At 63.9% G+C, this 57,671-nt stretch carries 44 protein-coding genes, 1 rRNA gene, 8 pseudogenes and 1 other annotated feature (1 of these 54 running past the window's edge); of the genes and pseudogenes, 30 read left to right on the forward strand and 23 right to left on the reverse strand.

What is annotated here, in order from left to right; translation table 11 throughout:
• Positions 1-1,777: a sequence feature (23S ribosomal RNA rRNA prediction is too short), on the forward strand.
• 227 nt (positions 1,778-2,004) lie between these two features.
• A 5S ribosomal RNA gene (gene rrf, locus ABD05_RS30330) occupies positions 2,005-2,116 on the forward strand.
• Between the two features lie 260 nt (positions 2,117-2,376).
• Here rrf and ABD05_RS30335 read toward each other — a convergent pair.
• From ABD05_RS30335 to ABD05_RS30345, 3 genes and pseudogenes are all read right to left on the reverse strand, one after another.
• A complete protein-coding gene (locus tag ABD05_RS30335; protein ID WP_047903904.1) occupies positions 2,377-2,748 on the reverse strand; it encodes a nuclear transport factor 2 family protein in 372 nt (123 codons plus the stop codon).
• Between the two features lie 102 nt (positions 2,749-2,850).
• A pseudogene (locus ABD05_RS30340) lies at positions 2,851-3,449 on the reverse strand (hypothetical protein).
• Positions 3,450-3,683: 234 nt separating this feature from the next.
• Positions 3,684-4,690, reverse strand: a pseudogene (locus tag ABD05_RS30345) (AraC family transcriptional regulator).
• Between the two features lie 314 nt (positions 4,691-5,004).
• Here ABD05_RS30345 and ABD05_RS39475 point away from each other — a divergent pair.
• The 5 genes and pseudogenes from ABD05_RS39475 to ABD05_RS30360 all read left to right on the forward strand — a co-directional run.
• Positions 5,005-5,258, forward strand: a pseudogene (locus ABD05_RS39475) (AMP-binding protein); the annotation flags it as partial.
• On the forward strand, positions 5,238-6,155 hold the full coding sequence (locus ABD05_RS39480; protein WP_338012477.1) for an AMP-binding protein: 918 nt from the start codon (positions 5,238-5,240) through the stop codon (positions 6,153-6,155). The pseudogene ABD05_RS39475 and the gene ABD05_RS39480, both read left to right, overlap by 21 nt.
• Positions 6,152-6,376 (forward strand): AMP-binding enzyme, encoded by a 225-nt coding sequence (locus tag ABD05_RS39485; RefSeq protein WP_338012475.1) that lies wholly within the window; start codon positions 6,152-6,154, stop codon positions 6,374-6,376. Before ABD05_RS39480 ends, ABD05_RS39485 begins: the two co-directional genes overlap by 4 nt.
• A gap of 145 nt (positions 6,377-6,521) precedes the next feature.
• Positions 6,522-7,292, forward strand: a pseudogene (locus ABD05_RS30355) (3-hydroxyacyl-CoA dehydrogenase).
• 18 nt (positions 7,293-7,310) lie between these two features.
• Positions 7,311-8,502, forward strand: a pseudogene (locus ABD05_RS30360) (acetyl-CoA C-acetyltransferase).
• Between the two features lie 116 nt (positions 8,503-8,618).
• On the opposite strand, the gene ABD05_RS30365 reads toward ABD05_RS30360, so the two are convergent.
• Positions 8,619-9,311, reverse strand: coding sequence for a TetR/AcrR family transcriptional regulator (locus tag ABD05_RS30365; protein WP_047903906.1), 693 nt, complete (start codon positions 9,309-9,311; stop codon positions 8,619-8,621).
• 357 nt (positions 9,312-9,668) lie between these two features.
• On the opposite strand from ABD05_RS30365, the gene ABD05_RS30370 reads away from it, so the two are divergent.
• The 8 genes from ABD05_RS30370 to ABD05_RS30405 all read left to right on the forward strand — a co-directional run bounded on the left by ABD05_RS30370 (position 9,669) and on the right by ABD05_RS30405 (position 20,207).
• Entirely contained in the window at positions 9,669-10,949 is a 1,281-nt protein-coding gene (locus ABD05_RS30370; RefSeq protein WP_047903907.1) for a Zn-dependent hydrolase, read from the forward strand.
• A gap of 127 nt (positions 10,950-11,076) precedes the next feature.
• A complete protein-coding gene (locus tag ABD05_RS30375; RefSeq protein WP_047903908.1) occupies positions 11,077-12,414 on the forward strand; it encodes an NAD(P)-dependent oxidoreductase in 1,338 nt (445 codons plus the stop codon).
• 58 nt (positions 12,415-12,472) lie between these two features.
• The gene (preA, locus tag ABD05_RS30380) at positions 12,473-13,789 is read left to right on the forward strand and encodes an NAD-dependent dihydropyrimidine dehydrogenase subunit PreA (protein WP_047903909.1); all 1,317 of its coding nucleotides are present in this window, start codon (positions 12,473-12,475) and stop codon (positions 13,787-13,789) included.
• Between the two features lie 100 nt (positions 13,790-13,889).
• Positions 13,890-15,398 carry an NCS1 family nucleobase:cation symporter-1 gene (locus tag ABD05_RS30385; protein ID WP_047903910.1) on the forward strand — a complete coding sequence of 503 codons (1,509 nt, stop codon included), beginning with the start codon at positions 13,890-13,892 and terminating at the stop codon, positions 15,396-15,398.
• Between the two features lie 48 nt (positions 15,399-15,446).
• Entirely contained in the window at positions 15,447-16,904 is a 1,458-nt protein-coding gene (hydA, locus tag ABD05_RS30390) for a dihydropyrimidinase (RefSeq protein ID WP_047903911.1), read from the forward strand.
• Positions 16,905-17,057: 153 nt separating this feature from the next.
• A complete protein-coding gene (locus tag ABD05_RS30395; RefSeq protein WP_047903912.1) occupies positions 17,058-18,332 on the forward strand; it encodes a NupC/NupG family nucleoside CNT transporter in 1,275 nt (424 codons plus the stop codon).
• Between the two features lie 39 nt (positions 18,333-18,371).
• Positions 18,372-19,688 carry a thymidine phosphorylase gene (gene deoA, locus ABD05_RS30400; protein ID WP_047903913.1) on the forward strand — a complete coding sequence of 439 codons (1,317 nt, stop codon included), beginning with the start codon at positions 18,372-18,374 and terminating at the stop codon, positions 19,686-19,688.
• A gap of 129 nt (positions 19,689-19,817) precedes the next feature.
• Positions 19,818-20,207 (forward strand): cytidine deaminase, encoded by a 390-nt coding sequence (locus ABD05_RS30405; RefSeq protein WP_047903914.1) that lies wholly within the window; start codon positions 19,818-19,820, stop codon positions 20,205-20,207.
• Between the two features lie 49 nt (positions 20,208-20,256).
• Here the strand turns inward: ABD05_RS30405 and ABD05_RS30410 are convergent, their stop codons facing one another.
• The 4 genes from ABD05_RS30410 to msrB form a co-directional block, all read right to left on the reverse strand.
• Positions 20,257-21,372, reverse strand: a complete 1,116-nt coding sequence (locus tag ABD05_RS30410; RefSeq protein ID WP_047903915.1) for an aromatic ring-hydroxylating oxygenase subunit alpha — start codon at positions 21,370-21,372, stop codon at positions 20,257-20,259.
• 219 nt (positions 21,373-21,591) lie between these two features.
• The gene (msrA, locus tag ABD05_RS30415) at positions 21,592-22,335 is read right to left on the reverse strand and encodes a peptide-methionine (S)-S-oxide reductase MsrA (RefSeq protein WP_047903916.1); all 744 of its coding nucleotides are present in this window, start codon (positions 22,333-22,335) and stop codon (positions 21,592-21,594) included.
• Between the two features lie 73 nt (positions 22,336-22,408).
• Entirely contained in the window at positions 22,409-24,265 is a 1,857-nt protein-coding gene (locus ABD05_RS30420) for a cytochrome c biogenesis protein DipZ (RefSeq protein WP_047903917.1), read from the reverse strand.
• A gap of 35 nt (positions 24,266-24,300) precedes the next feature.
• The gene (gene msrB, locus ABD05_RS30425; RefSeq protein ID WP_047903918.1) at positions 24,301-24,831 is read right to left on the reverse strand and encodes a peptide-methionine (R)-S-oxide reductase MsrB; all 531 of its coding nucleotides are present in this window, start codon (positions 24,829-24,831) and stop codon (positions 24,301-24,303) included.
• 797 nt (positions 24,832-25,628) lie between these two features.
• Between msrB and ABD05_RS36980 the strand changes: the two are divergent.
• Positions 25,629-25,943 (forward strand): annotated as a pseudogene (locus ABD05_RS36980) (zinc-binding dehydrogenase); the annotation flags it as partial.
• Between the two features lie 38 nt (positions 25,944-25,981).
• Here ABD05_RS36980 and ABD05_RS36985 read toward each other — a convergent pair.
• Both ABD05_RS36985 and ABD05_RS30435 read right to left on the reverse strand, forming a co-directional pair.
• Positions 25,982-26,563 carry a TetR/AcrR family transcriptional regulator gene (locus tag ABD05_RS36985; protein WP_082146290.1) on the reverse strand — a complete coding sequence of 194 codons (582 nt, stop codon included), beginning with the start codon at positions 26,561-26,563 and terminating at the stop codon, positions 25,982-25,984.
• Between the two features lie 179 nt (positions 26,564-26,742).
• On the reverse strand, positions 26,743-27,462 hold the full coding sequence (locus ABD05_RS30435; RefSeq protein WP_047903920.1) for a TetR/AcrR family transcriptional regulator: 720 nt from the start codon (positions 27,460-27,462) through the stop codon (positions 26,743-26,745).
• A gap of 375 nt (positions 27,463-27,837) precedes the next feature.
• Here ABD05_RS30435 and ABD05_RS30440 point away from each other — a divergent pair, with 375 nt between their 5' ends.
• From ABD05_RS30440 to ABD05_RS30470, 7 genes are all read left to right on the forward strand, one after another.
• Positions 27,838-28,806 carry an enoyl-CoA hydratase/isomerase family protein gene (locus ABD05_RS30440; protein ID WP_053060040.1) on the forward strand — a complete coding sequence of 323 codons (969 nt, stop codon included), beginning with the start codon at positions 27,838-27,840 and terminating at the stop codon, positions 28,804-28,806.
• Positions 28,803-29,735, forward strand: a complete 933-nt coding sequence (locus ABD05_RS30445) for an alpha/beta hydrolase (protein WP_047903921.1) — start codon at positions 28,803-28,805, stop codon at positions 29,733-29,735. Before ABD05_RS30440 ends, ABD05_RS30445 begins: the two co-directional genes overlap by 4 nt.
• Positions 29,736-29,776: 41 nt before the next feature.
• Positions 29,777-31,237, forward strand: coding sequence for a class I adenylate-forming enzyme family protein (locus tag ABD05_RS30450; protein WP_047903922.1), 1,461 nt, complete (start codon positions 29,777-29,779; stop codon positions 31,235-31,237).
• A gap of 151 nt (positions 31,238-31,388) precedes the next feature.
• Positions 31,389-32,255: an SDR family oxidoreductase gene (locus ABD05_RS30455; protein WP_238594208.1), complete on the forward strand. Its 867-nt coding sequence runs from the start codon at positions 31,389-31,391 to the stop codon at positions 32,253-32,255.
• Positions 32,256-32,375: 120 nt separating this feature from the next.
• On the forward strand, positions 32,376-34,040 hold the full coding sequence (locus ABD05_RS30460; RefSeq protein ID WP_047903923.1) for a GMC oxidoreductase: 1,665 nt from the start codon (positions 32,376-32,378) through the stop codon (positions 34,038-34,040).
• A 246-nt stretch (positions 34,041-34,286) separates the two neighbouring features.
• Positions 34,287-35,015 (forward strand): OmpW/AlkL family protein, encoded by a 729-nt coding sequence (locus ABD05_RS30465; protein ID WP_047903924.1) that lies wholly within the window; start codon positions 34,287-34,289, stop codon positions 35,013-35,015.
• A gap of 223 nt (positions 35,016-35,238) precedes the next feature.
• Positions 35,239-35,763, forward strand: coding sequence for a DUF2147 domain-containing protein (locus tag ABD05_RS30470; protein ID WP_047903925.1), 525 nt, complete (start codon positions 35,239-35,241; stop codon positions 35,761-35,763).
• 336 nt (positions 35,764-36,099) lie between these two features.
• On the opposite strand, the gene ABD05_RS30475 is transcribed toward ABD05_RS30470, so the two are convergent.
• From ABD05_RS30475 to ABD05_RS36990, 6 genes and pseudogenes are all read right to left on the reverse strand, one after another.
• Positions 36,100-37,062: an alpha/beta fold hydrolase gene (locus tag ABD05_RS30475; RefSeq protein ID WP_082146292.1), complete on the reverse strand. Its 963-nt coding sequence runs from the start codon at positions 37,060-37,062 to the stop codon at positions 36,100-36,102.
• 214 nt (positions 37,063-37,276) lie between these two features.
• A pseudogene (locus ABD05_RS30480) lies at positions 37,277-38,929 on the reverse strand (GMC oxidoreductase).
• Between the two features lie 787 nt (positions 38,930-39,716).
• Positions 39,717-40,718, reverse strand: coding sequence for an NADP-dependent oxidoreductase (locus ABD05_RS30485; RefSeq protein WP_047903926.1), 1,002 nt, complete (start codon positions 40,716-40,718; stop codon positions 39,717-39,719).
• A gap of 111 nt (positions 40,719-40,829) precedes the next feature.
• Positions 40,830-41,693 carry an alpha/beta fold hydrolase gene (locus ABD05_RS30490; protein WP_047903927.1) on the reverse strand — a complete coding sequence of 288 codons (864 nt, stop codon included), beginning with the start codon at positions 41,691-41,693 and terminating at the stop codon, positions 40,830-40,832.
• Positions 41,694-41,768: 75 nt separating this feature from the next.
• Positions 41,769-42,755 (reverse strand): acrylyl-CoA reductase (NADPH), encoded by a 987-nt coding sequence (gene acuI / locus ABD05_RS30495; protein ID WP_047903928.1) that lies wholly within the window; start codon positions 42,753-42,755, stop codon positions 41,769-41,771.
• A 40-nt stretch (positions 42,756-42,795) separates the two neighbouring features.
• Positions 42,796-43,155, reverse strand: a complete 360-nt coding sequence (locus tag ABD05_RS36990) for a hypothetical protein (RefSeq protein WP_141685168.1) — start codon at positions 43,153-43,155, stop codon at positions 42,796-42,798.
• A 44-nt stretch (positions 43,156-43,199) separates the two neighbouring features.
• Here ABD05_RS36990 and ABD05_RS38075 point away from each other — a divergent pair, with 44 nt between their 5' ends.
• Complete coding sequence (locus ABD05_RS38075) at positions 43,200-43,454, forward strand: hypothetical protein (RefSeq protein ID WP_141685167.1); 255 nt, start codon at positions 43,200-43,202, stop codon at positions 43,452-43,454.
• Between the two features lie 59 nt (positions 43,455-43,513).
• On the opposite strand, the gene ABD05_RS30505 is transcribed toward ABD05_RS38075, so the two are convergent.
• The 4 genes from ABD05_RS30505 to ABD05_RS30520 form a co-directional block, all read right to left on the reverse strand.
• Positions 43,514-44,779 (reverse strand): NADH:flavin oxidoreductase/NADH oxidase family protein, encoded by a 1,266-nt coding sequence (locus ABD05_RS30505; RefSeq protein WP_047903929.1) that lies wholly within the window; start codon positions 44,777-44,779, stop codon positions 43,514-43,516.
• A gap of 58 nt (positions 44,780-44,837) precedes the next feature.
• Positions 44,838-45,485 (reverse strand): winged helix-turn-helix transcriptional regulator, encoded by a 648-nt coding sequence (locus tag ABD05_RS30510; RefSeq protein WP_047903930.1) that lies wholly within the window; start codon positions 45,483-45,485, stop codon positions 44,838-44,840.
• An 18-nt stretch (positions 45,486-45,503) separates the two neighbouring features.
• A complete protein-coding gene (locus tag ABD05_RS30515) occupies positions 45,504-45,902 on the reverse strand; it encodes a hypothetical protein (RefSeq protein WP_047903931.1) in 399 nt (132 codons plus the stop codon).
• A gap of 72 nt (positions 45,903-45,974) precedes the next feature.
• Positions 45,975-46,820 carry an alpha/beta fold hydrolase gene (locus tag ABD05_RS30520; protein ID WP_047903932.1) on the reverse strand — a complete coding sequence of 282 codons (846 nt, stop codon included), beginning with the start codon at positions 46,818-46,820 and terminating at the stop codon, positions 45,975-45,977.
• A gap of 461 nt (positions 46,821-47,281) precedes the next feature.
• On the opposite strand from ABD05_RS30520, the pseudogene ABD05_RS30525 reads away from it, so the two are divergent.
• From ABD05_RS30525 to ABD05_RS30550, 6 genes and pseudogenes are all read left to right on the forward strand, one after another.
• Positions 47,282-47,602: pseudogene (locus tag ABD05_RS30525) on the forward strand (AMP-binding enzyme); the annotation flags it as partial.
• A gap of 690 nt (positions 47,603-48,292) precedes the next feature.
• Positions 48,293-48,487 carry a type II toxin-antitoxin system VapB family antitoxin gene (locus tag ABD05_RS30530; protein WP_047904609.1) on the forward strand — a complete coding sequence of 65 codons (195 nt, stop codon included), beginning with the start codon at positions 48,293-48,295 and terminating at the stop codon, positions 48,485-48,487.
• On the forward strand, positions 48,484-48,888 hold the full coding sequence (gene vapC / locus ABD05_RS30535; RefSeq protein WP_047903934.1) for a type II toxin-antitoxin system VapC family toxin: 405 nt from the start codon (positions 48,484-48,486) through the stop codon (positions 48,886-48,888). The genes ABD05_RS30530 and vapC overlap by 4 nt, the downstream gene beginning before the upstream one ends.
• Positions 48,889-49,064: 176 nt before the next feature.
• Positions 49,065-52,520, forward strand: a complete 3,456-nt coding sequence (locus ABD05_RS30540) for an adenylate/guanylate cyclase domain-containing protein (protein ID WP_047903935.1) — start codon at positions 49,065-49,067, stop codon at positions 52,518-52,520.
• A 92-nt stretch (positions 52,521-52,612) separates the two neighbouring features.
• A complete protein-coding gene (locus tag ABD05_RS30545) occupies positions 52,613-53,662 on the forward strand; it encodes a patatin-like phospholipase family protein (protein ID WP_047903936.1) in 1,050 nt (349 codons plus the stop codon).
• A 138-nt stretch (positions 53,663-53,800) separates the two neighbouring features.
• Positions 53,801-54,340, forward strand: a complete 540-nt coding sequence (locus ABD05_RS30550) for an HD domain-containing protein (protein ID WP_175804847.1) — start codon at positions 53,801-53,803, stop codon at positions 54,338-54,340.
• Positions 54,341-54,465: 125 nt separating this feature from the next.
• Here the strand turns inward: ABD05_RS30550 and ABD05_RS30555 are convergent, their stop codons facing one another.
• The 3 genes from ABD05_RS30555 to ABD05_RS30565 form a co-directional block, all read right to left on the reverse strand.
• Complete coding sequence (locus ABD05_RS30555) at positions 54,466-54,870, reverse strand: cupin domain-containing protein (RefSeq protein ID WP_047903937.1); 405 nt, start codon at positions 54,868-54,870, stop codon at positions 54,466-54,468.
• Positions 54,871-54,874: 4 nt separating this feature from the next.
• On the reverse strand, positions 54,875-55,354 hold the full coding sequence (locus ABD05_RS30560; protein WP_047903938.1) for a carboxymuconolactone decarboxylase family protein: 480 nt from the start codon (positions 55,352-55,354) through the stop codon (positions 54,875-54,877).
• A gap of 168 nt (positions 55,355-55,522) precedes the next feature.
• On the reverse strand, positions 55,523-56,023 hold the full coding sequence (locus ABD05_RS30565; protein WP_047904611.1) for an Ohr family peroxiredoxin: 501 nt from the start codon (positions 56,021-56,023) through the stop codon (positions 55,523-55,525).
• Positions 56,024-56,633: 610 nt separating this feature from the next.
• Here ABD05_RS30565 and ABD05_RS30570 point away from each other — a divergent pair.
• Positions 56,634-57,671 carry the 5' portion of an efflux transporter outer membrane subunit gene (locus ABD05_RS30570; RefSeq protein WP_047903939.1) on the forward strand. The gene runs 480 nt beyond the window's last position, so 1,038 of the gene's 1,518 nt are visible here — the first part of the coding sequence; it begins with the start codon at positions 56,634-56,636; the stop codon falls past the right edge of the window.

The raw sequence follows: 57,671 nt of genomic DNA on the forward strand, positions 1-57,671 counted from the left end.
AGCTCACTGATCGAGTCGTCCTGCGCGGAAAGATGTAACGGGCTAAGCTATATACCGAAGCTGCGGATGCGTGCTTTGCACGCATGGTAGAGAGCGTTCCGTAAGCCTGCGAAGGTGCGTTGAAAAGCGTGCTGGAGGTATCGGAAGTGCGAATGCTGACATGAGTAGCGATAAAGGGGTGAAAGGCCCCCTCGCCGTAAGCCCAAGGTTTCCTACGCAACGTTCATCGGCGTAGGGTGAGTCGGCCCCTAAGGCGAGGCAGAAATGCGTAGCTGATGGGAAGCAGGTCAATATTCCTGCACCATTGTTAGATGCGATGGGGGACGGATCGCGGAAGGTTGTCCGGGTGTTGGAAGTCCCGGTCGCTGCATTGGAGAAGGCGCTTAGGCAAATCCGGGCGCGGAATTCAAGGGTGTGGCGCGAGCTCCTTAGGGAGCGAAGCAATTGGAAGTGGTTCCAAGAAAAGCCTCTAAGCTTCAGTCTAACGATGACCGTACCGCAAACCGACACAGGTGGGCGAGATGAGTATTCTAAGGCGCTTGAGAGAACTCGGGAGAAGGAACTCGGCAAATTGGTACCGTAACTTCGGGATAAGGTACGCCCTTGTAGCTTGATGCGCCTGCGCGCAAAGGGTGAAGGGGTTGCAATAAACTGGTGGCTGCGACTGTTTAATAAAAACACAGCACTCTGCAAACACGAAAGTGGACGTATAGGGTGTGACGCCTGCCCGGTGCCGGAAGATTAAATGATGGGGTGCAAGCTCTTGATTGAAGTCCCGGTAAACGGCGGCCGTAACTATAACGGTCCTAAGGTAGCGAAATTCCTTGTCGGGTAAGTTCCGACCTGCACGAATGGCGTAACGATGGCCACACTGTCTCCTCCCGAGACTCAGCGAAGTTGAAGTGTTTGTGATGATGCAATCTACCCGCGGCTAGACGGAAAGACCCCATGAACCTTTACTGTAGCTTTGCATTGGACTTTGAACCGATCTGTGTAGGATAGGTGGGAGGCTATGAAACCGGAACGCTAGTTTCGGTGGAGCCGTCCTTGAAATACCACCCTGGTTTGTTTGAGGTTCTAACCTTGGCCCGTGATCCGGGTCGGGGACAGTGCATGGTAGGCAGTTTGACTGGGGCGTCCTCCAAAGCGTAACGGAGGAGTACGAAGGTACGCTAGGTACGGTCGGAAATCGTGCTGATAGTGCAATGGCATAAGCGTGCTTAACTGCGAGACCGACAAGTCGAGCAGGTGCGAAAGCAGGTCATAGTGATCCGGTGGTTCTGTGAAAGGGCCATCGCTCAACGGATAAAAGGTACTCTGGGATAACAGGCTGATACCGCCAAGAGTTCATATCGACGGCGGTGTTTGGCACCTCGATGTCGGCTCATCTCATCCTGGGGCTGTAGCCGGTCCCAAGGGTATGGCTGTTCGCCATTTAAAGAGGTACGTGAGCTGGGTTTAAACGTCGTGAGACAGTTTGGTCCCTATCTGCCGTGGGCGTTGGATATTTGAAGGGGGCTGCTCCTAGTACGAGAGGACCGGAGTGGACGAACCTCTGGTGTACCGGTTGTCACGCCAGTGGCATCGCCGGGTAGCTATGTTCGGAAGAGATAACCGCTGAAAGCATCTAAGCGGGAAACTCGCCTTAAGATGAGATATCCCTGGGGACTAGATCCCCTTGAAGGGTCGTTCGAGACCAGGACGTTGATAGGTCAGGTGTGTAAGCGCAGTAATGCGTTCAGCTAACTGATACTAATTGCCCGTAAGGCTTGATCCTATAACAAGTCTGCCTTGTGTCGATGATCGTTAGTGCTTCAGCACTTACGAGCATCCCACGCAGAGCGTCGAGCAGCGAAGCTGATCGATGCGGCGCGCCGGTTGAAGTACCGGTGACCTGCGTAGCAAGACGAGACAAGTTGGATTCTCGTGTGTGATACACACAACTCAAAATTACTGCTTCTTCCCGATTGGTCGTGCTGCGAAGCAACGCGACAACCCTCTTTGCCTGATGACCATAGCGAGTCGGTCCACCCCTTCCCATCCCGAACAGGACCGTGAAACGACTCTACGCCGATGATAGTGCGGATTCCCGTGTGAAAGTAGGTAATCGTCAGGCTCCCTAAGCCAGGAACCCCCGCCGAAAGGCGGGGGTTTTTGCATTGGCGCGGACAAAATGCAGGCCGGCCGGCAGCGTGCTCGAGCTGGAGTGCGAAGGCGTCATCAGGTCGACAGTCGGCCGATCAAACACCCGCCACTGATCCGCTGCAACTTCACTCGCAACGTCGGTCGCTTCGGTTCTCTCGAGCACAACGCCACGGTGCGTCATATCGCATTCTTCCCCTCACCCATCAGATCAAAAACGCACGCTTTGCGCGGCTACATGACCTGCGATGCATGCCCGGCGACAACGCGCCAGTCCGCACCCGATCGACGCCACAGGCGCGTATAGGCAAACGTGCCGTCGAATGCCGCGTCATCGAAACGGCCGACAAGCGTCGCCTTCGTCGTGGTCAGGATCATCTCGCCAACCGAGCATGCCCGCGTTTCGTGGAAATCGAGTCTGTCGAGGCGCAGGAGCTTCGCGCGATGCGTGGACAGATCGTCTTCCTTCGAGATGACCTGGCCGGTCGGGACGGTGAACACCAGATCGTCGTCCAGCAACGCATCGAGCGCGTCGACATCGTTGGCCAGCATCGCAGCCCGAAGCGCGGTTTCGTAGGGTTCGATGACTGTACGGATTGCATCCATATCGGGACCTCGCATCATCTTTGAAGATTTATGGTTTCGCTCATCGGTTGTGACCTGTTGCAGCACGCAACGTGTTCCGAATACAGCGGCGACGGAAAGAGCCTACCGCGCGTTCGACAGCGATTGACGCCGGGCCAGCATCACCAGGCAGATGCCGACCGACGCGATGATGTTGACGGCCGGATAAACGCGACCGCGACACTCCACGTGCTCAGCGCCAGCAACGCCAGCGCGTACTTGAGCACGCACAGCGCGAAATAGGCGAAGCTCTCGCTCCACGGATCGCGGATCGTCTTGCGGACGGTCGGGCCGAGGCCGGCAAGCTCGATCAGCGTGACCAGGCAGATCGAGACTGTCGGATCGTCGGTCAGCATCCACAGTGGAATGGCTGAAAGGGCCGCGCACAGGAAAAACCAGTCGATGGCTGTCCAGCCGCGTTCGCCGCGAAAAATGCTGGCTACCAGCGTCAGGAAGCACGTGACGGCAATCGCCGCCGTGCACCACGCGGACGGCCCCGCACCCGCAACGAACTGGCCGGCGGCCGCAATCGCCGTGACGACCGACCACACGAGCCACGTGAACAGATGCGGACGAACGGTGCGCCGGTAGATCGCGAGCGCGTACGGAATCGCTGCCAGCAAAGACACGGCGGTTCCGATCACGCCAAAGAACGAAGCGGCACCCTGATCGACACTCACCATCGACGCAACCTTGTTCGTTCAGGCCGACCAGTATGTGGTCGGAAGGGCCGAGGCGCAACGTCGCGCTGGTCAGCGTTGCGGAGAGCCGCGTGGCGCATCGCACCGGAATGTCGATGCCGGTGACCGATGCAATCAAACGCAGACAAACATCGGTAACGGATAGCAGCCGGAGTGTCGAATCGTATCAGCGTCGTGCGACGGGATCCCCGTATCCGCTGCGTACGACCCGGATCATCAGCGCGCGATCCAAGATTCCGGATTCGCCGCATGCACGTCGCGCCGGAACGCGCCAGGGCTCGTGCCCGTCCATTTCCGGAACGCGCGATGAAACGCGCTCGGCTCGGTGAAGCCGAGCTCGGCCGCGATCTCCGCGACGCTGAGCGCGTGCCCGCAGCAGCGACTGGGCCAGTGCGCCGCGCAGTTCGTCCTTGATCGCCGCGAAGCTTTGCCCTTCGCTGCGCAGACGCCGCCGCAGCGTCGCGGGCGTCGTGCCGAGGCGCACAGCCAGCGAATCGAAGTCGGGCCACTCGGCGGCCGGCAGCGCCTTCAGGTGCGCGCGCGTCTTCGCGACCGCCTGTCGTGCCGGTAGCGGACCAGCAGTTGCCGGGCGCGCCGCGCAGAAAGGTCTTCAGCGCCTGCGCGGAGCGGATCGTCGGCAGCGCGAGGTACGCGGCGTTGAATGCGAGCCGGCTGTCGGGCGGTCGAAATGCACGGGCACGCCGAAGAACTGGTGATAGTCGCTGCGCTGGTCGGGGCTCGGGCACGCGAAATCGATGCGCTGCAGCGGGATGCGCCTGCCGGTCAGCCAGCACGCGACGCCGAGCAGGATCAGCCAGAACGTCCGGTACGCGAATGCCGGATACGGCGCGCCCGACTGCGTCAGCACGATCTGCGCCTGCCCGTCGGCCACGACGAGCTCGCCGTGCGGCTCGTCGAGCACCACGCGCAGGAACTGCAGTGCCCGCCGCAGCGCCTTGTCGAGCGTGCCGGCGTGCAGTACCGCATGGCACAGCAGCGTGAAGCTGCCTTGCCGCATCGGGCGTGCGGCGAGCCCGAAGAATTCGTCGTCGATCGTGCCGGCGATCGCGAGCCACAGGCGGCCGTACTGTTGCGGCGTGACGGTCGCGCACGGCGGCCGGCAGGCCGGCGGCGCGCAGCACGGGCTCCGTCGCGATGCGCTGCCGGCGCAGGCACGCGAGCGCGTCGTCGACGAAATCCGGCGAAATCATCTGCGGCCCCATTTTCCTGCGTCCTCCCGACATGGCAAAAGCGATCACGATTCTAGATTCTGTTTGTCATTGATTGCAATGTGCCGGCTGTCTACTATCGATGTATCCCCCGTCGCGCCCAGGCTCGCCGGCGGTCATAACGAACAGGAGACACGCATGCCTGATGGAGCAACCGCCCGGGCGGTGCCGGCCTACGCCGACGCCGTGGCCCGGTTCAGTATCGAGACCGCCGCCGCGCATCTGCACGCGACCTGGAGCGTGGCCTGAACGCGTGCGTCGAATGTTGCGACCGGCACGCATCGGCGGACGCGATCGCGCTCGACTGGATCGACGCCGGCGGGCAGCACCACCGTTTCACGTTCGCGCAGATGCAGGCGCTGTCGGCACGCGTGGCGAACCTGCTGGTCGCGCAGGGCGTAAAGCCGGGCGACGTGGTGGCCGCTTGTTGCCGCGCACGCCCGAGCTCGTCGCGACGATCCTCGGCACGTGGCGCGCGGGCGCCGTCTATCAGCCGCTGTTTACCGCGTTCGGCCCGAAGGCGATCGAACACCGTCTGCGGATGAGCGATGCGCGCCTGGTCGTGACCAATGTCGCGAATCGCGCGAAGCTCGACGAGATCGCCGGTTGCCCGCCGGTCGCGACGGTGCGCGAGCCGGGCGACGCGCTGCCGGAACGCGACATCGATTTCCGCGCGGCGCTCGACGCACGGCCGGACACGTTTCGAACCGGTGCTGCGCAAGGGCACGGACCTGTTCATGATGAATGTCGACGTCCGCACGACGGGCCTGCCGAAGGGCGTGCCGGTGCCGCTGCGCGCGCTGCTCGCGTTCGGCGCGTACATGCGCGACGCGGTCGACCTGCGCGAAGGCGACCGGTTCTGGGAATATCGCCGATCCGGGCTGGGCGTACGGGCTCTATTACGCGATCACGGGCCCGCTGCTGCTCGGCCACCGCGACGACGCTCTACGAGGGCGGCTTCACGGTCGACAGCACGTACGACGTGATCGAACGGCTCGGCATCACGAGCCTCGCCGGCTCGCCGACCGCGTACCGGATGCTGATGGCGGCCGGTACGGAAGCGGCGGCGCGCGCGAAGGGCAAGCTGCGCGTCGTCAGCAGCGCGGGCGAGCCGCTGAATCCGGAAGTCGTGCGCTGGTTCGACGCGGCGCTCGATGCACCGATCTACGATCACTACGGCCAGACCGAACTCGGGATGGTCGTGAACAATCATCACGGCCTCGCACACGTTGTGCACGCCGGGTTCGGCCGGCTTCGCGATGCCCGGCTATCGCGTCGCGGTGCTCGACGAAGCGAGCCGCGAGCTCGGCCCCGGCGAGCCCGGCAATCTCGCGATCGACATCGCGCGCTCGCCGCTGCTGTGGTTCCACGGCTACTGGCAGCAAGGACACGCCGGCGATCGCGGGCGGCTACTACCGGACCGGCGACAACGTCGAACTGGAGCCGGACGGCACCGTGAGCTTCATCGGCCGCGCGGACGACGTGATCACGTCGTCCGGCTACCGGATCGGCCCGTTCGACGTGGAAAGCGCGCTGATCGAGCATCCGGCAGTCAGCGAAGCCGCGGTGATCGGTGTGGCCCGATCCGGAGCGCACGGAGATCGTGAAGGCGTTCGTCGTACTGTCGAAGGGCTTCGACGGCACGCCGGCGCTGGCCGACGAACTGAGCCTGGCACGTGAAGCGGCGGCTGTCCGCCCATGCCTATCCTCGCGCGATCGACTTCGGTCGACGCGCTGCCGAAAACCCCGAGCGGCAAGATCCAGCGCTTCGTGTTGCGCAAGATGGAAGCCGAGAAGGCCGCTCAACCCTGAATACGGACTGCGAATGAATATCAAGGATCGCGTTTTTCTGATTACGGGCGCCGGTTCGGGCCTGGGCGCCGCGGTGGCGCGCATGGTCGTCGCGGAAGGCGGCAAGGCCGTGCTGCTGGACGTCAATGACGATGCCGGCGCGAGCCTCGCGCACGAACTCGGCGCGGCCGCGCGCTTCGTGAAGACCGACGTGACGAGCGAAGCCGACGGCAGGCGGCCGTGGCCGCCGCGCGCGACGCGTTTCGGCCGCATCGACGCGCTCGTCAACTGCGCGGGCGTCGCGCCGGGCGAGAAGGTCGTCGGCCGCGACGGTCCGCACTCGCTCGACCGCTTTGGCACGTGCCGTGTCGATCAATCTCGTCGGCACGTTCAACATGATCCGGCTGGCTGCCGAAGCAATGTCGAAGCAGGATGCCGACGCGGAAGGCGAGCGCGGCGTGATCGTCAATACCGCGTCGGTCGCGGCGTTCGACGGGCAGATCGGGCAGGCCGCGTATGCGGCGTCGAAGAGCGGCGTGGTAGGCATGACGCTGCCGATCGCGCGCGAACTCGCGCGGTTCGGCATTCGTGTCGTGACGATCGCGCCCCGGCATCTTCGCGACGCCGATGATGGCCGGCATGCCGCAGGACGTACAGGACGCCGCTCGGCAAGAGCGTGCCGTTCCCGCCGCGGCTCGGCCGCCCGGAAGAATTTGCGGCGCTGGTGCGCCACATCGCCGAGAACACGATGCTGAACGGCGAAGTCATCCGTCTCGATGGCGCGTTGCGCATGGCACCGCGCTGACACTGGAGGAAGCGAATCATGACGACTCAGGATCCGATCGTAATCGTTGGCACGGCGCGCACGCCGATGGGTGGTTTTCAGGGCGACCTGGCTGCGGCCAGTGCGAGCGAGCTCGGCGCGGTAGCGATTCGCGCGGCGCTCGAGCGCGCGAACGTGCCGGCCGAGCGCATCGATGAAATCGTGTTCGGCTGCGTGCTGCCGGCCGGGCAGGGCCAGGCGCCGGCGCGGCAGGCCCGCGCTGAAGGCAGGACTGCCGCTTTCGGCAGGCGCGACCACGGTCAACAAGATGTGCGGCTCCGGGATGAAGGCGGCGATGTTCGCGCACGACCTGCTGCTGGCGGGTTCGGCGGGCGTGGCCGTCGCGGGCGGGATGGAAAGCATGACGAATGCGCCGTACCTGCTGCCGAAAGCGCGCGCGGGGATGCGGATGGGCCACGGCCAGGTGCTCGATCACATGTTCCTCGACGGGCTCGAGGACGCGTATGAAAAGGGTCGCCTGATGGGCACGTTCGCGGAGGATTGCGCGCAGGCCTACCAGTTCACGCGCGAGGCGCAGGATGCGTTTGCGATCGCGTCGCTGACGCGCGCGCAACGCGCGATCGCCGAAGGGCATTTCGTATCGGAGATCGCGCCGGTGACCGTGAAGGCCGGCAAGACCGAAACGGTCGTGTCGATCGACGAGCAGCCGGGCAAGGCGAAGCTCGACAAGATCCCGACGCTGAAGCCGGCGTTCCGCGATGGCGGCACGGTGACGGCCGCAAACGCGTCGTCGATCTCGGACGGTGCGGCGGCGCTCGTGATGATGCGCCGCTCGGAAGCGGAACGCCTGGGCCTCACGCCGAAGGCCGTGATCGTCGGGCATTCGACTTACGCGGACAAGCCGGGCCTGTTCGCGACCGCGCCGATCGGCGCGCTGCGCAAGCTGTCGGAGAAAACCGGCTGGAACCTGCGCGACGTCGACCTGTTCGAGATCAACGAAGCGTTCGCGGTGGTGCCGATGGCTGCGATGCGCGATCTCGACCTGCCGCACGAGAAGGTCAACGTGCATGGCGGCGCGTGCGCGCTCGGGCATCCGATCGGCGCATCGGGTGCGCGCGTGATGGTGACGCTGCTGGCCGCGCTCGAAACGTATGGCCTGAAACGCGGCATCGCGTCGTTGTGCATCGGCGGCGGCGAGGCGACGGCCATCGCGATCGAGCGCATCGCGTAACGCGAAAACGCGCATCGCACAGCACGCACGCTGCGACGCGGGCGACGGGTATCGCGCAGACAACCTCTGCGCATTACCCGTCGCCCGTTCTTGATTCGGCGGATTGCGCGGTTGCGCTACGGCTTCGTTTTCGGCGAGACCGCGCCGCACGCGCGAATCACGAGCTGCACGACCTGCTCGGTCTTCTCGTCGAACGCCTTCCGCGTGAACGTGCGCTTGCCGCTCAGTGCGCGGATCTGCGCATCGAAATCCGCATAGTGCTGCGTGGTCGCCCAGATCAGGTACATCAGCGCATGCGCGTCGATCGGCGCGAGCAGCCCGCGCGCGATCCAGCCGTCGATCACCTTCACGCGCGTGTCGAACCACGGCTTCACGCGTTGCGACAGGATGTCCGGCATGTGCTCCGCGCCGTGGATGATCTCGTTGGCCCAGACCTTCGAGCCGAGCGGGCGCCGCCGCGACAGATCCATCTTCGCGCGCACGTAGCCGCCGATCGCTTCCACCGGATCGTCACCGGCCTCGAACGTGCCGGCCGCGCGATGCCAGTCCTCGAACAGGTCGTCGAGCACGCGACGGTACAGCGCGAGCTTCGTCGGGAAGTAGTAATGCAGGTTCGCCTTCGGCAGGCCGGCGCGTTCCGCGATCATCGCGGTGCTCGCGCCGTCGAGCCCGCGCTCCGCGAATACGGCCTCCGCACACGCGAGCAGATGCGCTTCGTTGGACTCGCGGATGCGTGCCTTGCGTCGCCGCAAAGGCGCGGACGTTTCGTCGCTGTCGGTCGCTTCGGCTGCCGCCTCGTCATGTCTCATCGTTACCCTCGCGCGGCGGGCATGCCGCGTTGGGCTTCATTCTAGCCGCTGATCCGCGTCGAACGCACGCGTACGGAAACCGCGCATCCGCAGCGATGCTGCGTTGCGATGGCACGTTTCTCGCTCTATCGATCTGGGAAAGAAAGACATTGCTTTGGTCATTTTGATCGTCTAAAACCTGTCCAATCGGACAGGATTCGACGAGCGACGGAAGGCAGTTCCGGCGATTCGTCGGACGAACTTCGCGCACGACCGGGGCAGGCACCGCGCATGGGCGGGTTTGCCCCCGAATCAGGCATTGCACGCACCGGCACAGACCGGGCTGACGACATCACCGACCCCACAGGAGCGATGCGAATGAACGCGGTATCGGAAGCAGTGAAGCAGCCGGTCTTCGACCCGTCGATCAAGGTTGACGGCAAGCGGTTGTGGGACAGCCTGATGGAAGTCGCGAAGATCGGCGCGACGCCGAAAGGCGGGGTGTGCCGCCTCGCGCTGACCGATCTGGACAAGGCCGGCCGCGACCTGATCGTCGGCTGGGCGAAGGCCGCCGGCTGCACGGTGACGGTCGATACGATGGGCAACGTGTTCATGCGCCGCGCGGGCCGCGTGGCCGACGCGGCGCCGGTCGTCACGGGCTCGCATGCGGATTCGCAACCGACCGGCGGCCGCTTCGACGGCATCTACGGCGTGCTCGGCGGCCTCGAGGTGATTCGCAGTCTCAACGATCACGGGATCGAGACCGAGCATCCGGTCGAGGTCGTGATCTGGACCAACGAGGAGGGTTCGCGCTTCGCGCCCGCGATGGTTGCGTCCGGTGTGTTCGCGGGTGTGTTCCCGCTCGAATACGGGCTGTCGCGCAAGGACGTCGACGGCAAGACGATCGGCGAGGAGCTGGCGCGCATCGGCTACGCGGGCGACGTGCCGTGCGGCGGGCGCAAGCTGCACGCGGCGTTCGAACTGCATATCGAGCAGGGGCCGATTCTCGAAGCGGAATGCAAGACGATCGGCGTCGTGACCGATGCACAGGGGCAGCGCTGGTACGAGATCACGTTCACCGGCCAGGAAGCGCATGCCGGGCCGACGCCGATGCCGCGCCGCCGCGACGCGCTGCTCGGTGCATCGCGTGTGGTCGACCTCGTCAACCGGATCGGCCTCGATCATGCGCCGTTCGGCTGCGCGACGGTCGGCATGATGCAGGTCCACCCGAACTCGCGCAACGTGATTCCCGGCCGCGTGTTCTTCACCGTCGATTTCCGTCATCCGGACGACGCCGTGCTCGCGAAGATGGATGCCGCACTGCGCGACGGCGTCGCGCGCATCGCGGCCGGCATCGGGCTCGAAACGGAACTCGAGCAGATTTTCTATTACAAGCCCGTCGCGTTCGATCCGGCGTGCGTGGCGGCCGTGCGTGGTGCGGCCGATCGCTTCGGCTACTCGCACCGCGACATCGTGTCGGGCGCGGGGCACGACGCATGCTATCTGGCGCAGGTCGCGCCGACGTCGATGGTGTTCGTGCCGTGTGTCGACGGCATCAGCCACAACGAGATCGAGGACGCGACGCCCGCGTGGATCGAGGCCGGCGCGAACGTGCTGCTGCACGCGATGCTGTCGCGCGCATGCGAGCCGGCTTCATGACGAATCGACCGTAGCAGCCGGCAGGCTGCGTATCGCCTGACCGTAGCATTCCTAAGCGTGACCGCCCCGACTGTGCATTCGCAGCCGGCGGGGACGGCTTTGTCTCCACCCAGTCGAAGGAACGCGTATGACCACCAAGCCAACCGGCGATATCGCCGCGCATCGCCTGTCGTCCACGCAACTCTCGTGCGAATTCGCCGATATCGCGCCGCTGCTCGATCCGACGGCCGCGGCGGCAGCCGCCAGCCGCTGCCATTACTGCTATGACGCGCCGTGCGTGCACGCGTGCCCGACGCAGATCGACATCCCGAGCTTCATCCGCAAGATCGGCAACGGCAACCTGAAAGGCGCCGCCACCGACATCCTGTCCGCGAATCCGCTCGGCGGGATGTGCGCACGCGTGTGCCCGACCGAGATCCTGTGCGAAGGCGCATGCGTGCGCAACCATCAGGATGCGCAACCTGTGGCGATCGGCGCGCTGCAGCGGCATGCGACCGACTGGGCGATGGCAACCGGTGCGGTGCGTTTCACGCGTGCGCCCGATACGAGCCGCCATGTCGCGGTGGTCGGTGCGGGGCCGGCCGGGCTCGCGTGCGCGCACCGGCTCGCGCTCGCCGGGCACCGCGTGACGCTGTTCGACGCGCGCCCGAAGGCCGGCGGCCTCAACGAACACGGGATCGCCGCGTACAAGACTGTCGACGATTTCGCGCAGCGTGAAGTCGAATGGCTGCTGTCGGTCGGCGGTATCACGCTGAACACGGGCGTTGCGCTCGGACGCGACATAGCGCTCGACACGCTGCGCGAGCAGCACGATGCGGTGTTTCTCGCGATGGGCCTCGGCGGCGTGCGTGCGCTCGCGATCGACGGCGAGCAACTGGCCGGCGTGATGAACGCGGTCGACTTCATCGAGCAGGTGCGGCAGGCCGATGCGCTGGAGAACGTGCCGGTCGGGCGGCGCGTGGTCGTGATCGGCGGCGGCAATACGGCGATCGATGCGGCCGTGCAAAGCCGCAAGCTCGGCGCCGAGCGCGTGACGATGGTTTACCGGCGCGGCGTGGATGCGATGAGCGCGACGTGGGCCGAACGCGAGTTCGCGCAGAAGAGCGGCGTCACGCTCGTCACGCACGCGAAGCCCGTGCGCATCGCGGGCGAGAACGGGCAAGTGACGGGCGTCGAGTTTGACGCGGCATCGGGCGAGCGCTTCACCGTCGATGCGGACATGGTGCTGAAGGCGATCGGCCAGACGCTGGTGCCGGACGGCATCGCGGCCGCGTTGCTGACTGCGGACGGCGCGCGCATCGCGGTGGACGCGGACGGGCGCACGGCACTGCCCGACGTGTGGGCCGGCGGCGACTGCGCGGCGACGGACGGCATCGACCTCACGGTGCAGGCCGTACAGGACGGCAAGCGCGCGGCCGCGTCGATCGACGCCGCGCTCGCGCAGCGCGACGCGAAGGCTGCATAAGCGCACGCGCACGCATCCACGCATCCTCGACAGCGACCCCACTCTCACGGAGCCGAACATGGCCGACCTTCGTTGCACCATCGCGGGCATCACTTCGCCGAATCCCTTCTGGCTCGCGTCCGCGCCGCCGACCGACAAGGCCTACAACGTCAACCGTGCGTTCGAGGCGGGCTGGGGCGGCGTCGTCTGGAAGACGCTCGGGCTCGATCCGCACGTCGTCAACGTCAGCTCGCGCTACGGCGCCGTGCAGTGGAACGGCCAGCGCATCGCGGGGCTGAACAACATCGAGCTGATCACCGACCGTCCGCTCGACGTGAACCTGAGAGAGATCGCGCAGGTCAAGCGCGACTGGCCGGACCGTGCGCTGATCGTGTCTCTGATGGTGCCGTGCAACGAGCGCGACTGGAAATGGATCCTGCCGCTCGTCGAGGATACGGGCGCCGATGCGGTCGAGCTGAACTTCGGCTGCCCGCACGGGATGAGCGAGCGCGGGATGGGCGCGGCCGTCGGGCAGGTGCCCGAGTACGTCGAGATGGTCACGCGCTGGGTCAAGGAGGGCACGAAGCTGCCGTGCCTCGTGAAGCTCACGCCGAACATCAGCGACATCCGGATGGGGTCGCGCGCCGCATACAAGGGCGGTGCGGACGGCGTGTCGCTGATCAACACGATCAACTCGATCGTCGCGGTCGATCTCGATCACATGGCGCCGATGCCGACCGTCGACGGCAAGGGCACGCATGGCGGTTATTGCGGCCCGGCGGTCAAGCCGATCGCGCTGAACATGGTCGCGGAGATCGCGCGCGATCCGGAAACGCCGAACCTGCCGATCTCCGGTATCGGCGGCATTTCGACCTGGCGCGACGCGGCCGAATTCATCGTGCTCGGCGCCGGCAGCGTGCAGGTGTGCACCGCGGCGATGCATTACGGCTTCCGGATCGTGTCGGATCTGGCCGACGGGCTGTCGAACTGGATGGACGAGAAGGGCTACGCGACGCTCGACGACGTACGCGGCCGCGCGGTGCCGAACGTGACCGACTGGAAATACCTGAACCTGAAATACGACATCAAGGCGCGCATCGATCAGGACCGCTGCATCCAGTGCGGGCTGTGCCATATCGCGTGCGAGGACACGTCGCACCAGGCGATCACGCGCGAAAAGGACGGCATGCGGCACTTCGAAGTGATCGATTCGGAGTGCGTCGGGTGCAATCTTTGCATGCATGTGTGTCCGGTCGAGCAATGCATCACGATGGAGCGCGTCGACTCGGGCGAGTACGCAAACTGGACCACGCATCCGAACAACCCGACGCGTGCCGACGCGGGCGCGAGTGCGGGCCCGGCGGCGGCGCCCGATAAGCACGCGAAGGCGGCTTGACCTGCGTCCGGCGGTGCGGAAGATCCGGCGCCGCCGTTTTTCGTTCCCGTGGGCCGGCATTGTGCGATGCCGGCGCTGACGTTTACGTGGAGTGCCTTCGATGAAACCAGCAGCGACCCCCGCCGATCCCGACAGCGCCGCGGCGCAGGGCGGCAGCCTGTACAACGACGACCTCGCGCCGACGACGCCGGCGCAGCGCACGTGGAAGTGGTATCACTTCGCGGCACTGTGGGTCGGGATGGTGATGAACATCGCGTCGTACATGCTCGCGGCCGGGCTGATCCAGGAAGGCATGTCGCCGTGGCAGGCAGTGATGACCGTGCTGCTCGGCAACCTGATCGTGCTCGTGCCGATGCTGCTGATCGGCCATGCGGGCGCGAAGCACGGGATTCCGTACGCGGTGCTCGTGCGCGCGTCGTTCGGCACGCAGGGCGCGAAGCTGCCGGCGCTGCTGCGCGCGATCGTCGCGTGCGGCTGGTACGGCATCCAGACCTGGCTCGGCGGCAGCGCGATCTACACGCTGCTGAACATCCTGACCGGCAACGCGTTGCACGGCGCGGCGCTGCCGATCGTCGGCATCTCGTTCGGGCAGCTCGCGTGCTTCCTCGTGTTCTGGGCGCTGCAGATCTACTTCATCCTGCACGGCACCGATTCGATCCGCTGGCTCGAGAGCTGGTCCGCGCCGATCAAGGTCGTGATGTGCGTGGCGCTCGTGTGGTGGGCGACGTCGAAGGCGGGCGGCTTCGGTTCGATGCTGTCGGCGCCGTCGCAGTTCGCGGCGGGCGGCAAGAAGGCCGGGCTGTTCTGGGCGACCTTCTGGCCGGGCCTGACCGCGATGGTCGGCTTCTGGGCGACGCTCGCGCTGAACATTCCCGATTTCACGCGCTTCGCGCATTCGCAGCGCGACCAGATGATCGGGCAGTCGATCGGGCTGCCGCTGCCGATGGCGCTGCTGTCGGTGGTGTCGGTCGTCGTGACGTCGGCGACCGTCGTGATCTACGGCAATGCGATCTGGGACCCGATCGACCTGACGAGCCGGATGACGGGCATCGGCGTGGGCATCGCGCTCGTGATCCTCACGCTCGACACGATGTGCTGCAACCTCGCCGCGAATCTCGTCGGCCCCGCGTACGACTTCTCGAGCCTGTGGCCGAAGGCCATCTCGTACCGCGCGGGCGGGATGATCACCGCGACGATCGCGATCGTGATGATGCCGTGGAAGATCCTCGCGACGACGGACGGTTATATCTTCACCTGGCTCGTCGGTTATTCGGCGCTGCTCGGGCCCGTCGCGGGCATCCTGATGGTCGACTACTTCCTGATTCGCGGCACGCAGCTCGACACGCGCGCGCTGTTCGACGAGCGCGGCGGCTTCAGCTACGCGCGCGGCTGGAACCCGGCCGCGCTGGCCGCGCTCGCGGTCGGCGTGCTGCCGAACCTGCCCGGCTTCCTGCACACGGCATTTCCGGCGTCGTTCCCGAACGTGCCGGCGTTCTTCAATACGCTGTACACGTACGCGTGGTTCGTCGGCCTCGTGCTGGCGTCGGGCGTGTACGGCACCTGGATGAAGTGGCGCGCCGGACAGCGCGCGCAGATCGCGAGCGCATGACGCGCGGCGCAGCATGCGGCACCCGACAGTCAACGAGGAGGCAACCCTATGGCAATCCTGATTCGTGGCGGCACCGTGGTCGATGCGGACCGCTCCTACCGTGCGGACGTGCTCTGCGCCGACCCGCAGGACGGCGGCACGATCCTGCAGATCGCCGAGACGATCGACGCCCCGGCCGGCGCGAGCGTCGTCGACGCGCACGACCAGTACGTGATGCCGGGCGGCATCGATCCGCATACGCACATGGAACTGCCGTTCATGGGCACGACCGCGAGCGACGATTTCTACTCGGGCACGGCCGCCGGGCTGTCGGGCGGTACGACGAGCATCATCGATTTCGTGATCCCGAGCCCGAAGCAGCCGCTGATGGACGCGTTCCGCGAATGGCGCGGCTGGGCCGAGAAGGCGGCGGCCGACTACGGCTTCCACGTCGCGGTGACGTGGTGGGACGAGAGCGTGCACCGCGACATGGGCACCCTCGTGCGCGAGCATGGCGTGTCGAGCTTCAAGCACTTCATGGCCTACAAGAACGCGATCATGGCCGACGACGAGATTCTCGTGAACAGCTTCTCGCGTTCGCTCGAACTCGGCGCGCTGCCGACCGTGCACGCGGAGAACGGCGAACTCGTGTTCCGGCTGCAGCAGGCGCTGCTCGCGCGCGGGATGACGGGGCCGGAGGCGCATCCGCTGTCGCGCCCGCCGGAGGTCGAAGGCGAGGCCGCGAACCGCGCGATCCGCATCGCGCAGGTGCTTGGCGTCCCCGTGTATATCGTGCACGTATCGTCGAAGGATGCGGTCGATGCGATCACGCGCGCGCGCAGCGAGGGGCTGCGCGTGTTCGGCGAAGTGCTGCCGGGTCACCTGGTGATCGACGAGGCCGTCTATCGCGACCCGGACTGGACGCGTGCGGCAGCGCACGTGATGAGCCCGCCGTTCCGCTCGGCCGAGCATCGCGAGGCGCTGTGGCGCGGGCTGCAGGCGGGGCAACTGCATACGACGGCGACCGATCACTGCGTGTTCTGTGCGTCGCAGAAGGCGATGGGCCGCGACGATTTCACGAAGATCCCGAACGGTTGCGGCGGCGTCGAGGATCGCATGTCGGTGCTGTGGCATCACGGCGTGAATCACGGCCGCATCACGCCGAACGAGTTCGTGCGGATCACGTCGACGAACGCCGCGCAGATCTTCAACCTGTATCCGCGCAAGGGGGCCGTGCAGGTGGGCGCCGATGCCGACCTCGTCGTGTGGGACCCGGCCGCGACGAAGACGATCTCGGTGAAGACCCATCACCAGCAGGTCGACTTCAACGTGTTCGAGGGGATGACCGTGCAGGGCGTCGCGACGCACACGCTCACGCGCGGCGCACTCGCCTGGGCCGACGGCGACCTGCGCGCGGTGCGCGGCGCGGGCCACTATCTGAAACGGCCGCCGGCGGCCGGCTACTACGAGGCGGCTCGCATCGCGAACCGGCTGCGCGAACCGCATCCGGTCGAGCGCGCGGGCTGAACGGCGTGTGTCGCGCGGGGCGTGCCGGTTCGAGCGGCACGCCCCGCACGCATTTGAGCGCGCCGAACGAGTAATATCCACCGACAGCGTCACAAGAGCGTTCCGGGCCGCGTGCCGGACAAGATCAATAACATTGAGAGAAAGGAGCACAAGGTGGATATTCTGCGCAGTCTCCTGGGTATGTCGTTCCTGCTGTTGGTGGCTTACCTGCTGTCGAACAACCGGCGTGCGGTGAGCGGCCGGACCATGATTGCCGCGCTGCTCACGCAGCTCGCGATCGGCGCACTGGTGCTGTTCGTGCCGTCGGGCCGCGCGGCGCTGGCTGCGGCCGCGCACGGCGTCAATCGCGTGCTCGACATGGGCAATCACGGCATCGCGTTCGTGTTCGGCGGGCTGGTCGACAGCCGGATGTTCCAGCTGTTCGGCGACGGCGGGTTCGTGTTCGGCCTGCGCGTGCTGCCGATGATCATCTTCGTCACCGCGCTGATCGCGGTGCTGTACTACATCGGCGTGATGAAGTGGATCGTTGCGATCCTCGGCGCGGGGCTCGCGAAAGTGCTCGGCGTGAGCCGTATCGAGGCGTGCTCGGCCGTCGCGACGATCTTCCTCGGGCAAAGCGAGATGCCCGCGCTCGTGAAGCCGTTCGTGCGGAACATGACGAGCGCCGAGATCTTCACGGTGATGGCGAGCGGCATGGCGTCGGTCGCGGGCTCGGTGCTGGTCGGCTACGCCGGCCTCGGCGTGAAGATGGAGTATCTGCTCGCCGCGTCGTTCATGGCGGTGCCGGGCGGGCTGCTGTTCGGCAAGCTGCTGTTTCCGACCGTCGAGCCGAGCCGCGTCGTGGTCGACGGTCTCGATTTCGACGACAAGCGGGCCGCCAACGTGATCGAGGCGGCGGCGTCCGGCGCGGCGGTCGGCCTGCGAATCGCGATCAACGTCGGCGCGATGCTGATCGCGTTCGTGGGGCTCATCGCGCTGATGAACCTCATCGTCGGCGGCGTGGCCGCGTTCGCCGGCTTTCCGCAGATCACGCTGCTGGGCATTCTCGGCCACTTGTTCGCGCCGCTCGCGTGGATCATCGGCGTGCCGTGGCACGACGCGGCGCTGGCCGGCAACTTCATCGGCGAGAAACTGATCTTCAACGAGTTCGTCGCGTACGGCGACCTGTCGCCGTACCTGAAGGGCAGCGAACACGTCACGGCGGCCGGCCTGCAAGTGCTCGACCCGAAGACGCTCGCGATCGTGTCGTTCGCGCTGTGCGGCTTCGCGAACTTCTCGTCGATCGCCATTCTCGCGGGCGGCTTCAGCGCGGTCGCGCCGGAGCGTCGGTCGGAAGTCGCACGGCACGGCTTGCGTGCGCTGACGGCCGCGACACTGTCGAACCTGATGAGTGCCGCGATTGCCGGCCTGTTCTTCTCCCTGCATTGAACCGCGCAGCGGCCCCTGACCGATCGAGGAGATGCAACGATGTTTCTACCGCAGGAATTCATCCGCCAGAAGCGCAACCGGCAGCCGCTCGATCGCGACGGGATAACCGCGTTCGTGCGCGGCGTGACCGACGGCAGCGTGACCGAGGGCCAGGTGGCGGCGTTCGCGATGGCCGTGTACTTCAACGACCTGAGCGTCGACGAGCGAGTCGCGCTGACGATCGCGCAGCGCGACTCGGGCGACGTGCTCGACTGGCGCGCGCTCGATCTCGACGGGCCGGTGATCGACAAGCATTCGACCGGTGGCGTCGGCGATGTCGTGTCGCTGATGCTCGGGCCGATGGTGGCCGCGTGCGGCGGATACGTGCCGATGATCTCGGGGCGCGGGCTCGGCCATACCGGCGGCACGCTCGACAAGCTCAGCGCGATTCCCGGTTACGACGTGACGCCCGATACGGATGCGTTTCGCCGCACGGTGCGCGACGTCGGCGTCGCGATCATCGGGCAGACCGCGCGGCTGGCACCGGCCGACAAGCGCATCTATGCGATTCGCGACGTGACGGCGACCGTCGAGTCGGTCGCGATGATCACCGCGTCGATCCTGTCGAAGAAGCTCGCGGCAGGACTCGACGGGCTCGTGATGGACGTCAAGGTCGGCTCCGGAGCGTTCATGCCGACCGTCGAGCAATCGGCGGAACTGGCCCGCAGCATCGTCGACGTCGGCAACGGCGCCGGCATGAAGACGACCGCGATCCTCACCGACATGAACCAGTCGCTCGCACCGTGTGCGGGCAATGCGCTCGAAGTGGCATGCGCGATCGACTACCTGACGGGCAAGTCACGTCCGGCCCGGCTGCATGAAGTCACGATGGCGCTTGCAGCGCAGTTGCTCGTCACCGGCGGGCTGGCAGGCGATGACGCACAGGCACGCGCGATGCTGCAACGGACGCTCGACTCGGGCGCGGCGGCGGAACGCTTCGCGAGAATGGTCGTGGCGCTCGGCGGCCCCGCGGACCTGATCGCTGCGCCCGGGCGTCATCTCGCGCGGGCGGCGGCGATCGTGCCGGTTCCGGCGCGCGCGAGCGGCGTCGTGCAGCGGGTCGATTGCCGCGCGCTCGGGCTGGCGGTCGTCGCGCTCGGCGGTGGCCGCACGCGAGCGGCGGATGCGATCGACACCCGTGTCGGCCTGTCCGCGCTTGCGGAGATCGGGCAGCGTGTCGAGGCCGGCCAACCGCTCGGTTGCGTGCACGCCCGCGACGCCGCCTCGGCGGCGCGCGCGGTGGACGCGGTCCAGCGCAGCTACATGCTGGGCGAGACGGGCGATGCGCCGCCGACCATTCACCAGCAGATCGGTTGACCGGCCGCCGGTGCCGGCACGGACGGAGCGTGCGGGCATCGGCGGCCGCTTCACATTACGGGAGTATCGTGCGTGCCGGGATGCGGCTGAGTCGATGCATCCCGGCACACCACCGGAGGCACCATCGAGATGGAACGAGACGAATTGCTCGAACAGGCAAAGGCGGCGCGCGAACGCGCGTATGCGCCGTATTCGCGCTTCAAGGTCGGCGCGGCGCTGCAGGCGCGCGACGGCACGATTTTTCACGGCTGCAATGTCGAGAACGCGTCCTACGGATTGTGCAATTGCGCGGAGCGCACGGCGATGTTTTCGGCCATCGCCGCCGGCTATCGTCCGGGGGACTTCGCGCGGCTCGCGGTCGTCGGCGACACGGACGGCCCGATCGCGCCGTGCGGCGCGTGCCGTCAGGTGATCATCGAGATCGGCATGCCCGACATCGAAGTGATCCTGGGCAACCTGAAAGGCGATGTCGAGGCCACGACGGCACACGCGTTGCTGCCGGGCGCGTTCCGGTTGTAGCGGAGCGCGTCGCGGCGAGCCTGCGATGTCGTGCGGCGCGCCGCACGTATCACGCGCCGTCGCGCGCTTCGCGGATCGGGATCACGGTGCGCGCGCCGCACTGGCGCAGCAGGTCGCGCAGCTCGTTGATGACCGGAAACACCTCGTGGTTCCAGTCGGCGCCCTGGCGATCGTGCGCTTCCTGCTCGCGCTCGACGATCCAGCGATCCTCGCGGAAGATGCGTTCGGTGAACCATACGAGCAGCGGCCACGCGAGGTCGAGCGCGAACGGTATGCCGGGCTTGTGGATCGACAGCAGTCCGAACGTGCGGTTGGTGCGCTGCTCGGCGTCGAGCGGCACGTAGACGATCCACAGGTCCATCACGAGCGTGCCTTCGCTCGAACGGATCCGCAGCGTCTGGTACGGATAGCCGGTGCGCACCGTCATCACGCTCTTGTCGGACTGGTCGGACGCCTTCTTGCTCGCGCCGAACACGAGCGCCTCGCCGACCGGCTGCTTGCCCTCCATCCGCGCGAACGTGTAGTCGACCTCGACCCAGTCGTCGCCGCGGCGCCGGCCCAACGAGCGCGCGCGCATCTGTCCCATCTGCTTGCGGTGCAGGAACTGATGGTTCATGTCCATCAGGTTCTCGTGCATGAACGAGTAGTGGCACTTGACCTCGCGGCCGAAGCGGCGGGTCTTGTACGCGGGGTTGTCCGCTGATTCGAGCGCGGGGAATGGCCGCGTGTCGGCGAGCGTCGCGTCGCCGGGGAACACGAAGATCAGCCCGTGCGCTTCGCGGCACGGATACGCGCGCACGCCGTTCGGCAAACGCTCGCGGCCGAGGTAGGGCACGTCGACGCAGCGGCCGCTGTCGCACGCGTAGGTCCAGCCGTGATAGCAGCAGCGCAGCGTCTCGCCGCTCACGACGCCCGCGTGCAGCGGCACCTGGCGGTGCGCGCAACGATCTTCGAGCGCGTACACGGCGCCCGATTCGGTGCGTACGAGCACGATCGGATCGCCGGCGAAGCGCACGCCGAGCGTCTTGCCGCGCTTGAGCTCGCGCGACCACGCGAGCGGGTACCAGTGATCGGGGTGAATGGGCACGCGGCGCAGGTCGCGCACGCCCGTGCCGGAAGAGGGTTCTTCGAGGGTGCTGCTGTCAGGCAAAGGCACTGCGAGCATGCGTGACGTCTCCTGGCTGGGCAGAAAGTCCGGGCGTCGCAAGAAGCGGCGGGGATCTAGAGAAGTCTACGCGAAGTTGCCCGTTGCGGCGGACGCGATTCGGGTTTGCCCCGGCATGACGGCCGGGGTTTCGTTGATGCGGCGCAAACCGGGCCGCGGGCGGTGTGCGCCGGGCCCGCCGCGCGGCGGGTGGCATCCCGTCACGCGGCCGGCTGCCGGTCACGAGCCGGCATCGCGCCACAGCACCGCGTCCGTGCGGTACAGCGCCGGGAAGCGCTGCTTCAGCCCGGCGACCTTCGGCAGGTCGTTGAACGCGATATACGGCGCGTCGGGATGCAGTTCGAGGTAGTTCTGGTGATACGCCTCGGCCGGATAAAACCCCTTGTATGCCTCGACGCGCGTGACGACGGGCGCCGGAAACACGTGCGCACTGCCGAGCTGCGCGATGTACGCGGTCGCGACCGCGCGTTGCTGCGCGTTGGTCGGGAAGATCGCGGACCGGTACTGCGATCCTTCGTCGGGGCCCTGCCGGTTGAGCTCGGTCGGGTCGTGCGCGACCGAGAAGAACACCTGCAGCAGCCGGCCGTACGTGATCTGCGTCGGGTCGTAGACGATGCGAACCGATTCCGCGTGCCCCGTCAGCCCCGAGCCGACGAGCGCGTAGTGCGCGGTTTCGGACGCGCCGCCCGCATAACCTGCCGTGACCTGCTTCACGCCCTTCACGTGCTCGAACACGCCCTGCACGCCCCAGAAGCAGCCGCCGGCGAGCACGGCCGTCTCGTCGTGCGACGCGCCGGGCGTTTCGTCGAGCGTCGGTGCGGGTACGGTGCGCATCGGCTCGGCGGAATTGACGATGCGCTGGAAGCCGAACACGGCGGTGGCCGCGACGGCGATGGCGCCGATGCGGCGCAGCATCGCTGCGCGCCGTCGCGGCGTGGAATCGCGGGTGGGTGTCGGGTTCATCGTATGCTCCTTCGGAATGCGTTGTGGATGACGGTGCTCGGGTGGCGGCGTTGCCCGCGTGCGGCGCCCGCGTTCAACCGAACGTGAATGCGTACGCATCGACGCCGGGATCGAGAAACTCGATCGCGAACGTGCGGTCGGCGATCGCGCCGGACTGCCGGACGAGCTGGTACAGGCGCTGCCCGGTGACCGTGCCGTAGCCCTGCGCATCGACGTCGGCGCCGTGCGCGGCACCGGGCGCCGCGCCGTCGAGCGTCACGCGAAAGCGCACGGGCTGGCCGTTCGCGCCCGGGCCGAGCACGAGGTGCAGGTCGCGTGCATGGAAGCGGTAGACGATCCGGCCGGACGGCGCGGCGAGCGACGCACGCTCGGCGCCGACCTGCCAGGTGCCGGCGAGGCCCCAGTCGTTGAGATCGGGGCGGGCCGGCGCGTCGTAGCGATGCGCCGCGTCGCGCACGACGCCGCCCGGCGACGAGAAGTCTTCCGCGCGTGCATAACCGACATAGGTTTCGGGCGAGCGGACCTCCGCGGTATCCGCCGCCGCGAGCGCGCCCTTCGCGGGCGCACCGGCCAGCCCGAGCGGCACGTTCAGCGCTTCCGGATGGCCGGCTTCGGCGAGCAGCGACTGGATCGCGCGTTCCGACTGTGCGTATTCGCCTTCGCCGAAGTGGTGATGGCGGATGCGCCCTTGCGCGTCGATGAAGTAGTGCGCGGGCCAGTATTCGTTGCCGAACGCGCGCCAGATCGAATAACCGTTGTCGATCGCGACCGGGTAGTCGATGCCGAGGTCGTGCACGGCCTTTTTCACGTTGCCGATGTCGCGCTCGAACGCGAACTCCGGCGCGTGCACGCCGATCACGACGAGCCCGTACGGCGCGTACTTGCGCGCCCATGCGTTGGTGTACGGCAGCGTGCGCAGGCAGTTGATGCACGAGTACGTCCAGAAATCGACGAGCACGACCTTGCCGCGCAGGCCGGCCGCCGTCAGCGGCGGCGAGTTCAGCCACTGCACGGCGCCGTCGAGCGACGGCAGCGTGCCTTCGACGGGCAGCGCGGACGGCTTCACGTCGGCCGCGCGCATCATCGCACCGCCGGCCTGCGCGCCATCGGCAGTCGCGGCCAACATCGCACCGCCGCTTGCATTACCGGTCGTGTCGCCGGCAGCGTTGCCCGTGGCGGCCGTCGTTGCGGGCGCACCGTTCGAGCGTCCGCCGAGCCGGTCGATGAGCTTCGTCTCGAGTCCGCCGGTGGCGACGGTCGACAGTTGTGCGAGCGCGCCCGTATCGAGGCCGAGCGCAATCGCGCCGACGCCGGCCAGCAGCGTCGCGCCGATCCCGCGCCGGATCCATTCGCCGGCGCCGAGCGAGCGCTTCATCGCGGCGAACACCTTGCCGCCGATCACGAGTGCGACGGCGAGCGACGTCGCTGCGCCGGCCGCATACGCGACGAGCAGCAGCGTCGTGCCGACGTTCGCGCCGCGCAGCGCGGCGCCGGTCAGCACGAGCCCGAGGATCGGGCCGGCGCACGGCGCCCACAGCAGGCCCGTCGCGACGCCGAGCAGCAGCGACGACGCGGGGCCGGCCGGGCGGCCGTCGCGCTGCGCGAGTCCGGTGAGCCGGTTGCCGGCGGCGACGAGCGGGCGCGTCAGGTGTTCGGCGAAGCGCGGCATCAGCAGCGTCAGGCCGAACACCGCGAGCAGCACGATGGCGATCCAGCGGCCGACCTGGTTGGCCTGCGCGACCCAGCCGCCGCCGACGGCGGCGAGCGTCGCGACGACGGCGAACGTGAGCGCCATGCCGGCCAGCAGAGGCAGGCCGGTGCGCACGAACGGCTGGTCGGCGCGTGCGAACACGAACGGCAGCACGGGCAGGATGCACGGGCTCAGGATCGTGAGCACGCCGCCGAGATAGGCAAGGACGATGAGCAGCATGGTGCGTTCTCCAGTCGGTCGGGAGCGGGGCCGGATCAGGCGGCGGCCGGGTGGAAGGCGAGCGCGAGCCCGTTCATGCAGTAGCGCAGGCCGGTCGGCGGCGGGCCGTCGTCGAACACGTGGCCGAGATGGCCGCCGCAGCGGCGGCAGTGCACTTCGGTGCGGACCATCCCGAACGACGCGTCGGCGTTGGTGCCGACCGCGTGGTCGAGCGGCTTCCAGAAACTCGGCCAGCCCGTATGGCTGTCGAACTTGGTGGCCGACGAGAACAGCGCCAGATCGCAGCCGGCGCACGCGAACGTGCCGGCCCGATGCTCGTCGTTCAGCGGGCTGCTGTACGGCCGCTCGGTGCCGGCTTCGCGCAGGATCGTGTACTGGGCGGGCGTGAGCCGGCGATGCCATTCGGCGTCGCTGAGGGTGATTTCGTATGGGGTGGCCGTCCGCGGGGCGGCCGGCTGCGCGGCGAACGCGCGGCCGACCAGCGCGCGGCGGCCGGCGGACGACAGCGCCGCGAGCGTGGCGAGGCCGGTGGCGCCGGCGAACAGCAGATGTCTGCGGGTGGGCATGATGGGCTCCTGGAAGCAGGTCCTGAAAACATGCGCCTATCGTAGGCAGCGGCCGGTGTCGAAGTCCTCACGGAAAGTTAAATGAATTGTGATGTCTGGGTGTTCCGTCGAGGTGCGCTGGAATCCGTCGAAGCTCCAGCTGGCAAGGGCCTTCGAGCGGGTGAGCCGCAGATGCTTACCGAGCACCTGTTCGCGCCGCGATTTTTAGTGTCTTTTTAGTGTTCGTCGAGTGGCGCGGCGAATCCGGACTTTGGTTTGCCGATCGAATCGGACTGAGATACGAGCGTTGTTTGACTGCGGTCGCGAATCACATCGAGCGTCTGATGCGCATTGATAGACGGATGAATTTGCAAGCTATCGCGACCGACGCGTGGTGCGCGTGTGGACGCGGACGTTTGACAGTTTCTACGTAGAAACTTCAAGAAGCGACTAAGGACGTGCGCCGTTGTGCAGTGAAATGGCGACGCGATGCGCTCCGCCGAGGTGGTCCATTCCTAGGCAGGATCCGGCGGAATGAAGGGGAACATAGTAAGGGCTATGTTTCCCTTCATTTTGGGACAGGAGCCGGGCGATGAAGATCGGGGAATCCTACCGCCGTATCCAGCCCGCGGCATCGCGTCGGTCATCTCGGCGCTGCCACCGGCCTAGTAGCTCAAGATCGTTTCTCCGCGAACTCGAGCCCCGCCAAGGAGCCCGGAGTGCTCTCAAGTCGCTCCTCGCGCCGGCAGCGCTAACCGCGGCCTGCCGAGCACTTGAGTCGCGACCCGCGACGCGAACCGCAGTGTCAAGAAGCGCACACCACCACCAGCACGGGCAACGTCGAACTGATGAGCAGCCTCCGCGAAGACGAGGTGGTCGACTACAGATTCGAGAAAGTGCTGCGCGGCTACGATGCGGTGCGTGGCACGGTCAGGGGTGATGCGTTAGAGAACGCCATCGATGTCCTCAAGCCGCGGGGCACGACGGTTTCTCTGGTCGGTCCGCTGGACGCAGCATTCGCTCGCGCTCGACGACTGAACTTCTTCCTGACGTTCGTGTTCGGCTTGATGAGCCGCAAGATCACGCGCCTTGCGAAAAAGCGGGAAGTCACTTACTCATTCCTATTCGTGCGTCACCTGGGCTTCCGGCACAAGTTCGAGAACGAATGTCCTCAAGTGACGTTTGGGGCAAGATGCTTCAACGTTGCTTCTCGCAGTGCATCCGAAAGCTTGGGGTCGTCAACCGCACGCGCCAACAGTATCGCTCCGACCATCGTGGCTACGGTAACGAGCGCAGTTTCATGCGCGCCGGGTTGCCCCCAGTCAGGCGACTGGCGAGCAACAAGATCGATCATTTCCTTGATGCGTCGAGTGGATACACGCCGAACCTCGGGCGCCTGACGCGGCATTTCCGAGCCGAGGGCAACGACAGGGCACCCAAGCTCGGGGTTTTCGACGTGCTCTTTGGAAAGATAAGCACGGACAAGCGACGCCAATGCTTGTTCTGGGGGGGAGCAAGCCGCGATGCTAGCCGACGCGGCGAGGGCTTCCGCACCCGCGCGGTCCGCCGCCTCAGCCAACATCGCCTCGCGAGAAGCGAAGTGCGCATAGAACCCGCCGTGTGTCAGGCCCACTTCTTTCATGATGTCGGCGACACCCGTACCGCCGTAGCCGCTGCGTCGGATCGCGCGCGCGGCGGCTTCGACGATGCGTTGGTGGGTCAGTTCTTTGCGTCCGGGTGCGGTTCGTGGCATGGCAACAGCTGCGTGTTGATATGATGTGCATCATATATCAGTTCCGCGTCCGAACGTGGATCAACGGGCGCCCCCGTCTCGGATCGTCGGGCGTCCTGCCGACGCTCCCGCTCGCCGGGAGGGTAAAGCCCCATGCCGTGGGGCCGAACGAGCAATCCGGCCCGGGATGCCTGGTCGTGTCAGGTCGCTCTTCGCTTACGTGTCGGCGCGGTCGATTCGACTTCCTGCGTGCTCGCCCGCATGCCTACGACGCGGCTCGTGGCGGCCTCGACGCTTGCGCGCGTCGCGCCGAGGCCGACGACCAGGTTGTTGCACATCGGCACCAGGATCTCCGAAGGCGGATCCGCCACGTCGGCAAAGTGACCCGCCAGCTCGAGCGTGACGAATCCATGCACCGCGCCCCAAAGTTGCAGGCCGATGTGAACGGGATTGGTTTGCCGCACGCACCCGGTTTCCACCAGACGAGCGCATGTATCGACCAGAAGGGCGAATGCCGCCTTGAACGCTGGCGAATGTACGCTCGGGACCGCGCTCGCGCCGACCCGAGCCGGACCATATCTGCTGTGAATTGAGAGGCCGAACATCAAGTCGTACAAATGCGCATTGCGTCTCGCGGCATCCCGGTGCGCCAGCGCCATCGCGCACAGATCGGCCAACGGATCGTCCGTTTTCGGAACCTGTTCGAAGGCGGCGGCCAGCCTTCGGAGCCCCTCGTCGGCAACGGCCCGAAGCAACTCCGGAACACCGCCGAAGTAGTTGTAAACACCCATCGTCGACAGGCCTGCTTCGTTCGATACCGAGCGCGCCTTGACTTCGGAGGGCCCGTTCGTCGCAAGCAAACGAATCGTTGCTTCGATGAGACGGGTGCGGACATCAGGGTTTGACCTATCAGTGGACATATTGCGGAGGCCTCATAACGAAGTTATTCTACCAAATAACGAAGTTATAGGCAGTGACCTCGAGCGGGCAAAAGGCTGCATGGACGTCATGCCCGTTACGCAGCCATCGATGACAGATAAAGCAGCATTGGCTTGGTATTAAGTAATGCGAAACGGTAGGGAAGAACGCTTGAATTCGCTGTGTCGGCGCTTTCCCTTCGCGCAGCCAATGCGACGCTGAAGGCTGTCATTGTCTGCCACGTGGAACCAGCGGCGAATGCTTGCAACAGCGCGAATTTCGATCATCGAATCGAAGCCGCCTCGAGAGGCGCGTGCCGTGATCGACCCACGAAGAGCGTATCGGCTCTTCAAGTTTCAGAGGATTCGGAGATGAAAATGACACCTGCGATGCCCGGGCGCCTCGATATCGAAGCCCGAGGCACCGTATTGATCGTGCGGCTGGACGGCGGTCCGCTGGGGCTGATGGGACTGAACATGGCCAACGCGCTCGCCGCGCTGGTGGACAAGGTGGAATCTGACGATTCCGTCAAGGCAGTCGTCCTGACAGGAACGCATCCGGGGCGATTCATCGGCCACGCGGACGTTCGCTGGCTGCAGGAGGGTGGCAAGAGCATACCGGAAGTGGGGCTGGGTCTTGCCTCCGCGATCGCGCGCGCTTCCGCCGCAGTTCGACGCGTGCCTCCGCTGGCGGCCGTCGCCTCCGTCACGCCGATGGAGGGCGGGATGCAACTGGATGCATTGCACGACACGTTCCTGCGGATGAATCGGTGCGGGATCATCTTCGTTGCCGCGCTCAACGGGTCGGCGCTCGGCCTGGGCAGCGAGCTTGCGCAGGCGTGCGACGTCCGCCTGATGGCGGATGGTGATTTCTTCATCGGGCAGCCGGAAATACTGCTCGGAATCAATCCCGGCGGCGGCGGCACGCAACGCCTGACTCGACTGGTGGGCGCCCATCGCGCCCTCATGATGATGCTCGAGGGGCGCCCGGTGCAGCCGAGAAAGGCGCTCGAAATCGGCCTCGTTGATGAAGTGGTATCGCCCGACGAACTACTCGATCGGGCCGTCGAACTTGCGCGATACATGAGTTCCCGTCCACGTGACGCAATCGCAGCGATCAAACGGGCGGTGTACCTCGGCGGCTCCATGTCGCTTGAGGAAGGCCTGCATGTCGAGCGCACGGAATTCATTTCTATCTCGCCGACCGAGACCGCGCAATCCTTGATGGTCGAATACCTCGAGCGTACCGCTCGCGACGGTGATCTGCCGTTGTACGACCCGGCCGTCTACAAGGAAGCGCTCGAGAGCGGCCGTTTCCCTTTGCACAGCAATGGTTCAAAACAATGAGCACCCTTTCAATCCCACAGACGCCTCACCGGTTCACGCGCCGGGAAGTGCAGTTCGTCTCCGGCGAAACTTACTGCACGGCGTGGCTCTACCTGCCGGTCGGCGTGAAGCGGCCGCCGGTCGTCGTGCTCGGGCACGGGCTCGGCGCGGTTCGAGAAATGCGTTTGGATGCCTATTCCGAACGGTTTGCAGCGGCAGGCATGGCCGCATTGGCGTTCACGTATCGCTATTTCGGCGACAGCGGCGGCACACCCAGGCAACTGATGTCTGTGAAACGTCAGCTTGCCGACTGGGACGCGGCACTGAATTTCGTCAAAGGGTGTGCCGACGTCGACGGAAACCGCGTCGCGATCTGGGGGAGTTCGTTCGGCGGGGGGCACGCCATTCGCGTGGCCAGCCGTCATCCCGAACTGCTGGCAGCGATTAGCCAGTGTCCGTTTACAGACGGTCTGGCCTCCGCGGTTGCGTTGGGCGTGCGGGCATCGATGCGCATGACCCCTGTCGTCATGCGTGATTTCGCGGCGAAGCTGTTTGGCCGTCCGCCCGTGATGGTGCCGATAGCCGCCACGCCCGGCCAGCCGGCATTGATGAACGCACACGATGCGCTGTCGGGTTATCTGGCGCTGGTGCCCAAGGGGTTGAAGTTCGTCAATCACGTATCGGCGAGAGTGATTCCTGAAATTGCGACTTACCGGCCCGGACGCTCGGCTGCGAAGGTCCGGTCGCCCATCCTGTTTTGTGTCAGCACGACGGATACGGTTACTCCGGCGGATCGGACCATCGCGCTGGTCAAGCACGCGCCGCGCGGCGAAATCAAGCTGTACGGTGCCGGACATTTCGACTTCTATCTGGGCGAGCCCTTCGAACGCCTGGTGTCTGACCAGGTTCGCTTCTTGACCGAACACCTGCTCGGATCCTCGGCGCGCTGATTCGGACGCCAAACGTACCCAACTACCTAGAGAGAGCAAAGATGCGCTTTTCCAAACTTCCCGACCTGCGCGCGGCGTCGGCGCCCGACGCGCCATGTATCGCGGATGCCTCTACCGCCCTGTCCAACAGGGAGTTTCACGCCCGGGTCGTCGAGGCGGCAGAGGTGTTCGCGAATCTGGGCGTAGGGGCGGGAGACGTCGTCGCGGTCATGCTGCCGAACCGGGTGGAGTTCGTCGTGGCGATGTTCGCCGCATGGCGTCTGGGCGCTGCAGTCACGCCTGTCAAGCCCAGTCTGACGAGCAAGGAGGCCACCCATCAAATCGTCGATTCCGGCGCGAAGCTCGTCATCGACGTGGCCGGTGACGAGGTCGTTCCCGGTATTAATTCCGTGGCGGTTGCAGCACTGCGGAGGGTAGCGCGCGACACCCGGGAGCCGTTCGACAATCCTGCGGCACTGGCATTGCTGATCTACACGAGCGGCACGACCGGCCTACCCAAGGGCGTGATGCTGGATCATGCCAACGTCGAAGCCATGTCGGAAATGGGACTGCGCTCGCTCGACGTCACGTCGGCGGACCACAGCATGCTGGTTTTGCCGCTGTTCCATGTCAACGGCATCATGGTCAGTACCCTCATGCCGCTTCTCGCCGGTGGCCGCGTCATGCTGCGCGAGCGGTTTGACATCGACACATTCTTTGACGATGTCGAGCGATGTCGACCGACGTTCTTTTCCGGCGTACCGACGATCTACGCGCTGCTCAACGCGCTGCCAGACCATGTCAAACCCGACACGTCGAGCCTGCGGTACGGGATCTGCGGCGCGGCACCCGCGCCTGCGGATCTACTGAAAAGCTTCGAGACCCGCTACGGGTTTCCGTTGATCGAAGGGTACGGACTGTCCGAAGGCACCTGTGGCTCGACCATCAACCCGTTCGACGGCGTGCGCAAGGCCGGTACGGTTGGCCTGCCTTTCGCCGGTCAACGGATTGCGATCGCCGATCCGGACGGAACGCACTTACCGCAGGGTTCGACTGGCGAAGTGCTGATCCAGGGCCCCAACATCATGCGCGGCTATCTCGGCAGGCCCGAGGAAACGGCGAAGACCATTGTTGACGGCTGGCTGCACACGGGTGACATCGGGCGTATTGACGAGGACGGTTACCTTTCCATCGTCGGACGCTTGAAAGAGATGATCATTCGCGGCGGCGAAAACATCTATCCGAAGGAAATCGAAGACGCGTTGTCCGAATTCCCGGGCGTGCTCGAAGCGGCGGTGATCGGCGCCGCCGACGAGACGTTCGGCGAAATCGTCATTGCCTACGTCGCATCCCGCCCGGGATTCACGTGCGTGGAGGCCGAACTACGGGAACACTGCGCGGTCCGTTTGACGCGCTACAAGCGACCCGTGGCGATCAACGTCGTCGACAGCCTCCCCAAGAACGCGGTGGGGAAGATCGACAAGCTGAAGCTGCGCGACATGTGGTCGACCGCCAGCAGATGACCCTGCCTGGCAAGCCGGGAACGGCGCTTGCCTCGAGAGGGAACGCGCCACAGGCGCGTTGACGATCACCGCGACCGTGGTAACCCGGCCCGCACTCTGTCCGACACGTGTTATCGCGCTCCTTGCCGCACTGTTTCTGGATATCCGACCGATGAAAGAGCCTATCGACATGAAGACGCACTTCACCGTGGCGCACGACCGTCGAGCGCCGTGGCCGCCAGTTGACGCCCGCAGTCCGGACGCCCGACCCTCGATCTTCGTGACAGGCGCAGCTTCGGGGATCGGCCGCGCGTGCGCCGAGCTGTTTGCGCGGCACGGATGGTTTGTCGGCCTGTACGACATCGACGCGGACGGCGCAGCCACAGTCGCTGCCACCCTGGGCCAGCGCAATGCAGTTTCTGGCGCACTGGACGTGAGCGATCCGCAAGCATGGCAGCGAGCGCTTTCGTCATTCTGGACGAGCAGTGGTGGACGGCTCGACGTGCTGCTCAACAACGCCGGAATACTCACGTCCGGGCGATTCGAGGACGTACCGTTGACCCGACACTACGCGATGCTGAACGTCAACGTCCGGGGCATGGTTACTGGCTGCCATAGTGCGTTCCCGTATCTGCGAGAAACGCCACGTTCCCATGTCATCAATATCGCTTCGGCGACTGCGATCTATGGCCAACCGGCGCTCGCGACCTACTCGAGCACCAAATTCGCCGTGCGTGGATTCACCGAAGGGCTCGATCTCGAGTGGGCCGAATTCGGCATCCGCGTGAGCGATATCTGGCCGAGCTTCGTCAACACCGCGATGGCTGACGGCTTCAACCAGCTCCATAGCGCGAAATCGCTCGGGATTCGGCTCGTGCCGGCCGACGTCGCGGCAACCGTGTGGGCCTGCGCGACGAGCAGAAGCTTGTTCCATCGAACTCACTGGACCGTCGGCTTGCAAGCGGGAATGCTGGCGCTCGCCACGCGACTCGCGCCGTCCGCACTCACGCGGTGGGTCGTCCGGCGCATTGCGCAGTGAGCGGAACCTCGATCCGGTGCTCGCGCGTCGATTCGATTGCATTCGCGTGGCCGACAACACGTTGAGGTTCGAGGCCGGATCGTGGATGTCCCGGATTGCCTGCCGGGAAAGCAGCGCCCGATGAAACATGGAGAAGGGGAATTTAATTTGATTAGCACTACATTCGATTACGACTGGATTGTGATCGGTTCAGGATTCGGCGGCAGTGTTTCGGCGCTGCGCCTGGCGGAGAAGGGCTATCGAGTTGGCGTAATCGAGCGCGGCCGGCGCTTTCGCGACGAAGACCTGCCCGAATCCGCGTGGCAACTCGGCAGGTTCCTGTGGGCACCCATGCTCGGCCTGAAGGGCGTCATGCGCATGCGCGTGTTTCGCCATGTGTTCTTTCCCAGCCAGTCGGCGGTCGGCGGCGGCAGCACCGTCTACGGTGGCGTGTTGTACCGTGCCCGTCGGCGCTTCTTCGACGATTCGCAGTGGCGAGAACTCGGTGACTGGGAGCGACTGCTCGAACCGCACTACGCGGTGGCCGAGCACATGCTCGGCGCCAGGACCGTGCCGTTCGACTCGACCAATCAGCGTTTGGCACGGGAAATGGCGCGGCACTTCGGCAAAGAGGACGGCTTCGTTCTCTCTCCCACCGGGGTGTATTTCGGAGAACCGGACAAGACTGTCAAGGATCCGTATTTCGGGGGAGAAGGCCCTGATCGCACCGGTTGCACGCGCTGCGGCGCCTGCATGGTGGGATGTCGGGTCGGTGCCGTGAATACGTTGACGAAGAACTACCTGTGGTTCGCAGAGCGGCTCGGCGTGCGGATCGCAGCCGAGCGCGAGGTCGTCGACGTGAGTCCGCTGAGGGCCGCCGACGGCAGCGACGGGTATCGTGTGGTCACGCAACGCCCCGGCGCTTTACTGGTCCGCCGGGATCGCAAGGTGCATACCGCGCGTGGCGTGGTTTTTGCGGGCGGGACACTGGGGACCAACGAGCTGCTTGCCACCTGCAAGCTCAGCGGCTCGCTGCCGCGGATCAGCAACCGCCTCGGCGAGCTGGCGCGCACCAACAGCGAGTCGGTGCTGAATGTCCGTCTTCCCAAGGATCTGAAGACCTGGAACGACGTCACGGCCAGCAGCAGTGTGCGCCTGGACGACGATACCCAGATCGAGTTCCTCACGTATGGCCGCCACGCCGACCTCATGGGCCTGATGTACACGGTCCTGGTCGGCAACGGCAATCGCCTGACCCGGCCGTTGAAATGGCTCGCCAACATCGCCCGGCATCCGCTGCAGTGGCTCAGGACGTTGTGGCCGGCGGGATGGAGCCGCCACATGGTCACGCTGCTGGTGATGCAGGCGCTGGACAACGCGATCGTGCTGCGCGCGAGGAAGCGGTGGATAGGGCGGGGTTACCGCCTCTCAACCGAACAGAATCGCGACCGCCCCAATCCGACGTACATCGAAATCGGCAATCGGGCAGCCCAATGGCTGGCCAGCCGCACCGGCGGTGTTGCTCAAAGCAACGTTCTGGAAGCGCTGGCCAACATCCCGACCACTGCCCATGTGCTGGGCGGCGCCGTCATCGGCGCAAGTTCCGCGTGCGGCGTGGTCGATAGGCACATGCGCGTGTTCGGATATCGGAACTTGCTGGTATGCGACGGTGCGGCAATGCCGGCCAATCCCGGAGTCAACCCGGCATTGACGATAACGGCACTCGCCGAGTACGCGATGGCGCAGATACCGGCAGCGAGCCCGGAGCAGCTCGATGGATCGTCCGAGCGCGAGGCCGCGCGATGAACGAAGTCGCCGGATGAAGCCGGACGTGTCACGCGTGGGCTTCGCGTGACGTGACTCACCGAATCGGATCGTCGATTGTCATCGAAAGTTGATCGGCACATTCACCGAGTGTCGTGCGATGGCAAACCACGGCAAAAAATTGCGGACGCATGTCGATGCGCGCTGGATAGCGCCGGCCGGCCAACCTCGCAATCGCCGTGCCGCTTCACTCAATCAGTCACATATGCCAAAACCGGAGGAGACAGGATGTTGAAGAATGGAGCTTTTGCAATTACCGCCGTGCTGCTGACGACCACGACTGCGCACGCGCAGAGTGCGGGAGACCTCGTCGTGAACGCCGGCTGGTTTCACTTCGCGCTGCAGGATTCCAGCCGACCGCTCACGGTTTCCGCATTCGGCACGAGCGCGACCGTTGCAGGCACTGGCGCGTCGGTCGACGATTCGGATACCTTCGGGCTCACCGCGACCTACTTCATCACCGATCACATTGCCGCAGGCGCCGCGCTCGGCATACCACCGAAGTACCGGCTGACGGGCACGGGATCCCTCAGTGCGCTCGGCCGGATCGGTTCTGCATACGAGTGGAGCCCGGCGCTGCTACTGAAGTACTTCTTCAACGATGCCACGAGCAAATTTCGTCCTTACCTTGGCGCGGGCGCGTCGTACGTCTGGTTCAGCGGAGTGAAACTGGAACCTGCGACTGCCAGCGGTGCTTTCCTGTATTCGCCGACGTTCGGTCACGCGCTGGAAGGACCGACCACCGCAAGGCTGAGCAGTTCGTTCGCGCCGGTTATCAATGCGGGACTCAGCTACAACATCAACAAGCACTGGTCGGTCGATGCATCGCTCTCCTATATGTGGCTTTCTTCCAGGGCCACGCTGACGACGCAGTCGCCGCGTGGCGTCGTGACCAGCAGTACGAAGCTCAAGCTCAATCCTGTCGTTTCGTTTGTATCCGTCGGGTATCGGTTTTGATGATCACTCGTGTCGTACGAGGCGGGGACACCCCGTGTCCCCTACCGCATGAATCGAGCGCGGAAAGCGAGCGGCAGGCTCGTGCCGGTCGTGGTGCGGCATGCCGATGAAACCCTCGTTCGTGCGTCTCCATTTCGAATTCGCGGGGCGCGCGACATTTTGCCAACCGCATGCCGCCGCTCGAACAAAGCGGCGGACGAATAACCCAACAGGATGACGCGTTATGCATTCTTCGAACCATGTCGACACAAAGCCTGCCGGCGCAGTCAAGCGCGGCTGGGCAAGCATGACAATCGCAGGCGCACTGCTGACATGTGCGATGCCGGTTTTTGCCGACGTTTCCGGCACGCCGGTCGGCATATGGCAGACGATCGACGATCACACTCACCAGCCCACCGCACTGGTACAGATTGCGCAGAACGGTGACGGTACGCTCAGCGGCAAGATAATCAAGGGACTGAATGCAAACGACTCGCCCGAGCGCCGCTGCACGCAGTGTACGGATGAACGCAAGGACCAGAAGATCCTGGGCATGACCGTCGTCCGGGGTATGCGGAAACAAGGCGACGGATGGGACGGTGGCAGGATCCTCGATCCGATGAACGGCAACGAGTACAGCTGCAAGATGCGTGTCGAGGCCGGGGGGCAGAAGCTCGTGGTGCGCGGCTATATTGGCGTGTCGTTGCTGGGCCGCTCGCAGATTTGGACCCGCCATGGCGATGTCGCCGAATCGGGCGCGCAGAACTGACTTCGTGGACAGCGAGCAGCGCGTCGCACATGTCGGGTGCATGGCGTCACGCCCGCTCCCTGTCCAATCAAAACGCATGTGAGCGCTGTCCGAATCGCGTCACCGCGCCGTTATCGCGACGCAGGCCGGGGCAACCTGACATGGCCAGGATGGCGGCCCGAGAGGTGATGGGCAAGATCATCGTGCATCCGGAAACATGATCGCGCTTGGGAGGCAGGAGACGCCGGCCCGGATAGATCGGCGCTCCAGACAGATTCCAAAGTACGGCATGGAAACCGCAATTGCGAGGAAAGGTGGAGGATATTGAGCAGCCGAACTGCGAGCTGTCTTGATGGACTACCGAGCCAGAAACTCGAGCGCTTTCGGTACAAAGTCGTCATGGAACTGAAACACCGCGCCGTGGCCGGAATCCGGATAAATGACGAGACTGCTGTTTGACAGACGTCGCGCTAGGTCTTCGGAATTCTTGCTCGGTACCATCCGGTCGCTATCGCCGTTGACGACGAACACGGGGCACTTCACGACGGACAGGTCCGAGGGTTCTTTCTGCCCCCAGGACCTGATCGCCTCCAACTGAGCCAGAAACGCGGTCACGGTGATTTCCTTGTCACGGTTCTCCGAGCGTTCCTTCAATCGGGCAAGGAATGCCTTGCCGGCCTCTATGCCGGCTGGCGTGCGGGTGAAGAAAAGATACTGCTTCGGATCCTGTCCGCTAAAGAAACCCCGGGGCATGTCGTAGAAGGTCACACCGGATACCGAACTGATGCCTGCTCCTCCAGCAGGCCCGGTCCCGGCGAGAATCATCTTGCGGACAAGTCGAGGCTCCTTCAGCGCGATTTCCTGGGCGATCATCCCACCCATTGAGAATCCGAAGAGGTCTACCTGCTCAAATCCCATGGCCTTGATAAAAGCGATGGCGTCGTCAGCCATCTGCTCGATCGAATTTGACGGTGAGCCACTTGAAGCGCCGACGCCACGATTGTCAAACGCGACCACGTAATGTGTTGCTGCAAAGCCGTCTACGACCCGAGGATCCCAATTGTCCAGCACGGCGGCTAGGTGAGTTAGAAACACCACCGGCGTGCCGCCGTTGCGTTTCCCGAGTTCCCGGTACGCGAAATCCACTCCGCCTGCGGAAATTGTCTTCGTTGGTACGCTTTTCCAGTCGACATCCAACTCCATTGGCAGCGGGCTCATCTGCGCGCTGTCTGGTGAAGTATCGGCCGCAGTTGCCGCAGAAGAGATGAGGGCTGCGGCGAAAAGGAGTCTGATGACACTTATCTTCAATAGGTGGCGCATTACATTGATCTCCGGGACGGGATGTTTATCTATGCCGGCGATTAGCAGCCTTAACCACTTGCGCGTCAGTTAATTGATGGCGTCGCGGGCTGTCGCGGGAAAGCCGACATCGCCACGCGTGGATGGAAAAATCGGCGATCACTGGCGATCTGGCGAGACGCTACTGTGCACGCCACTATTGGGCAGGTGTGTTGGCTTGTACAGCAGGTTGGTCTTAGACGTGGAGGAATGAGTCATGTGGAGCACCTGGAGCCGACACTGCGGCGAGCGGTTTCTCTGGAATGTGGGACATCGCGTGTTCCGTAAGCGCGGTGATGGTCAGGCTTGGGTTCACGCCGAGATTGGCGCTGAGCATCGATCCGTCGCAGATCAACATGTTCCGGTAACCGAAGACGCGATTCTGAGCGTCCATCACGCCGTGGGCGGGAGAGTCCGCCATCGCACAGCCGCCCATGCAGTGCGCTGTCGTGGGGATATTGAACAGGATCTCGGTCAACAAGGTCGTGGGGATGCCCCCCAATGCTTTTGCACCCTTTTCCACGAAGGCATTTGCTTCGGGAATGAACGTGGGAATCCGATCTCCCTCGCTGCGCAGCCGCTTTGCAAACGGCCAATACCAACGTCGTTTGAACTGCATGTTGATAAACGCGTCTGCCGTCTGCATCACGACGAACAGGACCGTCTGGCGTGCGAACCCGAACGGGTTGTGCACTCGCATTGCCTTCACGGGATGGATCAGCAGCGTCCATAGCCAGGTAAGAATCCGCGTCCATCCGGCGCGCCCGCCGGTTAGTAAGGTCATCATCAGCCCAGTCGCGTCCGAACCTTCCGGATAACGCACCGCGCCAATGTGGGTGCGCTCGTCGATGTAAACGCCAGCTCCGCCTGCGACGCCGGGCGACATGCTCTTGTCGTTGGCAGGGAATCGCACGCCGACGAGGGACTCGGCGTTGGTGCGTACGCGCTTGCCGAGGTCATTACTGATGCGCGGCAGGGCGCCGCTCTGCTTGAGCCGAAACAATAGCTCCATCGTACCCAGCGACGAAGCGGCGAATATCACGCCGCGGCAGCGAAAACTGCGCCGCCGCTTGTCAAGCCACGCGGTCGATCGCTCGGTGAAAACCTCGTAGCCGTCGCTTCCGTCTTCCTTACCATTGAGCGGGCGCACGTCCACCACTCTCGTTTCGTCATAAACCTTCGCGCCACGCTTTTCCGCGAAGTACAGATAATTTTTGTCGAGCGTGTTCTTGGCGTTATGCTTGCAGCCCACCATGCAGCCGCCGCACCCGACGCAGGTTCCGCGCTCGGGGCCTGCACCGCCGAAATACGGATCGGGATAAGTCTTTCCTCCGTCCTCGCCTGCTGGCGCAAAGAAGGTTGCGACGCGGCCGCTGTGGAACGTGTTCCCGACGCCTTGCAGGTCCGCCATCTTCTTGAGGCGCAGGTCAGCCTCGCCCAGAATCGCGTTTTCGGTCACGCCCAGCATATTTTCCGCGATTGCATAGTACTGCGGCATGATGCGTTTCCAGTCCTTCAGGCCAGCCCAGGTACCTTCCTCCCAGACTTTGTCTGGCGGGATCAGCAACGCGTTTGCATACGTGATGGAGCCGCCGCCGACCGCGTTGCCGCTCAAGACCATGACGTGGCGAAAAATGCGCATGTTGTAGAACCCGTACATCTTCATTCCCGGTTTTCACATCCAGCGCCGCGCATCCCAGTTGGTCCTCGGAAAATCTTCTGCCTCCCAACGCCGGCCCATCTCCATGACCGCGACGGAATAGCCCTTTTCGGTCAGCCGGCAGGCCGACACGCTACCGCCGAAGCCTGAGCCGATGACGATGTAATCGAAATCGCAGGAAGCCCTCATCGCTGACACCTCGAATCCGCACGGGTGTTGCTCCCGACACGAGAATCGGTACGCAATATTTTCATGGTTCGTCTCCGTTGTAGTGATGGGGGGGCGCTAAAAGTAGCGAGGCCGCGAACCTTGCCAGTCTTCGTCTAAAACAATAGGACAACTATCTACATACCAGGCTGGCACGGCTGTCGATGTCGTATCGTCAGCGAGAACCTGTCGCCAATCCTCCAGCATGCACGTTCACCCTTGAAAGCCGACGTTGCCGAGCCCTCAGGTTTCTGCCACGCCAGCAACTATATATGTAATATAGTCTTGCGACTATACAAATAGTATAGCCAATAATTCAAGGGAATCAGAAAGCAAGTCAGGAGAAACATCTCGGCCCGGCTGCGACATGGGAGGCACGGCGTTTCGCGACGGTGCTGCCGTTTAAGTCAGCCGTCGCGCGGAATATGACGCTGCTCAACCGGTAGCCTCGATCATGCGTGACTGCTTCACCGCTGCAATGAGGGCGCTGCGCGTCGGCCATCGCGGGGAATGGCGGCGGCGTCGCGGCCGATGTCGCCGCCCCCGACGCTGGCGAACTGGGCGTGTGCCGCCAAAGGAGGAATTGGAGAAAGTCGGTCAGGACCAGCAGCCACCGACGGAAATCGAGGCGGAGCCGCCCTGCGTCGGTCGCGAACTGGCGAAACCGAGGAGGGGCCGCAGAATGCGGAAGCATCAGCGGTGTCCTTTGCGAGGAGGTCGAGTCGCGGTGAGGGTGCCGCGATTGTCCAGGCACCGTGTCAGCCGACGCTCACTTGACCGTGATCACGACTTTACCCTTTGCGCGTCCTTGGTCGACGTAAGTCAAAGCTTCTGCAGTTGCGTAGAGCGGCCACGCACGATCTACTATCGGGCGAATCACTCCGGCTTCGATCAGGGACGTGAGTTCGCCAAGCTGTCGACCTTCGGCGCGCATGAAAACGAACGAGTAGCTTATGCCGCGCTTTCCAGCCTTGTTCCGAATACTGCGACTCAACAGGCGCAGCACCTGCTTCAACGGCCAGGACAATCCCTGTTCGGCCGCGAATTCGGGAGTTGGCGGGCCCGAGATGGAGATGAGGTGCCCACCAGGCTTAAGCACCTGGAGCGATTTTTCCAGCACATCGTTGCCGAGGCTGTTCAGCACCACATCGTAGTCGCGCAGCTCGGCTGCGAAATCCTGCTTCTTGTAGTCGATCACGACATCGGCACCCAACCCCTTGACCCACGCGATATTGCCGGTGCTGGTGGTCGTGGCGACGAAGGCGCCGAGATGCTTGGCCAACTGAATAGCGATGGTGCCGACACCGCCGGAGCCGGCGTGGATCAATACCTTTTGTCCTTTCTTCAGCTTTGCCGTTTCGACCAGCACCTGCCATGCGGTCAGCCCTACCAGCGGGACAGACGCAGCTTCTTCCATGGTCAGGTTCTCGGGTTTGAATGCCAGAGACGATTCCTTGACTGCAATGAACTCGGCGAAGGTTCCGATGCGGTCCTGGTCCGGACGCGCATACACCTCGTCACCCGGCTTGAAGCGTCGGACACGGGGGCCCACTCGCACGACCGTGCCAGCCACATCGTTGCCGAGAATCAATGGCATGGGATAGGGGAGGATCATCTTGAACTCGCCGCTCCTGATCTTGGAATCCAGCACATTGACGCCCGCTGCGTGGACCTGGATCAGAACGTCGTCGTCCCGCAATTTCGGTTCCGGCATCGTCGCAATCCGACCGATCTCTTTTTTGCCGTAACGATCAATAACGAAGGCTTTCATTTGATTCTGTTCTTCCGGAATGTTTGAATTGAACTGAAGCGCAATAGCTTGCGTGCAGGTGATGTCGAGAGATCAGTCACTCCCCTGATCCAGGTTCGCACCAAGGTCGCGTCATCCATTGAGGAAATCCAGCGCCTTCGACACGAAGTCGGCGTGATACTGGAAGATACCTCCGTGCCCGGCGTCTTCGTAGATGATCAGGTGCGCGTTCGGAATCCGGCGGGCCATGTCGCGGCTGTTGGCGGTGGGAACCATCGCGTCGTTGTCGCCGTTTGCGATCAGCACTGGAATGCGAATGCTGCCCAGATCCTGCGGCGTCTGGCGGCCCCATGCCTTGATCGCCTGGAGTTGGCGCAGAAACGCGCTGGGCGCAGGGCCTTTGTCACGATCGGTCTTGCGCTCCTTCAGCCGCTTCAGGAAGGCACTCGCGGCCCGCCGGCCATTCGCCGTCGACGTAAAGAACAAGTAGTACTTGGGATCGCGCAGCGTGAGCAGCCCCTTGAGGATTCGCGGCCACGAGACCGCCCCTACCTGGTCGATGCCTTGGCCACCGGCTGGCCCCGTGCCGGTGAGGATGAGCTTGCTCACGAGGTCCGGCGCCTTCATCACGACGTCCTGTGCGACGAATCCGCCCAGCGAGAAGCCGAGCAGGTCGACCTGCTCGAAACCCAGCTTTCGGATCAAGGCGATCGTGTCGCGTGCCATTTCGTCGATTGTCAAGGGCGCCGAACCGCCGGACGCACCGATTCCGCGGTAGTCGGTCGCGATGACTCGATGCCCGCTGGCCAGGCCATCGACGATCCGCGGATCGAAGTTGTCAAGGACCGCGCCCCAATGGTTGAGCAGGATCAGGGGCACGCCGCCCTGCGAGCCTAGTTCACGGTAGGCGAAGGTGGTGCCTTCGACCTCGATCGAGCGATTCGGAGTATGGGCGTAGGAGGCGCCCGATTTCGCAGGCAGGTCGGAACGGATCATCGCCGACTCCTCGCGTTGGCTTCCGGCCGCGGATGGGTTGTCGATAGTGCGAGACATGACGGCATGGAAGACAGGTTACGTGTTGACATCGACAAGTGTGCGGCCTCGCACCTTGCCTTCGAGCACCCGGCTGGCGATGCCCGGCACCTCGGCGAGGCCAATGACTTCGGTGGTGCGTGCTAGCTTGTCCAGGTCAAGGTCGTTGGCCAGGCGCGTCCATGCCTGCAGCCGGAGGTCCCGCGGTGCGTTCACCGAGTCGATGCCGGCGAGGGTTACGTTGCGCAAGATGAATGGCAGTACCGACGCAGGGAGATCCGGGCCCTGCGCGAGCCCGAACGCGGCGACCGCACCGCGATAGCGGATCTGCGCCAGCACATTGGCCAGGGTGTGGCTGCCGACCGAGTCGATGGCGCCGGCCCAGCGTTCCTTGGCGATCGGCGCGCATGGTTCGGACAGCGTGCGTCGGTCAATCACGTCGGCGGCGCCCAGATCGCGAAGATAGTCGGCTTCCTCCAGCCGCCCGGTCGAGGCGACCACCCGGTAGCCCAGCCTCGACAGCAACGCGATCGCAATGGATCCAGCCCCGCCGCTGGCACCGGTAACGAGGACATCACCGTGACTCGGCGTCAGGCCGGAGTGTTCCAGCGCCAGCACGGACAGCATCGCGGTGTAGCCGGCGGTGCCGATGGCCATCGCATTGCGGGTCGAGATTGCCTTCGGCAGCTTGACCAGCCAATCGCCGCTGACACGCGCCTTTTGCGCGAAGCCGCCGTGATGGGTCTGGCTCAGCCCCCAGCCGTTGGCAACCACGTGGTCGCCAACGGCAATTCCCGGATGGGAAGAGGCCTCCACCGTGCCCGCGAAGTCTATGCCGGGAATCAACGGGAACTGGCGGATTACCGGCGCGCGACCGCTGACCGCCATCGCATCTTTGTAGTTCACGGTTGAGTAATCGATCGCGACGGTCACGTCGCCCGGCATTAGTTCTGCTTCGTCGAAGTCGACCAGGTCGGTCGAAATCGCATCGCCTGCCTGGGTGGCCAGAAGTGCCTGGAATGTCATCGTCTTCTCCAGATGTTGCTACACAAAAATATGATGATCATCATAATTTATGACGAAAAAAATGTTCGCCGATTCGGTTCTCCAAGGAGACGAGATCCGCCAGTGCGGCCCTCCACACCAAATCGGACAACGCCTCTTCATCGACTGCGCTCGCCCGTATCACAGCATCGACAATCGTGGCAGCGGTGATCAGGGAACGCTCGTGCGCGCCGGGCTTCCCCCAGACGGCCGACTGGCGAGAAACGACGACGATCAACTCCTTGATGCGGTGCGTCAGGCCGCGTCGCCGCACGACAGGCGCGCAGTATCGCCTGACGCGATTGCATTCGTAGAACCGTGGATGCGACGCGCGAGAACGCGGCCACTGCGTCGGTGCCAGCGCGATCGGTGGCTTCGGCAAGCATCGCTTCGAGTGACGCGAAGTGCGCATGGAGTCCGCCATCGATGAGCCCGGCCTGCTTCATCGGCTCGGCGACGCTGGTGCCGTCGTCGCCGCTGCGCCCGAACAGCGGTTTCGACGAGATGATTATGTGTGGCTTAGTTGAAGCAGAAGGAGATGATTTGCATATGATGGACATCATATTATCGCTCGGTAAAAATGCAAGACTTTTTCATGGGCCTGCCGTTCGAGTCCGACATGCAGTGCGCTCGCCGAGTCGTGACGAGCAGGGAGTCGCGTTATGTAGCGGTTTTGCATAGGGGCTCGACGGTCGCTGGCCGGATGATACGTCCGTCCGTCTCGACAGCCAGTCCGGACATCAATCGCGCGCTCGGAGGCGCCGAGTGCGATAGGTGCCCCAGCCGCTCGTTACCGCCGACTTGAGAAATGCCGACAGGCCACTCTCATTGGGACGGGGATTGCCTCCCTTGGCGATTCGCTTGAGCTGTCGCGTGTACCAGAGGATTTCCATCAACCCCATGCGATCGACCGGCTTTATGCCCGTAGTGATGGGGCGCACCTGTTGCTTGCTATCGTGTCCTTGCAACAAGGCGACCGGTGCGTCGGGGTCGATCGCGAGCAACCGTGCGAGACCGATGATGTCCAGCGATCCAGCGCGCAATGCGGCATTCATTCCCGAGGCACTGCGGAAGCCGCCGGTGACCATCAGCGGCACGCGCACCGAGGCGCGTACTTTCTCGGCAAACTCGAGGAAATAGGCTTCGCGCGCGACGGTGGATGCCTTCCTGGATTGCTCGAGCGTGCCGCTCATGGCCGGGGCCTCATAGGTGCCGCCCGATATCTCGATCAGATCGATGCCGGCGTCGACCAGCGCATGAATCGTCGCCAGCGACTCGTCCTCGGTGAAGCCCCCGCGCTGGAAGTCGGCGGAGTTGAGCTTGATGCCGACGGGGAAGTCCGGGCCGACGCGGCGGCGAATCTCGGCATAGACGGCAAGCACAAAACGTCGCCGTTTCTCGGGAGTCCCGCCCCATTCGTCGTTGCGGCGATTGTGGTGTGGCGAAAGAAACTGGTTGACTAGGTAACCGTGCGCTCCGTGGATTTCCACGCCGCTGAACCCTGCCTTCTTGCAGATGGCCGCACTGCGCCCGAATCGCTCGATGATGTCCTGGATTTCGGCGGCCGTGGCTTCGCGCGGAGTGTCGAAGAATGCCGCCATGTCTTCGCGAAACGGAACGGCCGATGGGGCGAGGTTGCTGGCGTTCAGCCCCTTGGTCGATTGCTTGCCGGGATGATTAAGCTGGGCCCAGATGGCAGCGCCTTGGCCGGTTGCCGCCTGCGCCCAATGCCGCAATACGGGCAAGTCCGCCTCATTCTCGATCACCACGTTGCCCGGCTCGCCCAACGCCCGGCGATCGATCATCACGTTACCGGTGATGATCAGCCCCAGACCCGATGCAGCCCACCGCCGGTACAACTCGACGAGTGCCAGGGTCGGGCGATTGGCGTAGGTGCCAAGGGTCTCGCTCATGGACGCCTTGGCGAGGCGATTGCGCAGCACGCTGCCATTCGGCAAGCGCAGCGGTTGGTTCAGCAAGTTTGATACACGAGATGTTTCGGTCATGACGGATTGCCTGTAGGCTGGAATGAAGTTGGACCGGAAGCCCGGGATCCGGCAAATTTCAAGGGCAATATTCGAGCACCCGGAACACCTGTGTGAATGTGCTTCGTTGTCCTTGAAGAAGGCTTGCCCGTCCCTTGCGAAGCGCATCTGCCGGCGTGATCTGGCGCAAGGCAAGGGCCGTGAACGTTTCCAGATCGCACTGAATACTGACGTCAGGGGGCACGGCACTTGGACCCGAGCGTGCCAGCACTTCGCCATTGTTCGCGAGCACGTGGAAGACTTCCGCTCCCACATGAAACTCGTACGACGCCTGCAGCCCTGCACTTGCGGCCGGATTGCTCATTCCGGTTAGGAAAAGCGCGATGAGTTCGGCGCGGGCCGTCATCGGATCGATTCGCTCGTCAACGGGCAGGCTCAGGCCCCAGAGCCCAAGCGAAATCAGCGGTTTCCGAAGCTGTTCGCCGAGCGGTGTCAACTCGTAAGCCGGCGCGGGCAGAGCGGTAGATCGCACGACACCGCTGTCCACCAGTGTCGAGAGGCGTGTGGAGAGTCGGTTGGTTCCCATCGCGGGCAGGATCGCCAGCAAATCCTTGAAGCGCTTCGGCCCGAGCAGGAGTTCGCGGACCAGCAGCAGCGTCCATCGTTCGCCCAGGACGTCCAGTGCCCGAGCCATCGGGCAAAGCTGACCGTAAGTCTTGTTTTGCATGGACAAGGGGTTGCTCACTCAAAAAGCGGTGCGGTCATAGGGAGAGATCATCTTCGGCGGCTGCAGGAACGCCGTCAGCCCCTGGAACCACATAACTTCCAGGAAGTCGCCGCTGATAACCAGATCGTTGCTGCCCAACCCCCTCAGAAAAGCTGCCTGGCTATCCTTGTTCGACAGAATCTTGAAGCCCTTCGCGGCATCTTTGAAGCTCAGGGTAAATCGAGGGTTCGCTGCCAATCCGGAAATGGATCGTACGGCCCCGTCGCGAATCACGAAGTAGCGACCGATGCCGGAAATCGTGCGGATCTGGAACACCAGATCCTTGCCGTCGATGTACCTGGCGCAATCGGGGTTCTTCCTGACCTGCTGCTTCAGCAGTCGGGCGAAGACCCACAACAGGAACTTGAACTTGAGCATGGCGGGCGGCCTTGGTGCGGTTGAACATGAACCAGGCTCTTCCCATTGAAGACCCCGATTCGGGAAGGGGCGTTACTCGCCCAGGAATCGAACGGCGTGATACAGGAAACGCTCCGGGCACTGGAATTGCGCGGCGTGGCCACAATCCGGATAGATGAACAACTGCGCGTTCGGAATGTTTCTGGCCATGTAGAACGAATTGACGGTCGGGACCATCACGTCGTTAACACCGTTGAGGATGAAGGTCGGATGCTTGATTTCCCGCAGGTACGCGAAGGGGTCTTCCTCCGACAACCTCGGCAGGTACAGCATGTTCGCCTCTATCTGCGCTTGCGCGACCTCCGCCGAAGAAGGCGGATCCTGGTCGACGCGCTGATGACGACGTTGCCAGAATTCATGCGCAGCCTGTCGGGCTGCCTGCGAACGTCCGAAAAACAGGTACTCGAAGTCTTCGAAGACGGGCACCGGTCGTGGTGCCGTCGTCAGCACCGACGGCTCCATGTCGGGGTTGCCGCCACGCGGACCGGTCCCCAAGAGCATCAGCTTACGTACAAGCTCCGGATGGCGCCAGGTCAGATCCAGCGCCTGGAAGCCGCCAAGCGAAAAGCCCAGGACATCGACTTGTTTCAAGCCAAGCGCGTGGATGAAGGCGGCTGCGTCGTCCGCCATGTCCTCGATCCGGTTGCGAGGCCGGCCGGACGACGAGGCGATGCCGCGACCGTTGTACAGGATGACTTCCCGGCCCTCCGCCAAGCCATCCGTCATCACCGGATCCCAATGATCCATGCCACCACGAAAGTGTTGAAGGAACAGCAGCGGAGGCTGGTCGGTGCCGGTATTGCCCCACCGACGATAGGCGAAGTGCTCCGAGCCGACATCGATGAATCGGGTCTGGGCAGTCTGGTGCGTATCGATCATTTGCTTGGCTCACAAGCTGTTCGGTTCCTGAAACCCGCGCTGTTTCCGTTGCGGTGCCATCAACTCATTGCGGACATCATGCCACATAACTATACGAATAGTATAGTACATAAATCAAAAACTCGGCGCCGGAATCGCGTACCGGGTGCCACCGTGGCTTTCGCGGTCCCCGGCCACCCCAAAAACGTTCTTCCGCTGCGGGGCATGCTGCCCGGATCCCGGAGAACCATGTGTCGCCACGAAGACCGCAAGCGGTCGACCGATCGCGTCGTGCTTGCGGGTTTCGTAACGCTCCTCTGGACCGAGGTAACGAATCTCGCCACGCGATCGGGTGTGGCCGGCAGGGCAGTCTGCGGCGAACAGGGGTCGGACCTGAGGCGCCACCTTTGCGGCTGTCAGTCGGAAGCAGGGAGCATTGGGCTACCAAACGTTGATAGTGGCGACGGCATGGACGTGAAGGTTCGGGCGGAGAAAATATTTCGTCTGTGGAGGTGGAGGAGGTCATCTATCGCATGTCGGTCGTCCTGAAAGCGGCCGTGGTCGCGCAGCTGGATGACAAGTGGGGCGAGACTCCTTGCGCGTTTATCGAGCTGAAGGCCGATGCCCCGAGCATCACCGAGGAGGATGTGATCTCGTTCTGTCGAGAGCGACTGGCACATTTCAAGTGCCCGCGTCGCGTGATTTTCGGGGAATTGCCCAAAACTGCTACCGGGACGATCCAGAAGTTCCGCCTGCGGGAGCAAGCGGGCAGCCGTGAAGCGATTACGAGATTGGCCGAATAAGGCTGGTGGTCCGGTGGTCCACTGAACGCGCCATGCGCTGTAGAGCGCGACTACGGTCAAGTGCGACGGTAGTCGCGCGTATGGGCGCGTCATTGTGCTCGAACTGGCTGTTAAGCCTTCAATGCTTGCCAGCCAGAGAATTGATCTTGGCTCCTGTGTGCTGGTGGATAGGCAGTACCGAGCAGCCGAACAGCAGCTTTCTGCATCGCGAACTCACACACCCAACCCGGAGCCGCTGGTCGAGCCGGTGAGGATCCGATGGCAAGCGTCGGATGTAGGACCGTTATTCCGTACCGTCCAGCGAAGGTAAGTGATCGACCATTGCGGCCGCTTGCGCGACCATCGATGAACGGTTGCTATGGTTTTCTACAAAGCGGGTGCGGACAGGTTCTCTGGGGGCCTTTGATTCCCTCGCGTTTTTCCGGTTTGGTGCCTTCAAGCCTCACCGCCACCCCTCGTCATGTGCTGCGTCCGTTTTTTTCGTGTTTATTTAGTGTTCGAGCTGGATGGCAGCAATTTCGTTTTAGGGGCCGGAGCGGAAAGCCTTGCGAGCATTGGCTCACAGGACAGGCACGATCCAAAGTTAAATGAATTGTGATGTCTGGGTGTTGTTACGAGGGGCCAGCCTCACGGAAACCGGAATCTGCGATGTGTATAATTGAGAAATCTATACACATCGCGAGGTATGCCGTGCGTACCAACATTGAAATCGACGACAAGTTGATGGCCGAGGCACTTGCCGCAACCGGTATCAAAACCAAGCGGGAAGCTGTCGAACTCGGTCTGAAGACGATCATCAGGCTCAAACAGCAAGAACAGATTCGCCAGTTCCGCGGAAAACTCCACTGGGAAGGTGATCTCGACGCCATGAGGACGGATCGATGACGCTCGTGGATTCGAGCGTCTGGATTGACTATTTTCGTGGCAAGGTTTCGCCGGAAACCGACAAGCTGGACGGTTTGCTCGGCAACGAGGCGCTGTTGTCGGGCGACCTGATCGTGGCAGAGGTGTTGCAGGGTTTCCCGGCTGAATCCGAATTCAATGTGGCCCGCCAGTTGTTGACGACGCGCCTGAATGTTGTCTCGCTGGTCGGCACCGATAACGCCGTCCAGGCCGCACGAAATTATCGTGACTTGAGAGCGCGAGGCGTGACGGTCCGCAAGACCATCGACACGTTGATCGCGACTTACTGTATCGAGAACGGCGTGTCGCTACTGTACAGCGATCGGGACTTTGATCCATTCGTTCAGTATCTGGGTCTTCGATCAGCCCTTTTAGATGATTGAGCGACGCCGGGCCAGCCTCGCGGGCATGTAAGGATTCGGTAGTGGGCCCGTGCCGAGTGTGCCGTTTCTGGCTAATCAAGCCGGTCGGCAATGCACGATCACGCTCGCCGGCCTGAATGCCCGCAGATGGTGGCGCATAATGTATTGATGTCGACCCTTGGCAGGAAGAGGGTTTTATGCGCTGCACAATCTGCGGGTCTGAGAATCCTGCCGGTACGAGGTTCTGCCAGGAATGTCAGGCCGTGCTGCCGCATCATTGTCCGCATTGCGGACATGAGGTGGAGCCAGCAGCACGCTTCTGCAGCAATTGCGGGACGTCGCAGGCGACACCTGCGGCTGCGCCGCCACTTTCTCGATCATCGGGTCAGGATTCGTCGCCCACCCCGATTCATTACACGCCGGATCATCTTGCCGAGCGGATCCGCGCCGAACACACGGCCATGAAAGCGCGCGGCGAGCCTGCTGGCGAGCGCAAGACCGTTACCGCGCTGTTTGCCGACATGGCCGGATCGACCGCGTTGATCCACGATCTCGATCCCGAAGTGGCGCATCGCTTGATCGTGCCCGTGGTCGAGCTGATGATGGAAGCTGTCCACTACTATGAAGGGTACGTAGCGAAATCGCTCGGCGATGGCATCCTCGCGCTGTTCGGCGCACCGATCGCCCACGAAGACCATGCACAGCGCGCGCTTTTCGCTGCATTGCGCATGCAGCAAGCGATGCGGCAACATGGCGACCGCATTCGTCTGCAGGAGGGCATTCCTCTGCAAATTCGCGTCGGTGTTCATACCGGCGAGGTCGTCGTCCGTTCCATCCGCACCGACGACTTGCACACCGAATACGATCCGCTCGGGCATACGATCCACATCGCATCGCGGATCGAGGGAATCGCCACGCCCACGTCGATTCTCGTCAGTGAGTCCACCCACAAGCTGGCCGAAGGCTATTTCGAGTTCAAGGCGCTGGGGGCAACGCAACTCAAGGGAATTCCCGCGCCGCTGCGCGTATACGAGGTGCTTGGCCTGGGTGCGTTGCGCACGCGCCTGCAACTGGCGGCGCACCGTGGTCTCGCGCGGTTCGTCGGCCGCGAAACGGAAATGGAACACCTGAACCGGGCCCTGGAGACCATGAGGGCCGGGCATGGGCGTGTGGTCGGCGTGGTGGGCGAGGCCGGCGTCGGAAAGTCTCGCCTCTTCCACGAGTTCAAGGAGCGTTCACGACGTGGCGCGCTGGTGCTGGAGACGTTTTCGGTATCGCACGGCAAGGCGTTTTCCAACTTGCCGCTCATCGAGCTCCTGAAGAACTATTTCCAGATCACGCCGCAGGACGACGAGCGGCGCTGCCGGGAAAAGGTCATCGGCAAGGCGCTCACTTTGGAGCGCAGTTTCGAGGACCTCGTGCCATACGTCCTCTATCTGCTTGGCATCGGTGAAGGCGGGTCGGTGCTCGTCGAAATGGATCCGCAGATCCGGCGCGACCGCACCTTCGACGCGATCAGGCAGCTTCTCGTGCGAGAGAGCCAGAATCAGCCGGTCCATTTGCTGTTCGAGGATCTGCAATGGCTGGACCGTGAAACAGAAGCATTCCTTACCTACTTGATCGACCACGTGCCGGACGCACGGATCCTGCTTTTGGTGAACTACCGGCCCGAGTATCAGCCGGCGTGGGCCGGCGCACGTCATTGCAGCAGAATCCGGCTCGAACCGCTTGGCCCTTCCGATGCTCAAGGACTGCTCACGGCGCTGCTCGGCGAGGATCGTACGCTCGTGACTCTCAAGCAGCGCATTCTGGAGAAGACGGAGGGCAACCCTTTTTTCATGGAGGAAGTGGTCCAGACGCTCGTCGAGGAGAAGTCGCTGCTCGGCGACGCCGGGCGCTATCGCGTCGTGGAGACCCCTGCGACGCTGCACATTCCTACCACCGTGCAGGGTGTGCTCGCCGCTCGAATCGACCGGCTTCCGATCGATGAAAAGGAGCTGTTGCAGGCACTCGCGGTGATCGGCCACGAGTTTCCGTTCAGCCTGATCCGGCGAATTTGCGGTGAGGCGTCGGCGCGGGACGACGAACTGCGTCGGCTGCTCGCCCATCTGGAAGCGGCGGAGTTCATCTACGAGCGGCCCGCCTTTCCCGAGGTCAATTATTCGTTCAAACACGCGCTGACCCAGGAGGTCGCCGGGCGCTCGTTGCTCACGGAGCGGCGCACCACGCTGCACGAGCGCACCGCGCAGGCGATCGAGGTGCTGTTCCCGACGCGCATCGCCGATTACTGCAGCGAACTTGCGCACCACTACGGTCAGAGCGGAAACATTCCCAAGGCTGTCGAATACCTGCATCGTGCGGCGCAGCAGGCGCTGCGCCATGCTGCCCATCACGATGCAATGAATCACCTCGGCGCTGCGCTTGCGTTACTGAAGGGCTTGCCGGACACACCGGTGCGTGCGCATTGGGAACTGGCACTGCTGCTTTCCCTCGGGCCGGTCTTGATGGATGTGCGCGGGTATGGCGCGACGGAGGTGGGCGCGACCTATACGCGTGCGCTCGAGTTGTGCGAGCGGACCTGTGAGGTATCGCAACGCTTTGCGACGCAGCTGGGATTGCGGATGTACCACCTGGTGCGCGGCGAGTATGCGCTCGCGACCGACCTGGGCAGGCAGATGCTCGGTACGGCCCGGGATGCGAATGATCCAGGCTTCCTCATCGAGGCTCATAGTGCACTGGGCTCGTGCTTTTTTCTGCAGGGTGATTTCGATGCTGCCCGCACACACCTGGAACAGGCCCTTGCGATCTACGATCCGGAGCAGCATCAGGCACACGTCTTCGCGCACGGGGTGGATCCCGGCATCCGGGCGCTCAGTTTCCTGGTGTTGACCCTGTGGATCCAGGGGTATCCCGACCAAGCGCTCCAGCGCAGCGTCGAAGCACTTGCGCTCGCACGGAACCTTTCTTATGGGCCATCTCTGGCGTTCAGTCTCACCTACACGGCGCACCTGCATCAGCTGCGGCGGGAGCCGGTGCTTGCCGCCGAGCGCGCAGAAGCGGTCATTGCCGTATCGACCGAGCACGGATTGCCGTACTGGCTCGCGTGGGGGACGCTGCTGCGAGGCTGGGCGATGAGCGCGCAAGGACACATCCAGGACGGCATCGAGCAGATGCGGCTGGGACTCGACGCGCAGCGGGCAACCGGCGGCGAAGACCAGCGGCCATATGGTCTCGCGTTGCTCGCCGACAGTTACTGGCGCGCGGGTGACAAGAGGGCAGCACTGGACATGCTGGAAGAGGCGACGACGATCGTCGAGCAATCCGGTGAGCATTGCTACGAGGCCGAGCTGTACCGGCTCACGGGAATCTATCTGGCCGGAGGGGCGGGCAAGGAGGGGACTGCCGCTGCAGGCGACGACGAAGCGGTCGACTGTTTTCACAGAGCGATCGCGCGAGCGCGCCGGCAGGGTGCGAGAGCGCTGGAATTGCGAGCAGCGTCAGACCTTGCGCGGCTATTGCAACGGCGGGGGAAGACCGTGGAGGCAAGGCAAGCGCTGTCCGACGTGTACGCCTGCTTCACGGAAGGCTTTGACACGAGCGACCTGCGAGAGGCGAAAGCGCTGCTGGATGCATTGGACGCGCGCACCGGATGAATGGACCTGCGGCGCACGACGACGTATCGCGTGACGACGTACCGTCCACGACCTGCCGCTGCTCCGCATGACGGAGAGCTGGGGAGACGGGCATGACAATCACGCACACGAGACGCCGCAACGATGTACCGCGCAAACAGATTGCGCTGGCTTTGCAGGGTGGCGGGATGCACGGCGCCTTCACCTGGGGCGTGCTCGACCGGCTGCTCGAAGACGGCAGGCTCGCAATCGAGGGTGTCAGTGCAACCAGCGCAGGCGCGATGAACGCCGCTGTACTCGCATACGGTCTGCAAAAGGGAGGCGAAGACGGTGCGCGTCAGGCGCTGCACGACTTCTGGAAGGCGGTCGCGCAATCGGCGGAGCGCTACAACCCGTTGCGTTGGGTGCCGTGGCTGAAGGGCACGCACAGCTTCGGGCTCGATCATTCGCCGCTTTATGCATTCGCCGACATGATGTTGCGCGTCTTTTCTCCCTATCAGTTCAATCCGGGCAACCTGAACCCGCTACGCGAAGTGCTCGAGAACCAGGTGGACTTCGACGCGCTGCACAAGCACTGCCCGATCCGGTTGTATCTATGCGCAACCAACGTCGAAACGGGGAAAATACGCCTCTTCACGGGAGCGGATGTCAGTGCGGACGCGGTGCTTGCATCGGCATGCGTGCCGACACTGTTCCAGGCGGTCACGATCGATGGCGAATACTACTGGGATGGCGGCTACATGGGTAATCCGGCCATCTATCCCCTTATCTACAATTGCGCGACGCGCGACGTCGTGATCGTGCACATCAATCCGCTCGTGCGCCGCGGTGTGCCCATCACGGCTGCCGAAATTCTCAACCGTATCAGCGAGATCAGTTTCAATTCGTCGCTGATGCGCGAGATGCGAGCCATCGCGTTCGTCACCGACCTGATCCAGCAAGGCACGATACAACGCGGCGAGATGAAGGAAATGCTGATCCATTCCATTCGGGCCGACGACGCTCTGTGCGCGTTGAGCGTATCGAGCAAGTACAACGCGGATTGGGAATTTCTCAGCGAACTGCATGACCACGGGCGACGCGAAGCGGATGCGTGGCTCGCGCATCACTTCGGAAACATCGGACAGCGGTCGAGTATCGACATCCGAAGGGAATTTCTCTGAACGCATCGCGGCAATGTCGGCATGGGGCGCTCATGCGTAGCCGTCCCGGGCCAGGGAGCGAACGTGAACCGGACGCAGGCGCGATTCGTCGCGTTGTGGTCATGCAGCGGCGGGACACATGCCAACGATGTCTATCGCCTGCTGGCGCAATGCTATAGGGAGCCGGCGCGCCGTTACCATACGCTCGTGCATGTCCGGCGATGTTTGCGTCATCTCGACCTGGCGCGCGACTCGATTCCCGAACCGGACACCGTCGAACTCACGCTTTGGTTTCATGACGCGATTTTCGTTCCTGGCGCGCAAGACAACGAGCAGCGTAGCGCGGACTGGTTCCGCCGCCAGGCCGGGGGGCGAATCCGCGCGAGCGACCGTATCTGCGAGATGATTCTCGCGACGACCCACCTGGGCATTGCCGCGGAACTGGATACCCGTTTTGTGTGCGACATCGACCTGGCCGTGCTGGGCGCGTCTCGCAGCAGATTTCGCGAAGACGGCCGCCTCCTCCGGGCGGAGCGCCCTGATCTTGACGACCGGGCTTACGACCTTCATGAACGGACCATTCTGCGCGGGTTACTCGCACGTCCGCGCATCTATCTCACGGATTTCTTCTACACGCGCTGCGAGACGCGAGCGCGCAGAAACTTGAGTTGGCGGCTTGGCTTGCCGATTCCGGAATAACGACGACAAGCTGCCGGGACTTGTCACGTCGAGAACGGTCGATAGCCAACCAAAACTGACCCGTTTGCGGCAAGTTTTTTCATCGAGAATCGGCCCGGCGTTGCCGGGCCTTGCCAACGATTGCCCTACTTCACGGGCGTGAGGACCGGTGCACCCTTGTCCTTGATCAGGAACACGACGAACCTTGCCGGCTTCGTGCTGCTGGCATTTCGTCCGACCGTGTGCACGTCCCCGGGGCCTTCGTGGAACGTATCGCCAGCGTGGAGCGTGACCTCCTTGCCGCCGTTCAGGCCCATCACGATGCTGCCGTCGAGTACATAGACGAATGCGTGCGCATCGTGACGATGAACCGGGTCGACGCTGCCGGGCGGGTAATCCACGACGATCATCTGGACTTCCTTGCCTGGATACTCGGGCAACGGCTCCGTGGTCAGCGGCGTGACCTTGGCTTGCGGTGCGGCGGCGGCCGGCTGAACGACCATCAGCAGCGACGATACCAGCGGCGCGAGAACGAGCATGATGCGTTTCATGTCGTCACTCCAGGTTGGCCTTGTCGAGCCCGAACATCTTGTCGAACGAGCCGGGCGCGATGCGGAACGCGACATTCAGGCGGTTCCAGCTGTTGATCGCCCCCACAAGGAAAGTGAGGTCCGACAACTCCTTCTCGGAATAGTGCGCGCGGACGCGCTCGTAGAGGTCGTCCGGCACGCCGTGCGACGGGAGGTGGGTCAGTACGTCGGTCCATTCCAGCGCGGCACGCTCGCGCGGAGAAAACAGCGTCGACTCGCGCCAGATCGCGACGTGATGCAGGCGCAATTCGCGCTCGCCGTGGATTTTCGCCATCTTGATGTGCATGTCGACGCAGAACGCGCAGCCATTGAGCTGCGATGCGCGAACCTCGACAAGTTCGCGGACCGGCGCCTCGATCGTCGTCTTCTGAAACAACCCGTCCAGCTCGACGAGCTTCTTGGTCAGTTCCGGCGATTGCTGAAAGTAGTTGATACGTTGCGTCATGATCTGTTCTCCTGATCTGTGGGAGGACTACTGCTGAACCCGCGTCGAACGATTCAACGCGCAGCTCGCCTGGAAAGCATCGTAACGGCGTGCTCCGGGGGCCAGTAGTACCCGGAACGTGCGCACTCTGTTGTCCCTTCGGCACCAATCGCCCGTCGCGCACGACAGTCAGGCCGACAACACGACGACACCGCAGATTCCCTGTCGCACCATCTTCGTATAGGGGCACAGGCGCTCCGTGTCGCGGACAAGGACTTCCGCGACATGCCGATCCACGCCCGGCATCCGGATGGCGACATTGGCAATCAGCGCATATCCGCCGTCTACCGGATCACGACCGAACGACACTTCGACGGCTACCGTTGTCTCCCCGATGTCGATCCGTTCGCGCAGAGCCAGAAGACTCAACGCGCCGTGAAAGCATGCGGCGTAACCGGCGGCGAAAAGCTGTTCGGGATTGGTGCCGCCGCCCGGGCCGCCGAGTTCGATGGGCAAGCGCAGATCGAGGACGAGACTGCCATCGTCGGATTTCGCGACGCCTGATGCGCGTCCGTGTCCGGATTCACCCGGGGAAACCGTGACCGTGGTCGTATAGAGCACGGCGAATTCCTGCCCCCTGTATTTGTCGAGCAGTGTCAGCGGCGGAGGTTTCAACCTCTCGTTCTCCATAGGGTGCCTCCCGGTTTCTTGTGTCGCCAGCGCGAGCAGTTCTCGACGCTTGCGCATCGAGTCGTTGCGTTGATTTTCGAAGCGAGTCAGCGCGATGGCGCAGGTCTTGCCTGCAAGTCGATCCTCATGACGTCCATCCGGAAGATGGACCGAACGCTCTTGCATGCTAGGTAAAGGCGGGGCGCCAGACCAGATCGGCTTGGGACGCATGGTGTTGCCTGTTCCGCACCAATCCGGCGACGCAACACGAGCCGCACTGCCGCGGATTCCGGAAAGCGCGGCCAGGCGGGCCCGACGCGATTCGTTTCGACAATTTCCTGACGAACGCCGTGGCGGCGTCGATTGGTGCCAAAGAGGAACCGGAAAGTGTGCGGATACGGGTCTATCTGCGCACGGAGCCGGCACCTAGTATTGCGCCATGGCGATACGGTTGATCAGGACATCGTTCGCATGTGCACAGGAGAGGCTCGCTTCTCGCGAACGCATGAAGCGGCCGTATGGCGATGAAAAGAGCACGGGTCACATTGCGCCTTCGTCGATACCGGACCGAACCCGCAGCGCGATTTTTCTGCAAACGGCTTTTTATGCCTACTACGTGACGAGACGAGCAATGAACATTTTTTCAATCGCCGGGCGATGCACGTCGCGCGCGTTCAAGGTGGGGGTGCCGGTGATCGTCGCGACAGGATTGTCGGCGTGCGTGAATTACGCAGGCATTCATGGCAATGCAGCGATGACGGCTCCGCAGCAGTACGCGACGCAACAGAGCCTTCCGTTCGAACAAGGCCATTGGCCCACGGCCGGTTGGGCCGATCAGTTCGGTGACGGCCAGCTGAAGGCACTGATCGACGAGGCGCTGAGAAACGGCCCGACGCTCGACCAGGCGCGTGCGCGCGTGGCGGCCGCGCAGGCCTATAGCGAATCCGCACGTGCGGGAACGATGCCGCGCGTCGACGCCAGCTACGCGCTCACGCGCCAGCAATTCTCAGGGACGGCGCTCGTTCCGCCGCCGTATGGCGGGTCATGGCAGACGGAGAACCGGGGCATCCTCGGCGCTTCGTATGAACTCGACCTCTGGGGCAAGAAGCGCGAGGCGCTGAAGGCGTCGGTGTCCCGGCTTCAGGCGAGCCGTGCCGACGAGGAAATGGTCAGGCTGACGCTCACGACGTCGATCGCGCGCACCTATAACCAGCTTGCGCGCCTGTACGTGTTGCGTGACATCGCGGAGCAGGATATCGCTCGGCGCGAGCAGATCGATCGCATCACCGCAGGCCGTATCGCGACAGGGCTCGACACGCAGGTCGAGCGCGAGACCGCCCGCGCGAATCTCGCGACGAGCCGCGCCGCGATGAAGTCGCTCGACGGTCAGCTGCTCGCGACGCGCTATCAGATCGCCGCGCTGCTTGGCGCCGGCCCCGATCGCGGTTTGCAGATCGCGCGCCCGGCGCTCGGCATGGGCGACGACGTTCGCCTGCCCGACAACTTGCCCGCGGATCTCGTGAGCCGGCGGCCCGACATCGTGGCTGCCCGGTGGAACGTCGATGCAATCGCGCACGACGTGAAGGAGGCGAAGGCCGAGTTCTATCCCGACATCAACCTGAGCGCCGCGATCGGACTCGACGCGTTCGGCTTCGGCCGCTTCCTGACC

The organism is Burkholderia pyrrocinia (genome assembly GCF_001028665.1).
Lineage (GTDB): Bacteria > Pseudomonadota > Gammaproteobacteria > Burkholderiales > Burkholderiaceae > Burkholderia > Burkholderia pyrrocinia.

Bases quoted from the DNA above. Each gene is read 5' to 3' on its own strand.
- ABD05_RS30335 (WP_047903904.1), bottom strand. From the start codon at position 2,748: ATGGATGCAATCCGTACAGTCATCGAACCCTACGAAACCGCGCTTCGG.
- ABD05_RS39480 (WP_338012477.1), top strand. From the start codon at position 5,238: ATGAGCGATGCGCGCCTGGTCGTGACCAATGTCGCGAATCGCGCGAAG.
- ABD05_RS30365 (WP_047903906.1), bottom strand. From the start codon at position 9,311: ATGAGACATGACGAGGCGGCAGCCGAAGCGACCGACAGCGACGAAACG.
- ABD05_RS30370 (WP_047903907.1), top strand. From the start codon at position 9,669: ATGAACGCGGTATCGGAAGCAGTGAAGCAGCCGGTCTTCGACCCGTCG.
- ABD05_RS30375 (WP_047903908.1), top strand. From the start codon at position 11,077: ATGACCACCAAGCCAACCGGCGATATCGCCGCGCATCGCCTGTCGTCC.
- preA (WP_047903909.1), top strand. From the start codon at position 12,473: ATGGCCGACCTTCGTTGCACCATCGCGGGCATCACTTCGCCGAATCCC.
- ABD05_RS30385 (WP_047903910.1), top strand. From the start codon at position 13,890: ATGAAACCAGCAGCGACCCCCGCCGATCCCGACAGCGCCGCGGCGCAG.
- hydA (WP_047903911.1), top strand. From the start codon at position 15,447: ATGGCAATCCTGATTCGTGGCGGCACCGTGGTCGATGCGGACCGCTCC.
- deoA (WP_047903913.1), top strand. From the start codon at position 18,372: ATGTTTCTACCGCAGGAATTCATCCGCCAGAAGCGCAACCGGCAGCCG.
- ABD05_RS30405 (WP_047903914.1), top strand. From the start codon at position 19,818: ATGGAACGAGACGAATTGCTCGAACAGGCAAAGGCGGCGCGCGAACGC.
- ABD05_RS30410 (WP_047903915.1), bottom strand. From the start codon at position 21,372: ATGCTCGCAGTGCCTTTGCCTGACAGCAGCACCCTCGAAGAACCCTCT.
- msrA (WP_047903916.1), bottom strand. From the start codon at position 22,335: ATGAACCCGACACCCACCCGCGATTCCACGCCGCGACGGCGCGCAGCG.
- ABD05_RS30420 (WP_047903917.1), bottom strand. From the start codon at position 24,265: ATGCTGCTCATCGTCCTTGCCTATCTCGGCGGCGTGCTCACGATCCTG.
- msrB (WP_047903918.1), bottom strand. From the start codon at position 24,831: ATGCCCACCCGCAGACATCTGCTGTTCGCCGGCGCCACCGGCCTCGCC.
- ABD05_RS36985 (WP_082146290.1), bottom strand. From the start codon at position 26,563: ATGCCACGAACCGCACCCGGACGCAAAGAACTGACCCACCAACGCATC.
- ABD05_RS30435 (WP_047903920.1), bottom strand. From the start codon at position 27,462: ATGTCCACTGATAGGTCAAACCCTGATGTCCGCACCCGTCTCATCGAA.
- ABD05_RS30440 (WP_053060040.1), top strand. From the start codon at position 27,838: ATGACACCTGCGATGCCCGGGCGCCTCGATATCGAAGCCCGAGGCACC.
- ABD05_RS30445 (WP_047903921.1), top strand. From the start codon at position 28,803: ATGAGCACCCTTTCAATCCCACAGACGCCTCACCGGTTCACGCGCCGG.
- ABD05_RS30450 (WP_047903922.1), top strand. From the start codon at position 29,777: ATGCGCTTTTCCAAACTTCCCGACCTGCGCGCGGCGTCGGCGCCCGAC.
- ABD05_RS30455 (WP_238594208.1), top strand. From the start codon at position 31,389: ATGAAAGAGCCTATCGACATGAAGACGCACTTCACCGTGGCGCACGAC.
- ABD05_RS30460 (WP_047903923.1), top strand. From the start codon at position 32,376: ATGAAACATGGAGAAGGGGAATTTAATTTGATTAGCACTACATTCGAT.
- ABD05_RS30465 (WP_047903924.1), top strand. From the start codon at position 34,287: ATGTTGAAGAATGGAGCTTTTGCAATTACCGCCGTGCTGCTGACGACC.
- ABD05_RS30470 (WP_047903925.1), top strand. From the start codon at position 35,239: ATGCATTCTTCGAACCATGTCGACACAAAGCCTGCCGGCGCAGTCAAG.
- ABD05_RS30475 (WP_082146292.1), bottom strand. From the start codon at position 37,062: ATGCGCCACCTATTGAAGATAAGTGTCATCAGACTCCTTTTCGCCGCA.
- ABD05_RS30485 (WP_047903926.1), bottom strand. From the start codon at position 40,718: ATGAAAGCCTTCGTTATTGATCGTTACGGCAAAAAAGAGATCGGTCGG.
- ABD05_RS30490 (WP_047903927.1), bottom strand. From the start codon at position 41,693: ATGATCCGTTCCGACCTGCCTGCGAAATCGGGCGCCTCCTACGCCCAT.
- acuI (WP_047903928.1), bottom strand. From the start codon at position 42,755: ATGACATTCCAGGCACTTCTGGCCACCCAGGCAGGCGATGCGATTTCG.
- ABD05_RS38075 (WP_141685167.1), top strand. From the start codon at position 43,200: ATGAGCCCGGCCTGCTTCATCGGCTCGGCGACGCTGGTGCCGTCGTCG.
- ABD05_RS30505 (WP_047903929.1), bottom strand. From the start codon at position 44,779: ATGACCGAAACATCTCGTGTATCAAACTTGCTGAACCAACCGCTGCGC.
- ABD05_RS30510 (WP_047903930.1), bottom strand. From the start codon at position 45,485: ATGCAAAACAAGACTTACGGTCAGCTTTGCCCGATGGCTCGGGCACTG.
- ABD05_RS30515 (WP_047903931.1), bottom strand. From the start codon at position 45,902: ATGCTCAAGTTCAAGTTCCTGTTGTGGGTCTTCGCCCGACTGCTGAAG.
- ABD05_RS30520 (WP_047903932.1), bottom strand. From the start codon at position 46,820: ATGATCGATACGCACCAGACTGCCCAGACCCGATTCATCGATGTCGGC.
- vapC (WP_047903934.1), top strand. From the start codon at position 48,484: ATGACGCTCGTGGATTCGAGCGTCTGGATTGACTATTTTCGTGGCAAG.
- ABD05_RS30540 (WP_047903935.1), top strand. From the start codon at position 49,065: ATGCGCTGCACAATCTGCGGGTCTGAGAATCCTGCCGGTACGAGGTTC.
- ABD05_RS30545 (WP_047903936.1), top strand. From the start codon at position 52,613: ATGACAATCACGCACACGAGACGCCGCAACGATGTACCGCGCAAACAG.
- ABD05_RS30555 (WP_047903937.1), bottom strand. From the start codon at position 54,870: ATGAAACGCATCATGCTCGTTCTCGCGCCGCTGGTATCGTCGCTGCTG.
- ABD05_RS30560 (WP_047903938.1), bottom strand. From the start codon at position 55,354: ATGACGCAACGTATCAACTACTTTCAGCAATCGCCGGAACTGACCAAG.
- ABD05_RS30565 (WP_047904611.1), bottom strand. From the start codon at position 56,023: ATGGAGAACGAGAGGTTGAAACCTCCGCCGCTGACACTGCTCGACAAA.